The 42,009-nt window shown below is 71.8% G+C and carries 43 protein-coding genes and 1 pseudogene; 1 reads left to right on the top strand and 43 read right to left on the bottom strand.

Annotation, left to right across the window (positions count from 1 at the left end):
• Positions 1-472: 472 nt before the first annotated feature.
• Both ABZ914_RS09355 and ABZ914_RS09350 read right to left on the bottom strand, forming a co-directional pair.
• Positions 473-844 (bottom strand): annotated as a pseudogene (locus ABZ914_RS09355) (transposase); the annotation flags it as partial.
• 289 nt (positions 845-1,133) lie between these two features.
• Positions 1,134-1,334 carry an acyl-CoA carboxylase subunit epsilon gene (locus ABZ914_RS09350; protein WP_500192552.1) on the bottom strand — a complete coding sequence of 67 codons (201 nt, stop codon included), beginning with the start codon at positions 1,332-1,334 and terminating at the stop codon, positions 1,134-1,136.
• A 64-nt stretch (positions 1,335-1,398) separates the two neighbouring features.
• On the opposite strand from ABZ914_RS09350, the gene ABZ914_RS09345 reads away from it, so the two are divergent.
• Positions 1,399-1,830, top strand: coding sequence for a PPOX class F420-dependent oxidoreductase (locus ABZ914_RS09345; protein WP_500192551.1), 432 nt, complete (start codon positions 1,399-1,401; stop codon positions 1,828-1,830).
• Positions 1,831-1,837: 7 nt separating this feature from the next.
• Here ABZ914_RS09345 and rfbB read toward each other — a convergent pair whose 3' ends face one another.
• From rfbB to ABZ914_RS09140, 41 genes are all read right to left on the bottom strand, one after another.
• Positions 1,838-2,815 carry a dTDP-glucose 4,6-dehydratase gene (gene rfbB, locus ABZ914_RS09340; protein WP_500192550.1) on the bottom strand — a complete coding sequence of 326 codons (978 nt, stop codon included), beginning with the start codon at positions 2,813-2,815 and terminating at the stop codon, positions 1,838-1,840.
• Entirely contained in the window at positions 2,812-3,879 is a 1,068-nt protein-coding gene (locus ABZ914_RS09335) for a glucose-1-phosphate thymidylyltransferase (RefSeq protein WP_500192549.1), read from the bottom strand. The genes rfbB and ABZ914_RS09335 overlap by 4 nt, the downstream gene beginning before the upstream one ends.
• Positions 3,876-4,382, bottom strand: a complete 507-nt coding sequence (locus ABZ914_RS09330; protein ID WP_500192548.1) for a DUF4188 domain-containing protein — start codon at positions 4,380-4,382, stop codon at positions 3,876-3,878. The genes ABZ914_RS09335 and ABZ914_RS09330 overlap by 4 nt, the downstream gene beginning before the upstream one ends.
• Positions 4,383-4,396: 14 nt before the next feature.
• The gene (locus ABZ914_RS09325; protein ID WP_500192547.1) at positions 4,397-4,744 is read right to left on the bottom strand and encodes a nuclear transport factor 2 family protein; all 348 of its coding nucleotides are present in this window, start codon (positions 4,742-4,744) and stop codon (positions 4,397-4,399) included.
• Complete coding sequence (locus ABZ914_RS09320) at positions 4,741-5,997, bottom strand: polysaccharide pyruvyl transferase family protein (protein ID WP_500192546.1); 1,257 nt, start codon at positions 5,995-5,997, stop codon at positions 4,741-4,743. The genes ABZ914_RS09325 and ABZ914_RS09320 overlap by 4 nt, the downstream gene beginning before the upstream one ends.
• A gap of 68 nt (positions 5,998-6,065) precedes the next feature.
• Positions 6,066-7,031, bottom strand: a complete 966-nt coding sequence (locus ABZ914_RS09315; RefSeq protein WP_500192545.1) for an acyltransferase domain-containing protein — start codon at positions 7,029-7,031, stop codon at positions 6,066-6,068.
• Positions 7,028-8,242, bottom strand: a complete 1,215-nt coding sequence (locus tag ABZ914_RS09310) for an MFS transporter (RefSeq protein WP_500192544.1) — start codon at positions 8,240-8,242, stop codon at positions 7,028-7,030. Before ABZ914_RS09310 ends, ABZ914_RS09315 begins: the two co-directional genes overlap by 4 nt.
• Positions 8,242-8,982 carry a 3-oxoacyl-ACP reductase FabG gene (gene fabG / locus ABZ914_RS09305; RefSeq protein WP_500192543.1) on the bottom strand — a complete coding sequence of 247 codons (741 nt, stop codon included), beginning with the start codon at positions 8,980-8,982 and terminating at the stop codon, positions 8,242-8,244. The genes ABZ914_RS09310 and fabG (ABZ914_RS09305) overlap by 1 nt, the downstream gene beginning before the upstream one ends.
• Before the next feature lie 117 nt (positions 8,983-9,099).
• The gene (locus ABZ914_RS09300; protein ID WP_190853652.1) at positions 9,100-9,360 is read right to left on the bottom strand and encodes an acyl carrier protein; all 261 of its coding nucleotides are present in this window, start codon (positions 9,358-9,360) and stop codon (positions 9,100-9,102) included.
• A 57-nt stretch (positions 9,361-9,417) separates the two neighbouring features.
• Entirely contained in the window at positions 9,418-10,986 is a 1,569-nt protein-coding gene (locus tag ABZ914_RS09295) for an acyl-CoA carboxylase subunit beta (protein ID WP_500192542.1), read from the bottom strand.
• Positions 10,987-10,998: 12 nt separating this feature from the next.
• Positions 10,999-12,078, bottom strand: a complete 1,080-nt coding sequence (locus tag ABZ914_RS09290; RefSeq protein ID WP_500192541.1) for a beta-ketoacyl synthase N-terminal-like domain-containing protein — start codon at positions 12,076-12,078, stop codon at positions 10,999-11,001.
• Positions 12,075-13,304 (bottom strand): beta-ketoacyl-[acyl-carrier-protein] synthase family protein, encoded by a 1,230-nt coding sequence (locus tag ABZ914_RS09285; protein WP_500192540.1) that lies wholly within the window; start codon positions 13,302-13,304, stop codon positions 12,075-12,077. The genes ABZ914_RS09290 and ABZ914_RS09285 overlap by 4 nt, the downstream gene beginning before the upstream one ends.
• Positions 13,292-14,269, bottom strand: a complete 978-nt coding sequence (locus ABZ914_RS09280; protein WP_500192539.1) for a Gfo/Idh/MocA family protein — start codon at positions 14,267-14,269, stop codon at positions 13,292-13,294. Before ABZ914_RS09280 ends, ABZ914_RS09285 begins: the two co-directional genes overlap by 13 nt.
• Positions 14,266-15,015: an NAD-dependent epimerase/dehydratase family protein gene (locus tag ABZ914_RS09275; protein WP_500192538.1), complete on the bottom strand. Its 750-nt coding sequence runs from the start codon at positions 15,013-15,015 to the stop codon at positions 14,266-14,268. Before ABZ914_RS09275 ends, ABZ914_RS09280 begins: the two co-directional genes overlap by 4 nt.
• 22 nt (positions 15,016-15,037) lie before the next feature.
• Complete coding sequence (locus ABZ914_RS09270) at positions 15,038-16,312, bottom strand: nucleotide disphospho-sugar-binding domain-containing protein (protein ID WP_500192537.1); 1,275 nt, start codon at positions 16,310-16,312, stop codon at positions 15,038-15,040.
• Between the two features lie 176 nt (positions 16,313-16,488).
• Positions 16,489-16,950 (bottom strand): redox-sensitive transcriptional activator SoxR, encoded by a 462-nt coding sequence (gene soxR, locus ABZ914_RS09265; protein WP_387028447.1) that lies wholly within the window; start codon positions 16,948-16,950, stop codon positions 16,489-16,491.
• Between the two features lie 2 nt (positions 16,951-16,952).
• On the bottom strand, positions 16,953-18,866 hold the full coding sequence (locus tag ABZ914_RS09260) for an ABC transporter ATP-binding protein (RefSeq protein WP_500192536.1): 1,914 nt from the start codon (positions 18,864-18,866) through the stop codon (positions 16,953-16,955).
• Positions 18,866-20,599, bottom strand: a complete 1,734-nt coding sequence (locus tag ABZ914_RS09255) for an ABC transporter ATP-binding protein (protein ID WP_500192535.1) — start codon at positions 20,597-20,599, stop codon at positions 18,866-18,868. Before ABZ914_RS09255 ends, ABZ914_RS09260 begins: the two co-directional genes overlap by 1 nt.
• 64 nt (positions 20,600-20,663) lie before the next feature.
• Positions 20,664-21,479, bottom strand: coding sequence for a hypothetical protein (locus ABZ914_RS09250; protein WP_500192533.1), 816 nt, complete (start codon positions 21,477-21,479; stop codon positions 20,664-20,666).
• Positions 21,476-22,432: a 3-oxoacyl-[acyl-carrier-protein] synthase III C-terminal domain-containing protein gene (locus ABZ914_RS09245; protein ID WP_190853632.1), complete on the bottom strand. Its 957-nt coding sequence runs from the start codon at positions 22,430-22,432 to the stop codon at positions 21,476-21,478. Before ABZ914_RS09245 ends, ABZ914_RS09250 begins: the two co-directional genes overlap by 4 nt.
• 1 nt (position 22,433) lies before the next feature.
• On the bottom strand, positions 22,434-24,182 hold the full coding sequence (locus ABZ914_RS09240; protein WP_500192532.1) for an acetyl/propionyl/methylcrotonyl-CoA carboxylase subunit alpha: 1,749 nt from the start codon (positions 24,180-24,182) through the stop codon (positions 22,434-22,436).
• A gap of 110 nt (positions 24,183-24,292) precedes the next feature.
• Positions 24,293-24,745: a 3-hydroxyacyl-ACP dehydratase FabZ family protein gene (locus ABZ914_RS09235; RefSeq protein WP_500192531.1), complete on the bottom strand. Its 453-nt coding sequence runs from the start codon at positions 24,743-24,745 to the stop codon at positions 24,293-24,295.
• A complete protein-coding gene (locus tag ABZ914_RS09230; protein ID WP_500192530.1) occupies positions 24,742-25,098 on the bottom strand; it encodes an ApeI family dehydratase in 357 nt (118 codons plus the stop codon). The genes ABZ914_RS09235 and ABZ914_RS09230 overlap by 4 nt, the downstream gene beginning before the upstream one ends.
• Positions 25,095-26,174, bottom strand: a complete 1,080-nt coding sequence (locus ABZ914_RS09225) for a beta-ketoacyl synthase N-terminal-like domain-containing protein (protein ID WP_500192529.1) — start codon at positions 26,172-26,174, stop codon at positions 25,095-25,097. The genes ABZ914_RS09230 and ABZ914_RS09225 overlap by 4 nt, the downstream gene beginning before the upstream one ends.
• A complete protein-coding gene (locus ABZ914_RS09220; protein WP_500192528.1) occupies positions 26,171-27,457 on the bottom strand; it encodes a beta-ketoacyl-[acyl-carrier-protein] synthase family protein in 1,287 nt (428 codons plus the stop codon). Before ABZ914_RS09220 ends, ABZ914_RS09225 begins: the two co-directional genes overlap by 4 nt.
• A gap of 17 nt (positions 27,458-27,474) precedes the next feature.
• Positions 27,475-28,857, bottom strand: coding sequence for an NDP-hexose 2,3-dehydratase family protein (locus ABZ914_RS09215; RefSeq protein ID WP_500192527.1), 1,383 nt, complete (start codon positions 28,855-28,857; stop codon positions 27,475-27,477).
• Between the two features lie 143 nt (positions 28,858-29,000).
• Positions 29,001-29,597: an NADPH-dependent FMN reductase gene (locus tag ABZ914_RS09210; RefSeq protein WP_500192526.1), complete on the bottom strand. Its 597-nt coding sequence runs from the start codon at positions 29,595-29,597 to the stop codon at positions 29,001-29,003.
• A 120-nt stretch (positions 29,598-29,717) separates the two neighbouring features.
• Positions 29,718-30,725: an ABC transporter ATP-binding protein gene (locus ABZ914_RS09205; RefSeq protein WP_500192525.1), complete on the bottom strand. Its 1,008-nt coding sequence runs from the start codon at positions 30,723-30,725 to the stop codon at positions 29,718-29,720.
• Positions 30,726-30,833: 108 nt separating this feature from the next.
• Complete coding sequence (locus tag ABZ914_RS09200; RefSeq protein WP_500192524.1) at positions 30,834-31,775, bottom strand: aromatase/cyclase; 942 nt, start codon at positions 31,773-31,775, stop codon at positions 30,834-30,836.
• An 8-nt stretch (positions 31,776-31,783) separates the two neighbouring features.
• A complete protein-coding gene (fabG, locus tag ABZ914_RS09195) occupies positions 31,784-32,569 on the bottom strand; it encodes a 3-oxoacyl-ACP reductase FabG (RefSeq protein WP_500192523.1) in 786 nt (261 codons plus the stop codon).
• Positions 32,570-32,587: 18 nt separating this feature from the next.
• Entirely contained in the window at positions 32,588-32,851 is a 264-nt protein-coding gene (locus ABZ914_RS09190; RefSeq protein ID WP_500192522.1) for an acyl carrier protein, read from the bottom strand.
• 30 nt (positions 32,852-32,881) lie between these two features.
• Entirely contained in the window at positions 32,882-34,102 is a 1,221-nt protein-coding gene (locus tag ABZ914_RS09185; RefSeq protein ID WP_500192521.1) for a ketosynthase chain-length factor, read from the bottom strand.
• On the bottom strand, positions 34,099-35,370 hold the full coding sequence (locus tag ABZ914_RS09180) for a beta-ketoacyl-[acyl-carrier-protein] synthase family protein (RefSeq protein WP_500192520.1): 1,272 nt from the start codon (positions 35,368-35,370) through the stop codon (positions 34,099-34,101). The genes ABZ914_RS09185 and ABZ914_RS09180 overlap by 4 nt, the downstream gene beginning before the upstream one ends.
• Entirely contained in the window at positions 35,367-35,714 is a 348-nt protein-coding gene (locus ABZ914_RS09175) for a TcmI family type II polyketide cyclase (protein ID WP_500192519.1), read from the bottom strand. Before ABZ914_RS09175 ends, ABZ914_RS09180 begins: the two co-directional genes overlap by 4 nt.
• Before the next feature lie 11 nt (positions 35,715-35,725).
• Positions 35,726-36,502, bottom strand: coding sequence for a class I SAM-dependent methyltransferase (locus tag ABZ914_RS09170; RefSeq protein ID WP_500192518.1), 777 nt, complete (start codon positions 36,500-36,502; stop codon positions 35,726-35,728).
• Positions 36,499-36,732, bottom strand: a complete 234-nt coding sequence (locus tag ABZ914_RS09165) for a ferredoxin (protein ID WP_500192517.1) — start codon at positions 36,730-36,732, stop codon at positions 36,499-36,501. Before ABZ914_RS09165 ends, ABZ914_RS09170 begins: the two co-directional genes overlap by 4 nt.
• A complete protein-coding gene (locus ABZ914_RS09160; RefSeq protein ID WP_500192516.1) occupies positions 36,729-37,952 on the bottom strand; it encodes a cytochrome P450 family protein in 1,224 nt (407 codons plus the stop codon). Before ABZ914_RS09160 ends, ABZ914_RS09165 begins: the two co-directional genes overlap by 4 nt.
• Positions 37,919-38,809: an alpha/beta hydrolase family protein gene (locus tag ABZ914_RS09155; protein WP_500192515.1), complete on the bottom strand. Its 891-nt coding sequence runs from the start codon at positions 38,807-38,809 to the stop codon at positions 37,919-37,921. Before ABZ914_RS09155 ends, ABZ914_RS09160 begins: the two co-directional genes overlap by 34 nt.
• Positions 38,806-39,390, bottom strand: a complete 585-nt coding sequence (locus ABZ914_RS09150) for an antibiotic biosynthesis monooxygenase (RefSeq protein WP_500192514.1) — start codon at positions 39,388-39,390, stop codon at positions 38,806-38,808. Before ABZ914_RS09150 ends, ABZ914_RS09155 begins: the two co-directional genes overlap by 4 nt.
• Positions 39,377-40,246: an NAD(P)H-binding protein gene (locus tag ABZ914_RS09145; protein WP_500192513.1), complete on the bottom strand. Its 870-nt coding sequence runs from the start codon at positions 40,244-40,246 to the stop codon at positions 39,377-39,379. Before ABZ914_RS09145 ends, ABZ914_RS09150 begins: the two co-directional genes overlap by 14 nt.
• Positions 40,247-40,301: 55 nt before the next feature.
• Positions 40,302-42,009: SDR family oxidoreductase (locus ABZ914_RS09140; RefSeq protein ID WP_500192512.1), on the bottom strand; the 1,708-nt coding region annotated here is incomplete at its 5' end.

Raw genomic sequence — 42,009 nt, 5'->3', positions numbered from 1 at the left:
CGCGGCGGGCGCGTCCGGCTCCCGCTCCGGCCAAGGCCCGCATCCGGTCACCGGCCAACGCACGGCACACTCCGCAAGGCACAGCGGGAAGAGCGGACGATTCGAAGCCGGACCGCTGGTCAACGACGACTGAACCGGTCCGCAAAAGGACCATCAAGGTCGAGGCGAGATCTAGTCCTTCGCACTCCAACCTGTAACGCACTGGGGTCCTTGCGACAGGGCCGGTGCCTTGCACAAAATCTTGATCTCATTCTCCAGCTCCCTGATCCGCTGGTTGGCTGCGGCCAGGGCTGCCGACTCCACCACTGCTGCGCTGGGCGTCTTAGGGGCTCACTCGAGGAGATCGCGTGAACGCCATCGGTGCAGGCACGTTTCGGCGATGCCGAGCGTTGCCGCGACCTCGCGCACGTTCCACCCGGATTCGACGAACTCCAGGTCCTTGCCGGCGGAACTCGAGCGGATACGGCTTGGGCATGAAGGCGTGGGTGCCGCCGCCGGAATCGGTGCGGATGAGAACCTGCCGGTGTAGGGGGGCGGGGACCTGGGTGAGGGCCGGGCGTGCGGTGGTGATGTGGTCGTCGGCGGTGTTGGACCCGGCGTTGCCCGGCCGCAACTGCAGGGCGGCGGCCTCACCGGACCCGGCCGGGCTGTGGTCGATGAACGCGGTCATCGGATGGAACCCGAACGTGCGTTTCCAGGTCGGTGCCGCCTGCTGTTCCTCTGAGTGCGCGATCACGACGGTGGCGTCCAGATCCACCGAGATCAGCTCGCCGCCGACGCCCGGAGCATGCTCGCCGGCGAGCTTCCACACGTGTTGGCGGGCGAAGGTGCGGGCCCGCCGTATCCGCCGCAGCGCCGCCGGCCCGGCATCGGCCAGGGTCTTGACCAGCAGCAGGCCACCGGCCTCGCACACGATTCCCCTGCCCTCCGACGACACCACGATCTTGGACCGGCGACCGATGGGCTGCACGCGAAAAGTGCCTCCGAACTGGCGCGGACCGGACTCTGGACAAGCCCGATCCGCCCAGCTCGGAGGCACTTTTCTCATGTCAACGCAGCACTCCGCTGCCACCCAGGTGAAAGGGGCGACGCCGGTGCCGGTCACGTTCTTCGGTCGCTTCGCACTCGTAAGATCAATCTGAGGCGGCCACCTGCCAACTCCGTGGGCTACAGCGTCCGACGCGGTGCTCCGGCCGCCCCCAGCGCGCACGGCGCCGCGGCCCGTGGCCGACGGCGCTTTCGGCCGCGGCCGGCCGGGCCCGGAGCAGCAGTACGGCGATCACGGCGGCCAGTTCCTCGTCGGTGACCTCGCCCTTCTCGATGCGGATGTCCATGGGGGGCTCCTTGAGGTCCGGACGCGGTTGACATGAACCTTGGTTGAGGTATCAAGCTGGAGTCATGACTTTCACCAAGAGCGAGCGCGAATACCTTGCCAAGCACCGGCGCGGGCATCTGGCGACCATCGGGCCCGACGGGGCGCCACAGGTCAAGCCCGTCGCCTACACGCTCAACAGCGACGACACCATCGACATCGGCGGGCCCGACCTGAGCGGCTCGCAGAAGTACCGCAACATCCAGGCCGACGCCAGGGTGACCTTCGTGCTCGACGATGAGGCGGACGAGCCCGTCGGGCCCGGCGGGCAGACCGGCCGCGGTCTGGAGGTCCGCGGCACGGCCGAGCTGTTCTCCCTGGAGGAGGAGCTCCTGCCGGGCTTCAGCCGCGAGGTGATCCGGGTCCGGGCCCGCCGGGTGATCGCCTGGAACATCGACGGCCCGGGTCCCAACATCCGCGACGCCGGGGACGGAGGGCGCGTCCGGCAGCAGGCGTGACGGCCGATCAGGTGGCGGGGGTGAGCCTGTTCTCCTGCCACCACCAGCGGTTGTCGCGATACCAGGTGACCACGTCGGCCAGTCCCTGGTCGAACGGCACGGCGGGCTCGAACCCGAGTTCCTCCATGATCTTGCCGCCGTCCAGGGAGTACCGCCGGTCGTGGGCCTTCCGGTCCGGCACCCGCCGCACGCGTTCCGGACCGGCCCCGCACAGCGTCAGCAGCCGTTCGGTCAGTTCGAGGTTGGTGAGCTCGGTTCCGCCGCCGATGTTGTAGACCTCGCCCGCGGCCCCGGCGGTCAGGACCAGGTGGACCGCGCGACAGTGGTCGGTCACGTGCAACCATTCGCGCACATTGCGGCCGTCACCGTAGAGCGGGACGTCGAGGCCGTCGATCAGCCTGGTGACGAACAGCGGAATGACCTTCTCGACGTTCTGGTAGGGCCCGTAGTTGTTGCAGCATCGGGTCACTGAGACCGAAAGGTCGTGGGAGCGCCAGTAGGCCCGCGCGAACAGGTCCCCGGCGGCCTTCGAGGCGGAGTACGGGGAGTTGGGTTCCAGCGGGAACGCCTCGGTCCACGAACCGTGCGCGATCGAGCCGTACACCTCGTCGGTGGAGACGTGCACGACCCGCTCCACGCCCACGTGGCGGCACGCCTCCAGCAGCGTGTGAGTGCCGGCGACGTTGGTCATGACGAACGGCGCCGCGTCCGCCAGGGACCGATCGACATGGGACTCCGCGGCGAAGTGAACGACCGCGTCGTGCCCCGGCAGCAGATCGGCCAGCAGCGCGAAGTCGCACACGTCGCCCTTGACGAACGTGAGCCGCGGATCGCCGGTGGGGAGGTTCCGCAGATCGCCCGCATAGGTCAGCTTGTCCAGCGCCGTCACCCGGACGTCGCGCGTCCCCGGGTAGCGGCCGTCCAGCAGATCCCGGACGTAGGCCGAGCCGATGAAGCCGGCGGCGCCGGTGACCAGGAGGTTCATGCGGGCACCTCGACGCGGCTGTCGTCGCCGACGATCAGCCGGTGGGCCCGCAGTTCCTGGCGCCGCCCGCGCACGCCGGCCTGCTGGCCGATCACCGAGCCCTTGACGCCGCGCACACCCTGGACCGAGGACCGATCGAGCATGATCGTGTCCTCCACCGCCGCGTCCCGCACCGAGCAGCCGCTGCCGATCGCGGTGTAGGGGCCGATGTAGCTGTCGGCGACGGTGCTGCCACGGCCGATGATCGTCGGTCCGTCGATGCGGGAGGCGGTCACGCTCGCCCCCGGCTCGATGACCACCGACGCCCCGATCTGGGTGAGCGCGTCCACCGAGCCGGAGATCCGGGGCTCGACGTCGTCCAGCATCGCGCGGTTGCAGTCGAGCAGCTCCGGGACGGTGCCGGTGTCCTTCCAGAATCCCGCGCACATGTGCGCCCGCACCTCGTGGCCCTCGCTCACCAGCCGCTGCACGGCATGGGTGATCTCCAGCTCGTTGCGCCAGCTCGGCCGGATGGCCCGGACGGCCTCGTGCACCTGCGAGGTGAAGAAGTAGGCGCCGGTCACCGCGAGGTTGCTCCGCGGGCGCTCCGGCTTCTCCTCGAGTCCGAGGACGTGGCCGGAGTCGTCGACCTCGGCCACCCCGTACGCGGACGGATCGCTGACCTTCACGAGGATGAGCTGGGCCGCGGGCCGGGTGTCGCGGAACTGCGCCGCCGGTACGGCCAGGCCGTCACCGAAGATGTTGTCACCCAGGTACATCAGGAAATCGTCGTCGGCGAGGAAGTCCTGGGCGATCAGCACGCAGTGGGCCAGTCCCCGGGGCTCGTCCTGTGGGATGCAGGTGATGGTGAGGCCGAACGCCGACCCGTCACCGACCGCCGCGCGGACGGCCCGGTCATCGGCGTTGACGACGAGCCCGGCCTCGGTGACCCCCGCCTTCCGCAGGGTCTCCAGGCCATGGAACAGCACCGGCTTGTTGGCGACGGGAACGAGCTGCTTGGGCATGTTGTAGGTGAACGGGCGCAGCCGGGAACCGGTGCCACCCGCGAGGATGAGAGCCTTCATGCTGTCCTTTCCGGGGTCGTGGCCGCGCCGAGCCGCGTGCGGGCGCCCTCGTTGCGGCGGCCCACCGGCAACAGGGTGCGGAAGGACGCCAGGCCGAGCGGCGGAACGATGCCGTAGATCGCCTCGTAGCGGCCGGCGGGCACCACATAGGTCTCGTGCCAGAGCCCGACCGCGGCGCCGTCCGTCGCGAGCGCGTAGAAGTCCCGCCAGGCGCGGCGGTGGGTCGCGCCGTCGGCGAACGCCATCAGGTCGTCAAAGGTGCGCCAGTACTGCAGCGCCACGGTCTCGCGCCTGCCGACGCGCAGCACGCGGTAGCCGAGCAGGCCGCTCTCCGCGTCGGCCTCGGCCTGCCGCAGCATCGGCCGCAGCGCCCTGATCACAGGGACCCACTTGCGTACGGCTCGCAGCCTGTTGACGCGGATGCCGACCAGGAACACCACTACGTCCTGGTCGTTCTTGACGCTGAACCGTCCGTTGCGAACCTTCCGGTCCTTCTCCTTCATCACGCCCTCCTGCATCAGTGGAAGAACCCATGGATCGCCTTGATCCGCTCTCCGTCGAGGAGCGCGACGTCGAGCCCGGCGACGATCGGTTCGGCGTCCGGCGGCCCGCACTCCCAGCCGAAGAGGATCTGGTCGTGGTGGCCGTTGACGGGGTCCCGTGGCACGAACCGGCTCCCGGCGAAGTGACGTCTGGTGTCGCCGATGTAGTCCGACAGCTCGGCGAGCCCGCGGGTCGCGACGAGCGGATCGACATAGAGGACGTCCGCGGTGAAGACGTCCGCCATGGCGCCCGGGCGTTTCTCGTCGGGCAGGTTCCAGACGGCGATGTACGCGCTCACCAGCGCCTTGGGAGCGACGGTCATGGCCGTCCCGCGCGGGAAGCGCCGTAGATCGACTCGGCGACCGACCGTTTGCGTCCCTGGAGTTCCGCCAGCACTCCGGGCGGGTAGCCGCCCGACCGCGGCCGGTCCGGGATCTCCTGCCGCCGGTCGAACGGACGGTAGTGGGCGAGGGACCACCCCGATCCCTGCTCGATCAGGGAGCCGTGTTTGGTGTCGTAGTAGCCCTTCATCAGGTTCACGGCGACGCCCGAGGCACCAGCGGCGGCGGCGAAGAGATGGGGATGGAACCGGGTGGACAGCCACGTCTGCCCGGGGGCGGCGGGGAACCCCTCGTGCAGCACGTCGCGCAGCGGGTAGCGGCGGACGCTCGGCGCCAGATCGTCGGCCATCTCCCAGGCCCGCCGGTCCGCGTCGGGCCAGCACTCGATCAGGCCGACCTCGTCGGCGCCCCACGCGGCGAGCGTCTTGGCCGCGAAATCGATGAGCATGCGCATCCCCTGTTCGGACCGCGCTTCCCTGACCCGCAGCTCGCGTTCGTCCGGTTCCGCCTCGCCGCGCGCGGTCCCCGGCGTCCGGGCGGACGGCGGCGGGAACAAGGTGACGGGCGGCTGGGTGGACTGGATGGAGACCATGACCTCCGGCAGGTCCGCGCCGGGTTCGGCGAGCCAGGCGTCCGGGAGGAGGAAGACGTCGTCACAGGAACGCGCCACCGGCCGGCCGAGGAGCCGGGACGACGGCTCGTCGCGGACATCGAGCACGTCGAATCCCGCGGTCAGCTCGGACAGGATCTCCCCCGTGCCGCCGATGGCGGGGTACAGCCCGAGTCCGGTCGCGGCCGCGGTCCCGCCGGAGATCCCGGTCGCCGCGGTGATGCCGGACAGGAGCCCGGCGAATGCGGGCCAGATCCCGTTCAGGAATCCGCCGCCGGTCAGGTGGACGACATCGGCCCGCCGCAGCAGCTCGACGCCCGCGGCGAGGTCGCCCGCCAGGGACGGATCGGCGATGACCTCGCGCGCGATCTCGCGGGTGCGGGCGCCCGCCGCCCAGTTCCGGAAGCAGATCTGCCAGAGGGTGGAGGTCAGGCGCAGGCGGGGGTGGAGACCCGCCAGCGGGGCGAGCGACGCGGCCGGGTCGATGCAGTCGAGCACGACGTCGGCCTCAGGATGCCGCTCGGCCAGGTGTTTCAGCCAGGTGGCGGCGATGAGCTCGTCGCCGAGATTGGGTATCCCCGCCGTCGAGACCAGATAGTGGAGCGGACGGTGGTCAGGGTTCATCGGCACTCCCGGTCGGCATGGACCGACGGTCGGATGGGCGAGTCGGATGGGCGAGTCGGACGGGCGAGTCAGATGGGCTGCCGGGCGGCACGCGCCGCGAGGCGCTCAAGGACCGCCTCCAGCGCGGGCAGTTCGGGCTTGTTGCGGCGGAGTGTCCCGCTGACGAAGGGGGTGTCGACGCCCATCTCGGTGAGGGTCCGCGAGATCGAATGGGTGACGACCGGGTGCGGGGAGATCTCCAGGAAGGCGCGGTGGCCGTCCTCGGCCGCGGCCGTCACCGCGGCCACCAGCCGGACGGGGTTCCGCAGGTTGGCCGCCCAGTAGGCGCCGTCGGCCCCGGGCACCGTCCGTGGGTCGGGCAGCGCCGTGGAGTAGACGGGCACCGCGTACGGGCGGGGCGTCAGATCCGCGCCGGCCGCCCGGAGATCGTCCACCAGCGGGTCCATGTGCGGGCTGTGGAAGGCGACGTCGGAGGCCACCCGGAAGATCCCGACGCCCTCGTCCCGCCAGCGCGCGACGAGATCCTCCAATGCGTCGGGTGTGCCCGCCACGACGCTGGCGGCGGGTGCGGCGGCGATCGCGGCGACCGCGTCCGAACGGTCCGCGAGCCGCCGTGCGGCCTCGTCGAACGGCAGCGTCGTCATGACCATCGCGCCCTGGCCCGCGACCCGGCGCAGCAACACCGACCGCCGGCAGATGAGCCGGGCGCCGTCGGCCAGCGACAGTGCCCCGGCGGCGACCGCGGCGGCGATCTCCCCCACCGAGTGCCCGATGACGGCGCCGGGCTCGATGCCGCGGTCCCGGAGCAGCCCGACCAGGCCGACCTGCATCACGAAAATCATCGTCTGGACGCGGTCGACGCCGTCCAGCTCACCGGTGAGCAGCACCTCCCGCGGGGAGAAGCCGATCTCCTGGAGGAAGACGGGTTCGAGGGCGCTCACCACTGCGGCGAACGCCGGCTCGCCCAGCAGGTCGCATCCCATGCCGGGCCATTGCGAGCCGTGCCCTGAGAAAACCCACACCTCGCCCTTCACACGGTCCTCCTCACGGGGATCACTCCGGTGAGCGCGATGAGGAATCCGAGGAGCCCGACGAGGGTGAGGGCCACCGGGTTCGCCGTGGCCGAGACCAGCGCCAGGACCAGGACCCCGCCGAGCTGCACCATGGTCTGGTAGGCGGCCGAGGCCGCGCCGTGCCGGGCGGGTTCGAGCCCGCTCAGCGCCTGGATGTGCAGGCTGGAGAAGCACATCGCGAAACCCGTCCCGACCAGGAGCAGCCAGGGCAGCACGTCCACCGCGTAGGCCGCCGGGGAGCCGGTCCGCTCGTGCGTGGCCGACCAGGCCAGCAGGCAGCCGAGCGGCACCAGGGCCGCCCCGGCGGTGATCTGCCGGGCCGTTCCGAAGCGCCGGACCAGCCGTCCCGCGACGGGGCTGACAAGGGCGGCGGGGAGGCTGGCCGGCACCAGCGCGATCCCTGCCTGCAACGGAGTCCAGCCGAGTTCGTCCTGCAACCGGAACGTCCACTCGACGAGCAGCCCCCAGAACGTGCCGTTCAACGTGGCCGCGCCCAGCGCCGAACGCACCAGCGGCGCATGGACGAGCAGGGCACCGATCTGGAGCCGCGGTGGCGGGCCGCCGGGCGTCGCGGGGAGGAGGCGGAGCCCGGACACCAGCAGCACCAGCGCCACCGGCGCCGGGAGCAGGAACGTCCAGCGCCAGTCCGCGGCCGTCAGGAGGCCGGAGGTGATCAGCCCCAGGGTGAAGCCCCAGGCTCCGAGGAACGTGTAGACCGCGATCGCCCGATGGCGCGGCGGTCCCTCCGGGAAGTACCGGGCGATGAAAGCCAGCCCGGCCGGCGCGGTGAGCGCCGCGCAAGCACCCTTGACCAAGCGGGCCGCGACGAGGATCGCGGGGGCGTCCGCCAGCGCGCACACCACCGAGGCGGCGGCGAACAGCGCCAGCGCGGCCAGATATGCCTGCCGCTCGCCCCATCTGGCGGCGAGGTTCCGGAGCACGATCAGCAGGCCGCCGAAACCGAGCGCGAACGCCCCGACCACCCACGTCGCCCCTGCCGCGCCGATCCCGAGGTCGGCGGCCAGCGCGGGGAGGGCGACGATCGCCGTCGACACCTCCAGGGCGTCGAGAAGCATCGTCCCCGACAGCACCGCCAGCAGTCCCCACGAACCGCGGACCTCCGCGGCCGTCTCCCGCGCCGTCAGCGAACGCGTCGTCAGCGAACGCGCCATCAGAGCACGATTCCGCCGTCGACCTGGAGCACCGCTCCCGTGACGTAGCGCGCCCCCGCCAGATAGCCGACGGCTTCGGCGACCTCCTCCGGATCGCCGAAGCGCCTCAGCGGGATCGCGCCGAGCACGCTGTCCCGGCGTCTGCCGGCCAGCGCCGCGGTCATGTCGGTCTCGATGAGGCCGGGCGCGACCACGTTGACGCGCACGCCGTAGCGCCCGACCTCCTTGGCCAGGGCGCGGCTGAACCCGATGATCCCGGCCTTGGCCGCCGAGTAGTTGGTCTGCGTGGGGTTTCCGAGCACGCCGGAGACCGAGGAGATGTTGACCAGGCACCCGGCCTTGCGTTTCATCATCGGGAACACGGCGGCGCGGCACACGTTGTAGGTCCCGCTCAGATTGGTGTCGATGACCTGCCGCCAGTCGTCGTCGGGCATCTGGACCAGCGGCCCGTCGCGGACGATCCCGGCGGACGTCACGACGACCTCGACCGGTCCCTGCCGCTCCTCGGTACCGGCGACCCATTCCCGCACGGCCGCCGCGTCGGTCACGTCGACCGCGGTGGCGACGGCCTCGCCGCCCGCCTCGGCCGCCTCCTTCTCCAGGCCGCGCGCGGCCGCCTCTTCGGAACGGAAGCAGAAGGCGATACGGCGTCCCTCCCGGGCGAACCGCAGCACCGTGGCGCGGCCGATGCCCCGCGATCCACCGCTCACCAGGACGACGCCTGAACCATCGTTCGGCATGAACGGACTCCTTCGGTCGTGTGTGAGCGAACGTGCGGACGACACGTGGTGGGGGTGAGGGTGGCGAGGGGCGCCGCGGTCATCCGCGGCGCCCCTCGTCTGCGACATACGGACGGCCTAGGCGGCCGTACCCGCCAGGCGGTCGCCGAGGACCTCGTACACGCCGGCCAGATTGACCATGCGCTCCAGCTCGGACTGGTCGATGACCACCCCGAAGTTGATCTCCAGGGAGGCGAGGATCTCGATCGCCCGCATCGAGTCGGCGCCGTGCTCCTCGACGAACAGGCTCGTCTCGGTCACCTCTTCGGTCTCCAGTTCGAGGATGTCGCACACGATCTCCTTGACCTTCGCGCGCGTGGCATCCGTGAGTGCGGTCATGGGTTACCTCCTGGTCGGGTTCCTTGTGATGCGGGGAAGTGAGCCATGGGGCAGAGGTCACTGCGGTGGGTTGCCGTGCTTGCGGGCAGGCAGGTCGGCGTGCTTGCTCTGGAGCATCTCGACCGAGCGGATCAGCACCGCCCGGGTGTCCGCCGGGTCGATCACGTCGTCGACCAGCCCGCGCTCGGCGGCGTAGTAGGGGTGCATGAGTTTGGCCTTGTACTCCTTGACCAGCCGGGCGCGCGTCTCGTCCGGGTCGTCGGCGGCGGCGATCTCGCGGCGGAAGATGACGTTCGCGGCGCCCTCGGCGCCCATCACCGCGATCTCGTTGGTGGGCCAGGCGAAGCCGAGGTCGGCGCCGATGGACCGCGAGTCCATCACGATGTAGGCGCCGCCGTACGCCTTGCGGAGGACGAGCGAGATTCGCGGGACCGTGGCGTTGCAGTAGGCGTAGAGCAGCTTCGCGCCGTGCCGGATGATCCCGTCGTGCTCCTGTCCGACGCCCGGCAGGAAGCCCGGCACGTCCACGAGCGTGACGATCGGGATGTTGAACGCGTCGCAGAACCGGACGAACCGCGCCGCCTTCTCCGAGGCCTTGATGTCCAGGACCCCCGCCATCGACAGGGGCTGGTTGGCCACGATCCCGACGATGTGCCCGCCGAGACCGGCCAGCGTGCAGATGACGTTGCCGGCCCAGCTCTCGTGCACCTCGATGTGCTCGCCGTAGTCGACGATCTCCTCGATGACGCGGCGCATGTCGTACGGCAGGTTGCCGTGCACCGGGACGAGGTCGGCGAGCGCGTCGCACCTCCGGCCGGCCGGGTCGTCGCAGTCGGACCGCGGCGGCGCCTCCCGGTTGTTGGCGGGCAGGATCGCGATCAGCTGCCGCACCTGCTCCAGGCAGGTCTCCTCGTCGTCGAACGCGAAGTGGCACACCCCTGACGTCCCCGCGTGCACGTCCGCGCCGCCGAGGCCGTTGTGGTCGATCTCCTCGCCCGTCACGGCGCGGACCACGTCCGGACCGGTGATGAACATCTGCGCCGTGTCGCGCACCATGAACACGAAGTCGGTCAGCGCCGGGGAGTAGGCCGCGCCGCCCGCGCAGGGCCCGAGCATCACGCTGATCTGCGGGATCACCCCCGAGGCCCGGGAGTTGCGGCGGAAGATCCCCCCGTAGCCGGCCAGGGCCGTGACGCCCTCCTGGATGCGGGCGCCGGCGCCGTCGTTCAGCGAGACCAGCGGAGCGCCCGCCGCCACCGCCATGTCCATGATCTTGTGGATCTTCTGCGCGTGCGCCTCGCCCAGGGCCCCGCCGAAGATGCGGAAGTCGTGGGCGTAGACGAAGACGGTCCGGCCCTCCACGGTGCCCCAGCCGGTGACGACGCCGTCGGTGTACGGGCGCCGGTCCTCCAGGCCGAACCCGGCGGCCCTGTGCCGGCGCAGCGGCTCCACCTCCTGGAACGAGCCGGGGTCGAGGAGCAGGTCGATCCGTTGCCGGACGGTCCTCTTGCCCTTCGCGAGCTGCGCGGCCGTCGCCCGTTCGCTCGGGCCGTCGAAGGCCAGCCGCTTCAGGCCCGCCAGCTCCTCCGCCGGCCCGGTCGCCGGCGGGGCCTGGTCTTCAGCCAACTGCCTCTCCTCTCACTGGGTGCCGCCGAGCCGCAGGATCGCGGCAGCGACCGTTCCGCTCGCGGGGTCGACCGAGGTGAGCACGGCGGCGCGGCGGGCCGCGGCGGGCGTCCGTCCGGCCAGGGCGAGCACGGCGGCGAGCTGGAACGCCGCCGAGACCGCGTGGGTCTCGCCGAGAAGCCCGGTCAGCGCGGGCAGGGTGACCTCGGCGTCCACCTCCGCGTCGAGGGCGGCCGACTCGGCGGTCCCCGCGGATCCGGCCGCTCCGGAGGCGCAGGCCGCCCAGACGTCCGCGGCGGCCGGCCCGGCCGCGGCCAGGGCCCGCCGCGTCACCCGCGCCACGGCCGCCTTCCAATCGCCGTCCACGCACACGCCGAACTCCGTCGCCGCGATCTCGGCGAGGACCGGGACATCGCCCGCGGAGCCATCGGTGAGCGCGAAGACGGCGCAGCCCTCACCGAGCGGTCCGGCGTCTCCGGCGTGGGACTCCAGCCACGAGCGGGCGCGGCTGTACTCCTCGGCCGCGCCGAACAGCACGGTGCGGGCCCGGCCGGTGAGCAGCAGCCGGCGCGCGTAGCTCATGGCCGACAGTCCGGTCGGCCGTCCCGCGGCGATCGTGGCGTTGGGTCCCTTGAGGCCCTGCCAGATGGCGCACTGCCCGGCGGCGCCGTTCATCACACCGTAGGGCGTGGTGGCGGGGTCGGTGTGGTAGGGCAGCGCGGCCTGCAGCGCGGTCCGGATGGTCTCCATCATCGTCTGCGCGCTGCCCGTCGTGGTGCCGAGGACCAGCCCGGTCGCGGCGTCGGCCGCGACCTCCTCCTGCAGGCTGCGCACGGTCGCGACGGCCAGGCCGGAAACCCGGTTCATGCCGCGGGTGCCCTTCTTGCCGAGCACCGCGCGCGTCTCGAAGCCGGGCACCAGCCCCGCCCGTTCGTCGGGGGTCCCCCACGTGGCACGGTCGATGGTGGTGACGGCCGTGCGCCGGGCGGCCACGCCCGCGGCGAACGCGTCGCGGCCGGCGCCGAACGCCGACAGCGCCGTCCACGCCGTGATCACCGGGGTCACGGTCTTCCGGGGCGACGTTCCCGTCATGCGGCCCTCCCTCCGTGGGCGCCGAAGATCACCACGGCGTTGTTGCCGCCGAAGGCGAGCCCGTTGCTCTGGACGACCCGCAGGTCCGCGGGGGCCGACCGGTTGGGCACGCAGTCGATCTCGCAGTCCGGATCGGTCTCCTCGTGATGGATGGTGGGCGGGATGAAACCGCCCGTGATGGCCAGGCAGCAGGCCGCCGCGGCGATCGCGCTCGCCGCGCCCATGGTGTGTCCGAGCATGGACTTCAGGGAGACGGTCCGCGGCGGCCGGCGCTCGAACACGTCGTTGATCGCCCGGCACTCGGTGACGTCGTTGGCCTTGGTGCCGGTGCCGTGCGCGGAGATGAGATCCACGTCCGCGGCGCGGACGCCCGCGTCGGCGAGCGCGGCGCGCATGCAGCGGGCGATGCTCTCCTGGTCCGGCGCCACCGGATGGAAGGCGTCGCAGTTCAGCCCGTACCCCAGCACCTCCGCGTAGATCCGGGCGCCGCGGGCCTCGGCGGATTCGAGGCTCTCCAGCAGGAGCACCGCCGCCCCCTCGCCGGTGAGGATGCCCTGCCGGTTCCGGTCGAACGGGCGGCAGACGTCCGGGCTGATGGTGCCGAGCCGATAGAACGCGGTGAAGGTCTTGCGGCAGACGGCGTCGGCGCCTCCGCACAACGCGTAGTCGGTCTCGCCGAGCCGGATGGCGTCCAGCCCGTTGCCGAGCGCGTAGTTCCCCGCCGAGCAGGCCGTGGCGAAGGTCGCCGCGTCCGCGTCGGGCAGGTCCAGTTCCAGGGCCACCGCCGCCGCCAGCCGGCCCGCCGGGATGGTCACGACGATCTCGGGGTCCCACGACTCGGGGCCCGCCGCGACCTCGGCCTCGGTGAGCTCGTCGATCTCGCGGGAGCCGCCGTCGGTGGTGCCGATGGAGATCAGACCGCGCCGGTCCCGCAGGGCGTCCTCGTCCAGCCCCGCGTCGGTCACCGCCATGCGGGCGGCGGCGGCAGCGAACCGGGCGGCCCTGCCGGGCCCGTCCGCCGGGGTACGGCGCAGCCACTCCGCGGGCTCGAAGTCCGTCACCTCGCAGGCGTTGACGTGCTCGAACCCGGTCGTGTCGAAGGCGGTGATCGGTGCGGCGCCGCTGCGTCCCTCCCGCAGTCCGGCGGCGAACTCCTTCGGCCCCACGCCGATGCTGGAGATCACCCCGATCCCGGTGACCACCACGCGCCGATCTATCGCGGACATGAGACTCCCCTGGTCGTACGGATGTCGTCCAGCAGCTCGGCCTGCCGCAGGCAGTCGGCCGCGCCCGGGGCGAGCGATCCGTTCCGGACGGCGGCGACGAAGGCGGCCACGGTGCGCGCGACCTGGTCGTCCGGTTCGAGGACCAGCTCTTCGGTACCGGACGGGCGCTCCAGCAGCAGCGCCGGGCGATGGTCGGCGGGCGGGGTGAAGGCCCGGTCCACGATGATCTTCCCCTCGCTGCCCCACAGCGCGTACCCCGAGGTGTAGGCGTTGTCGAACCCGAAGGTGAGATGTGCGGCGACGCCCCCCGACCGGCGCAGCAGCGCCGTTCCCCAGGTGTCCACCTCCCGGCCGGGCCCGCGTTCCGCGGTGGCACCCGCGACCGTCAGGTCCGGCCCGAGGAGATGCAGGGCGGCGCGGACCGGATACAGGCCCGTGTCCCACAGCGCACCGCCGCCGAGGTCCGCCCGGTGGCGGATGTCACCGTCGGGCCGCCGCGGAATCGCGAAGGCCGCGTGGAACGAGCGCAGCTCGCCGATCCGTCCCTCCGCCACCAGCTTCTGGACCACGGCGTGCTGCCCGTGATGGACGAACATCACGTTCTCCATCAGGACCAGGCCCCGTTCGGCGGCCAGCGCGAGCAGCCGCCCGGTCTCGGCCGCACCGGTGGTCAGCGGTTTCTCCGCCAGGACAGGCCGGCCGGCCCGCAGCGCGGCCTCGACCCACCGCGCGTGCAGCGCCGGCGGCAGCGGGAGATAAATCGCCTCGACGTCGGCCAGTTCCAGCAGCGCCTCGTACCCGTGGACGGGGCGGCCGCCGAACCGCCGCGCCGTGTCGGCGGCCCGGGCGGCGTCCCGGCTGGCGACCGCGACCAGCTCGGCGTCGGGCGCGGCCGCGATCGCGGGCAGCACGCGGCGCCGGGCGATGTCCGCACAGCCCATGAGCCCGATGCGCAGCGGCCTCATGCGGGCTGCCTCTCCGCCAGGAAGGAGTCGATCACCCTGCGGTGGTAGCCGGCGTCGAAGCCGAGGGCCGCCACCTGGCCGGGCAGCAGCGCGCGCAGCCGCTCGACGCTGACCAGGTGGGCCGCCCCGCCGGCGATGTACTCGCGGCGCGCGGCGACCCCGATCCGCCGTTCGAGGTGGTCGACGATGTCCCTGACCGGAACGGCGTGGCCGGAGGCCAGGTTGATCGTCCCGCCGCGTTCACCGCGGGAGAGCAGCGCGTCGATCAGCGTGACCGCGTCGCGCACCCCGATCAGGTCGCGGGTGGCGCCGCGCTGCACCCGGACGGGGCCACCGGCGCGAACCAGCCGTGTCAGGCTGGGCAGTAGCTGATGCGGCGGCTGTCCCGGCCCCACCACGTGGGAGAGCCGGAGCACCAGATGGGCGGTGCCCGATTCACGCAGCAGCCGTTCCAGCGCAAGCTTGTGGCCGCCGTAGGGAGTGTGCGGGACGGCCGGGTCGCACTCCCGCCCAGGGCGGTCCGCGCCGTAGACCGCCGCCGACGACGTGGAGAAGAACAGCAGTGTGCGGTCGGTCTCCCGGCACCGGGCGGCCGTGTCCGTCACCAGCGCGGTCTCCCTGCCGAACGCGGAGTCGGAGGTGTCGGCCGCCCAGGACACGCCCGCGGCCAGCGCGACCACGTCGGCGTGCCGGTGCGCGATCGACCGCAGATGCCGAGCGAGGAAACCCTTGCCCACGATCTCCATCCAGCTCACCTGGCCCCGCGCATCACCGGTGCTCCGCGGCGAGGTTCCGCAGCAGCGGAACGGTCTCCGCCGGGCTCGGCATCGCCATCAGGTCCCGGTAGAGCTCGTCGACGCCCGGCGTGAACACGGGGTCGTTCAGCACCTGGGCGAACTGGCTCTTCACCATGTCCCGCTCGAACGCGGCGTCGTCGATGACCAGCCCCGCGCCGCTCAGGCGGACGGCCCTGGCGATGTCGTCGTAGTACGGGCCGCGCTCCGTCCACACCAGATGGGGCAGCCGGTTGTGCACCGCGGTGGCGAACGTCCCGCTGCCGCCGTGGTGGATGAGCGCCGCGCAGGTCGGCAGCAGCACGTTGAGCGGGAGGTAGTCGACGACCCGGACGTTGTCCGGCACCGACCGCACCGCCTTCAGCTGCTTGGCGTTCAGAGTGGCCACCAGCTCGACCCCGAGGTCGGCGGAGATCTCGAAGAGCTCCTCGATCCCCACCTTGCTGGTTCCGTCGGGGAAGAAGCTGCGGATCCCGGCACCCAGCGACACCGCGACCCGCGGGCGCCCGGGATCGGTGTGCACCCAGTCGGGGACGACCGCCGAGCCGTTGAAGGCCACCAGGCGGGTGTGGACGTAGCGCTGGTCGGTCTGCAACCGCAGCCGCGGCGCCGGGTACTGGTCGATCGTCCACTGGCCGAGCAGAAGGTCCTCGCTGAACTCCAGCCCGAAGCGGTCCAGCATCGGCGCCATGACCTCGGCCATCGGGTCGGGCTTCGCCGTGCCGCGCAGCCGGTCGAGCACTTTGCCGCGGGTCCAGGCCACGTCGTCGATCGACCAGAGCACCCGGGCATGCGCCGCGCCGGTGGCGCGCGCGGCGATCGCCGCCGGGAAGGAGATCGAGTCCCAGAGAATCAGATCCGGCTTCCAGCTCCGGGAGAACTCCACCAGGTCGTCGGTCATCAGGTTGCCCTGCGCGCCGGGCGGGTCGATGTTGGAGTAGCGGTCGAGCGCCCGGATGACGAGGTTGGACGGCGGCCGCCCGCTCCCGTCGGCCGCCCCCTGGGCGACGTCGGGCTCGATGAGGTCGAGGATGCGATGGTAGAGATCGTCGCTGCCGACGGCGTTGGCCTTCGGGAAGTCCCGTTCGCCGGCGGGCACCGCCGGCACCCCGAGCCGGCTGACGATCTCGGTCATCTCGGGGTGGGTGGCCAGCCGCACCTCGTGTCCCGCGGCCTGGAACGCGCCGGCGAGCGGGATCATCGGGTTGATGTGGGCGTGCGACGACGGGGCAACGAACAGGACTCGCATGTGGCACTCTTCCTGTCGATCGGACGGCATGACGAAGTGCATGCCGCAAAAGGGAATGGGGGCATGACGGCACGAGCGCATGACGGAATGACGGAATGACTTAGCGGGCGGCGCGCATGACGTTCGAGCCGTCCGATCTGGCGATCGAACGGCTCGGAGCGGGTCTTCTTACGAGGTCAGGGCTCGCGCATCCGGACGGCCCCCGGCCCCTCCTCCGCAAGCCGATCTCCGGGATTGAGAAGCGCGCACGCGTCGACCGACAGGCAGCCGCAGCCGAAACAGCTCGCCAGCCGGTCGCGCAGCCGTTCCAGATAGTCGATCTGCTTCTGCAATTCCTGGTGGTAGCAGAACGACGCCCGCGCCCAGTCCTCCTGGGTGGGGGTGCGGCCTGCGGGGAGCAGCGAGAGATAGAAGCGGATCTTCTCCAGCGGCGCGCCCACCTGCTGGGACGCGCGGATGAACGCTACGCGGCGGAGGGTGTCGCGGGTGTAGCGCCGCTGGTTGCCGACCGTCCGGGTGCTGGAGATGAGCTTCTGGCGTTCGTAGTAGCGGAGAGTGGAGCTAGGCACACCACTGCGCCGCGACAACTCTCCGATTGTCAGTTCCTTGGCCTGCGCGGGTAGCGGTACCTCGGTGATGGCTAACCTCCATCGGCTACCTTGAGGACGCCGTCATCGGAAGCCTCTGTCAACGTGCCGGCAAACTGGCTGTTGTACAGACGAGTGTAAGCGCCGCCGGAGGCGACGAGCTCTTCGTGCGTTCCCTTTTCCACGATCCGGCCGGATTCCAGCACCAGGATCAGATCGGCGTCGCGGATGGTGGAAAGGCGATGGGCGATGACGAAGCTGGTGCGGCCCTCTCGCAACGAGCTCATCGCGCGTTGGATGAGCAGTTCGGTCCGGGTGTCCACGGAGCTTGTGGCCTCGTCGAGGATCAGGATCGCGGGATCGGCGATGAACGCGCGGGCGATGGTGATGAGCTGCCGCTCACCCGCGCTGACGCTCTCGCCCTCGTCGTCGAGCACGGTGTCGTACCCGTCCGGCAGCGTGCTCACGAAGTGGTCGACGTGGGTCGCGCGCGCCGCGTCGATGATCTGGTCCCGCGTCGCACCGTCCCGCCCGTAGGCGATGTTGTCGGCGATGGTTCCGCCGAACAGCCAGGTGTCCTGCAGCACCATGCCGATCCGGGAACGCAGGTCCGCGCGGGTCAGCTCGGTCAGATCGATGCCGTCGAGGGTGATCCGGCCGCCGGACAGCTCGTAGAACCGCATGAGCAGGTTGACCAGCGTGGTCTTTCCCGCGCCGGTCGGCCCGACGATCGCCACCGTCTGCCCGGGCTCGGCGGTCAGCGAGAGGTCCTCGATCAGCGTGCTGTCCGGGTCGTAGCCGAAGCGGACGTGCTCGAACGCCACCCTGCCGCGGACCGTGCCGAGCCGGTGCGGCTCCGCCGGGTCGGGCCGCTGCTCGTCGGCGTCGAGCAGCTCGAAGACCCGCTCGGCCGAAGCCAGGCCGGACTGGATCAGGCCGAGCATGCCCGCCGCCGTGTTCACCGACTGCCCGAGTTGCTGGGAGTACTGGATGAACGCCTGGACGTCACCGAGCGTGAGCGCGCCCGACGAGACCCGCAGCGCGCCGACCACCGCCACGACCAGGTAGTTGAGGCTGCCGAGGAACATCATCGCCGGCCTGCCGAGCCCGGAGACGAACTGCGCCCGGGCGCTCGACCGGTACAGGCCCTGGTTGTACTCCTCGAAGGTCCGGGCGGACTCCTCCTGGTGGCCGAACAACTTGACCAGCACATGCCCGGTGAACATCTCCTCGACGTGCCCGTTCAGCCTGCCCGTGGTGCCCCACTGGTCGAGGAACCAGGGCTTGGACCGCTTGGCCAGCCACTTGGTGGCCAGCACGGTGAACGGCAGCGTCGTCATGGCCACCAGCGCCAGCAGCGGCGAGATCACGAACATCATGATCAGGACGGCGACGAACTGGAGCAGCGAGTTGAGCATCATGCTGAGCGTCTGCTGCAGCGACTGCCCGAGGTTGTCGATGTCGTTGGTCGTCCGGCTGAGCAGGTCGCCGGTGGGCCGCCCGTCGAAGTGGCTCAGCGGGAGCGCCGAGATCTTCGCCTGAACGCGTCGCCGCAGCCGGAACATCGTCCGCTGCACGAAGATCGTCACCAGGTAGGCCTGGAGGATCATCAGCCCGATGGCCCCGGCGAACAGGACGACGGCCCCGAGCAGGGTGCGGCCCAGCGCGCCGGTGTCGAGGGGCTGATGGGCGCGCACGCTGGTGAACACCAGGTCGGTGGCGTGGCCGAGGACACGCGGCCCGAACAGGTAGGCGACGACACTGGCGATCGTCAGCACGACCGAGCCCACCAGGAACGGCAGCTCGGGCCGGGTGACCCCGGCCAGCCGGCGGGCCGTCGCCGCCAGGTCCCTGGTCCGGTCGAGGTTGGGCCCGGCGAGGAAGGCCGCCGGCCCGACCCGGATCCGGGAGCCGGTGGCCTGTGAGGGCGTGGACTTCGGCGTGGGCTGCTTCGGCGTGGTGGACATCAGGCCGCCTCCCGCACCGAGAGCTGGGAGTCGACGATCTCGCGGTAGACGGCGTTGCCCGCCACCAGTTCCTCATGGGAGCCCGTTCCGGCGATCCGGCCCTGTTCCAGAACCACGATCCGGTCGGCGTTCCGGATCGTGCCGACGCGCTGCGCCACGATGAGCACGGTCGCCTCGCTGGTCTCCCGCGCGAGCGCGGCGCGCAGGGCGGCGTCGGTCGCCGCGTCCAGCGCGGAGAACGAGTCGTCGAACAGATAGATCTCCGGTCTGCGGACCAGCGTGCGCGCGATGGCGAGTCGTTGCCGCTGGCCGCCCGACACGTTGGTCCCGCCCTGGGAGATGGGCGACTCCAGGCCTTCCGGCATGCTCGCGACGAAGTCGGCCGCCTGGGCGACCTCCAGCGCGTGCCACAGTTCCCCGTCGGTCGCGTCGGGCCGTCCGTACCGCAGGTTGGAGGCGACGGTGCCGCCGAAGAGATACGACTTCTGCGGCACGTAACCGACGATCTCGCTGAGCCGGTCGGCGGCCAGGTCACGGACGTCCACGCCGTCCACCAGCACCGCCCCCTCCGTGGCGTCGAACAGCCGTGGGATCAAGTGGAGCAGGGTGGTCTTGCCGCTTCCCGTGCCGCCCGTCACCCCGATCACCTCGCCCGGGCGGGCGAGCAGGTCGATGTCGCTCAGCACCGCGTTCGCGGCGCCGGGGTAGCCGAACGCCACGCCGCGCAGCTCCAGGGTGCCAGTGAGCGAGGTGGTGCGGACGCCCGCGACGGCGGGCGGCACACTCGTCCGGGTGGCCAGCACCTCCTCGATCCGCTCCGCGCACACCTCGGCGCGCGGCATCATCAGGAACGTGAAGAGGGCGACCATGGTCGTCATCAGCATCGACTGCACATAGCTCATGAAGGCGGTGAGCTCGCCCACCTGCAGCGAGCCGCCGTCGACCATCCGGCCGCCGAACCACAGCACCGCGACGCTCAGCATGTTGGCCACCAGCAGCGCCATCGGGAAGAACGAGGTCATCAGGAACCCGAGGCGGCGCGAGACGGTCATCACGTCCCGGCTGGTGCGTTCGAAGCGGCGCCGCTCCGGTTCCTCGCGGACGAACGACCGCACCACCCTGATCCCGGTGATCTGCTCGCGCATGATCCGGGTGATGCCGTCCAGATGGCCCTGGAGGCGCCGGAACAGCGGCCGCATCCAGGCGATGGCCGCCCAGCAGGCCAGCACCATGATCGGCAGGACGACCAGCAGGATGACCGAGAGCGCCGGGCTCGACCGCAGCGCCAGTACCGCCGCGCCGACCGCCACCACCGGCGCGCTCAGCATCATGGTGAGCGCCATGAGCACCATCATCTGCACCTGCTGGACGTCGTTGGTGGTCCGGTTGATGAGGGAGGGGGCGCCGAACCGGCCCATCTCGCGGGTGGAGAACTCCTGGATGCGGCCGAAGAGAGCCGACCGCAGGTCCCGGCCGACCGCCATCGCGACCCGCGAGCCGACCCGGACCGCCCCTACCGTGCCGGCGAGCTGGACGATCGCCGCCGCCAGCATCACGCCGCCGATCTCTCCGATCCGGCCGGTGTCGCCCTTGACCAGCCCCTCGTCGACGATGTCGGCGTTGAGCAGCGGCAGCGCGAGCATCCCGAGCCCCGACACCACCTGCATCGGCACGAGCAGCAGCAGCTGCTTCCAATACGGGCGCAGTTGCCTGCGCAAGAGCCGGAGCAACACGAGCGGTCTCCTTGGAGCCGGCGACGACGATGGACCCACGGTGCAAGTTGAACCATGGTTCAAGTCAAGCTCCGAGGACGGCCAGGTGGCCGTCCCCCGACCGGGGGTCACGGTCGCAGAGCACCAGCCGGTCGTACTCGGCCGTCCAGCGCGCGCCGTGCTCGGCCAGAGCGAGCCAGACGCTCGTGCAGTAGTGGCCGGGCCCGACCGGGTGAACGTCGGCGGCGACCTCCAGGGGCTCTTCCAGCCGGGACGCCCATGGCCCGACCACGACCAGCGTGCGCCCCTCCGTGCCCGCGGCCTCGGCCACCTTGTCCCACAGGCCACCGGGCTCCACCGGCGCGGGCACCGCCTCGACCACGCCCGGGCCGGGCGACACGTCGAAGACGAGCAGGACGCCCGAGCCGTGCAGCCGCTGGTCGTGGACCACGGGGTCGCGGCTCGGCACCCGGGCCTGCTCGACCGCGGCCAGCACGAACCGCTCGCACCGGCCGACCCGGGCGAACGCGGCCGCGGTGCGCAGCGCGGTGAACGGGGCGCCCAGCCCCTGCTCGGTCACGGCGAAGCCGATCGCCCGCCCGCCGGTCAGATGGTTCAGGTACGGGGCGACGCTCACCGCCGGGCTGAGGTCCGGCAAGCCGTACGCGAGGAGCACGAGGTCCGGATCCATCGCCGTCTCCGGGGCCTCCCCGACCAGCCGTTCGACGAGGTCGGTGTAGGAGACATGCCCGCCCGGGCGTTGCAGGAGGTCCTCGTCGACCTTGGCGCCGAACGGCTCGACCAGGTCGCCGAAGTACTCGCGTCCCGCCGGGGTGAGCTGGATCGCCTGTTCCGGGACCTCGGCGATCGCGGCGGTACCGTGCAGCCGCAGGCCCCTCATCGGTCACCCCCGACGTGGGTGATGACCATGGCGGCCAGGGTCATGCCGACTCCCACGGTCCAGAACAGCTGATGGCGTCCCGGCTCGAGCCGTTTCTCATCGCGCAGCGTCACGTAGTTGATGAACGGGTCGGCGGCGAGGCAGTGGCTGTATCGGGGGACGTTGTCCATGAAGACCATTCCGGGCCGGAATTCCATGTACTGCGTCATGTCGCCCAGAAAGACGATGTTGGAGTTGGTCGAGATGACGGTCTGGATGTCGGCGAGATCGCACCCTGCCCGCGCCGCCGCCTCCTTCATCACCGAGCCGAACAGCGTGGCGCGGTCCTCGGGGATGCGGTTCGCCACTGCGCCCTGCACGCGCTGCGGCCTGGAGTGCTCGCCGTGCGTGCGGGCGACGAACGAGCGGACGGGGTCGCCCGGGCCGTTCCACGACACCAGGCAGGCCGCCGCACCCTCGGCGAGAAGGCAGGCGTTGTAGATGACCTGGGTGCCGCGGCTGTAGTTCTTCTCCCCCGCCACGATCAGCGCGGTGGCGGACGGGTCGCCGTCGGCCTGCAGGAGCGCCCCGGCGGTGTCGATCGCGCTCAGGCCGCCCGCGCAGCTCTGATGGGTGAGCGCGAACGCCGTGGCGTCCCGAAGGCCCAGCGCGTCCCGGATCTCGCGGGCGGGGTCGACCGTGGACGGCCCGATCTCCTGCGCCGCGTGCACGTAGATCAGGTAGCGGACGGACCGGGGGTCGGCGGCGGCGAGGGCCTCGCGCGCGGCCGGCAGCAGCAGGTCGTAGAGATCCATCTCCGGGTCGATCCGCATCCGGTCCAGCCCCTGGATCCGGCGGAACAGATGGGTCTGCGCCGCGTTGAGCCCCAGCTCCGCGGCCCGTTCCTCGACCGTGACCGTCCGTTCCGGAAAGTGCGACGCGACGGCGTCCAGTGTGAGTGATCCGCTCAGCATCTCAGTCCTTGATCTCGCAGATGACCGTGCCGCTGGAGACGGTCTGGCCGACCTCGGCGGCCAGACCGGTGATCGTTCCGGCCTTGTGGGCGGTGAGGGGCTGCTCCATCTTCATGGCCTCCAGCACGGCGACGGTGTCGCCGGCCGCGACGGCCGTGCCCTCCACCGCGAGGATCTTCACCAACGTGCCCTGCATCGGGCTGACCAACGAGTCCCCGGACGCCCGGGGGTCACCGCCCTTCTTGGCGCCGCGCCGCCGGACGGGCGCGGCTCTCCCGTTCGCGGGCGGCGCCGCGGCAAGAGCGGGGACGAGCACCTCGATGCGCCTGCCCGCCACCTCCACCGTGACCCGCTCCCGCCTGACCTCCTCAGCGGCCTCGGGCGGATCACGCGGCAGGATCCGGTTGTCGAACTCGGTTTCGATCCAGCGGGTGTGGACGGTGAAGGGGGTGTCGTCGGCCGGGGTGAAGGCGGGGTCGTTGAGGACGGCCTGGTGGAAGGGCAGCACGGTGGGCACGCCTTCGACGCGGAATTCCGTCAGGGCGCGGCGGGCGCGTTGGATGGCCTGGTGGCGATCGGCTCCGGTGACGATGAGTTTTGCGATCAGTGAGTCGAACGCCTGGGGCACGGTCTCGCCTTGCGTGTAGCCGGTGTCCAGCCGCACGCCCGGGCCCGTCGGTGGTTGCAGGGTGGTGAGCGTGCCGACCGCGGGCAGGAAGCCGCGGCCGGGCTCTTCGGCGTTGAGGCGGAACTCGATGGAGTGGCCGTGTGGTTCGGGGTCGGTGTAGCCGAGCGGTTCGCCGTCGGCGATCCGGAACATCTCGCGGACCAGGTCGATCCCGGTGACCTCTTCGGTGACCGGGTGCTCGACCTGCAGCCGGGTGTTGACCTCCAGGAACGAGATCGTCCCGTCCTGGCCGACCAGGAACTCGCACGTGCCCGCCCCGACGTACCCGGCCTCCCGCAGGATGGCCTTGGAGGAGGTGCGAAGCAGGTCGACCTGCTCGCCGGCCAGGAACGGCGCCGGAGCCTCCTCGACCAGTTTCTGGTGGCGGCGTTGCAGCGAGCAGTCGCGGGTGGAGACGACCACGACGTTGCCGTGCTGGTCGGCCAGGCACTGGGTCTCCACGTGCCGGGGCTTGTCCAGGTAGCGTTCGACGAAGCACTCGCCTCGGCCGAACGCGGCGACCGCCTCACGGACCGCCGAGTCGTACAGTTCGGGGATCTCCTCCAGGGCACGGGCGACCTTCAGGCCGCGACCGCCGCCGCCGTAGACGGCCTTGATCGCGATCGGCAGGCCGTGCTCGACGGCGAACGCGACGACCTCGTCCGCGCCCGAGACGGGGTCCTTGGTTCCGGCCACCAAGGGCGCGCCGACCTTGGCCGCGATGTGCCGGGCCTTGACCTTGTCACCCAACGCGGTGATCGCGGCGGGCGGCGGCCCGATCCAGGTGAACCCCGCGTCCCCGACCGCGGCGGCGAAGTCGGCGTTCTCGGCCAGGAACCCGTAACCGGGGTGCACCGCGTCCGCACCCGCCTCGGCCGCGACCTTCAACAGCTTGTCGATGTCCAGGTAGCTGTCGGCGGCGGACGCACCGCCCAGCGCATACGCCTCGTCGGCGACCCGAACGTGCAACGCGTCCAGATCGGGATCGGCGTACACCGCGACACTCGCCAAACCCGCATCGCGACAGGCGCGAGCAATACGAACCGCGATCTCACCACGGTTGGCGATCAGAATCTTGCGCACGCGGCCTCCGGAAATTCGCCCGATAAGGACACTTGTCGGGAGATACTTGATGCTCTCTTCGGCACACCTCGGCACACAAGAGCGCCAGCTCTAAGATTGCGCTAATTGCACTAAATGGGCTTTATGGAGCGCACGGCCATCGTCGCCCGGCCGACCTCCATCACGGGCCGGTCCGCCACGGTGGTCGCCCCGGCGAAGATGAGCGTGTCGGCCACGTCCCGGATAAGCCGGACGTGGTGCGTCAGCACGTCGCCCGGCCGCACCCGGCCGACCAGCCGCACGTCCGAGACGCCCCCCAGGAGCGGCACCCGGCCCGCCTCGCGGCCAGCGCCGCCCGCCAGCACACCGGCCGCCTGGCACCATGATTCGACCAGCAGGACGGCCGGGTAGTCGTGCGCGAGATCGCCCGCCCCGTCCGGCAGCGCGGCATACCACGGTTCGTTGCAGGTCACCGCCTTGAGCGCGGTCAGCCGCTCGCCGGGCACGACCTCGGTCACACGATCGACCAGCAGCATGGGATAGCGATGCGGCAGCAGTCCCTTGAGCCCGTCCGCGCCGATCACGTCGCGTCCTCCCGCACGAATCGGAGCCTCACCCTCGCGGTGACGCCGCGTTCCGTCGAGACCGTGGCCGAGCAGCGCCGGTCCGGCCCCTCGTCCGACCAGGTCCACTCGATCGTGAGCCGGTCGGCGGGCAGCACCGGCCGCAGGAACCGGCTCGACTCGATGTCCGCCAGCCGCCAGCCCGGCGGTGCGGTGGCCAGCCGCACGTACTCCACGACGCAGACGCCCGGCAGAATCGGCTGCCCGGGATAGTGCCCGGCGAACACGGTCTCCGCCGGGTCGACGGCGACGCTCGCCCGTGTCTCCCCTGCCACGGGCACCGCCACGACCGGGCTCGCCACGTCCGGCGTCACCGCCGCTCCCCCAATCGCAGCAGCGCCGCGGCGACCGTGCCGCTCGGCGGATCGACCGAGGTGATCACCGCGGTCCGGCCGGCCGCCTCAGGGGTCCGCTCGGCCAGGCCCAGCACGGCGCCGAGCTGGAACGCGGCCGAGGCGGCATGGGTCTCCCCGATGAACTCCGGCAGCGGGGTGAGGCGGGTCTCCGCGGGCGCGGCCTCGTCGAGCGCCGCCTGCTCGGCCTTCCCTGCCGGCCCTGCGGCGCCCGAGGCACAGGCGATCCAGACGTCCGCGCCGCTCGGGCTCAGGACCGTCCGCACCGAGCGGTCGACGGCGGCGCCCCACTCCCCGTCCAGGCAGATCCGGAAGTCCAGCGCGAGCACCTCGGCCAGCACCGGGCCGCCGTCCGCGGGCGGCAGGCCGACCGCGAACATCGCGCAGCCCTCGCCCAGCACCGTGCCCTCGACGCCGTCTTCGCCGTGGGACTCCAGCCACGAACGCGCGTGGCTGTAGTCCTCGGCAGCGCCGCACACCACGGTCCGCGCCCGTCTGGCGCGCAGCAGCCGCCGCGCGTAGCCGAGGGCCGCCAGGCCGGTCGGCCTGCCGGCGGCGATCGTGGCGTTGGGGCCGTGGTAGCCGTGCCAGATCGCGCACTGGCCCGCGGCACCGTTCATGACGCCGTACGGGATGGCGGCGGGGTCGATGAGATAGGGCAGCGGCGCCGTCAGCCCGGTCCGGGTGATGTCCATCATCGTCTGGGCGCTGCCCGTGGTCGTGCCGAGCACCAGCGCGGTCGTCGCGTCGCCGGGCCGCTCCGCGTGCAGGTCGCGCACGGTGGCGACGGCGAGCCCGGCCAGCCGGTCCATGCCGCGGGTGCCCTTCTTGCCGAGCACCGCGCGCGTCTCGAAGCCGGGCACCAGCCCCGCGCGCTCGTCCGGGGTGTCCCAGCTGTCCCGGTCGAGCACACCGACGGCCGTCCGCCCTTCGGCGACCCCCTCGGTGAAGGCCGCTCGGCCCCGCCCGTACGGGGAGAAGGCCGACCAGGCCGTGATGACCGGCCGGAGGGCGCCACCGCGTGCCGAGTCGTTCATGAGCCCTGCCCCTTGTATTTGCCGAAGAGCACCACGCAGTTGTTGCCCGCGAAGGCCAGCCCGTTGCTCTGCACGACCTCCAGGTCCGCCGGCACGAAGCGATTGGGGACGCAGTCGATGTCGCACTCCGGATCGGTCTGGCGATGGTTGATGGTCGGCGGGACGAAGCCGTGCGTGAGGGCGAGCGAGCAGGCCGCCGCCGCCAGCGCGCTGGCGGCGCCCATGGTGTGGCCGAGCATCGACTTGAGAGAGACCGTGCGTGGCGGGCGGCCGCCGAACACCTCGTGGACGGCGCGGCATTCGGTGACGTCGTTGGCCTTCGTGCCGGTGCCGTGCGCCGAGATGAGATCGACCTGTTCGGGGCGCACGTCCGCGTCCTTGAGGGCGAGTTCCATGCAGCGGGCGATGCTGTCCTGGTCCGGCGCGACGGGGTGATACGCGTCGCAGTTGAGGCCGTAGCCGAGCACCTCGGCGTAGATCCTCGCTCCCCTTCGCCGTGCGGACTCCAGGGTCTCCAGCACCAGGACGGCGCCGCCCTCGCCGGTGATGATGCCCTCCCGGTCCTTGTCGAACGGGCGGCAGACGTCGGGCGCGATCGTGCCCAGCCGGTAGAACGCGGTGAACGTCTTCCGGCAGACGGCGTCGGCGCCGCCGCACAGGGCCAGGTCGGCCTCGCCGAGCCTGAGCGCGTCGAGGCCGGAGCCGATCGCGTAGTTCCCCGCCGAGCACGCTGTGGTGAGCGTCCTCGCGTCCACGTCGGACATGCCGAGTTCGGCCGCGATGGCCGCGGACAGCCGGCCCGCAGGGACGGCCGCCGCGGTCTTGGGGATCCACGACCGCGGCTCTTCCGCGAGCCGTGTCGCCCGTGGAGGGACGGCCCCCCGCGCCCCCCGCTGCGGCTCCGCCTCGAGAAGGTGCTCGGTGAGCAGGTCCAGCTCGCGGGACTCGCCGTCGGTCGTGCCCACGCAGATGTGCGCCCGGCGGCCGGCCAGCTCCGGGTCGGTGAGGCCGGCGTCCGCGACCGCCATCCGGGCGGCCGCCACCGAGAACCGGGCGGCCCGGCCGAGCGTCTCCACCGGCGTGCGGCGAATCCACTCGGCGGGCTTGAAGCCGTGCACCTCACCGCCGTTGACATGCTCGAACCCGGTGGTGTCGAACGAGGTGATCGGCGAAATGCCACTGCGGCCCTCCCGCAGGCCCCGGGTGAACTCCTCCGCGCCCGTCCCGATGCTCGAGATGACCCCGATCCCGGTGACGACCACGCGTACCGCGGCTTCAGACATGTGGCTCCCCATCGGCGCTACGCGGACATGGAGTTGAGGCACGCGAGCAGCGTGCGGGCCTGGACATTGAGGTAGTGACCGTGCCGGACCAGCAGATTGAGCTGGCCGTGCGTGACCCAGCGGTAGTTGGGCGGGGGTGCGAACGGCTCGTCGACGTCGATCACCAGGTACCGGTTGTCGGCGTTCAGGAACCGGCCGCCCTCCTCCGACTGCACCGCCGAGTAGCGGACGCGCGCCGGATCCGCCGTCAGCACCTGGTCCAGGAACGCGGGCCGGTCCGCGGTGTCCGCGTGCTGGCCCGGCGTGCACTGGACGGTGGGACCGATCTCCACCGAGTCGGCGAACCCACCCTCGGATCGGGCGTGCGCGAGGACGTGCGGGACTCCCTCGATCCGGCAGGAGAGGAACGCGATGACCCCTGGCTCGACGGGCTCCAGCAGCGGCTGGGTCCAGCCGGCGACCTCGCGGCTGCTCGCCTGGACGCCGACGCCGACGATGCGGAAGTAGCGGCCCGTCTCGTGCCGGATGACCGAGTCGGTGCGCACCCAGCCCGGCACGTCCGCGAGCGGCATGCAGGAGGAGCGCACGTCGTACCGGCTGCGCACGCCGGTGAACCAGGAGAGCACGTCGGCGTCGGCGTGCAGAGCGCCGGCCTCGGCCCGGTCGAACGGCAGGCAGGAGAGCACCGACCTCAGGTCCATCGAGACGATGGTGTCGCGGCGCAGCAGCGCCCCGATCTGCCCAAGGGTCAGCCAGCGGAAGTCCTCGTGCGGTGGGACCTCGCCGGTCACCTCCACGATCACGTTGCGGTTGACCTTGCGGAAGAACCACGAGCCCTGCTCGGACTGCAGCACGTCCGCGAGCACCCGGCCACGCTCGGGCCCGTTGAAGTACTCGAGGTAACCGACCGCGGTGCCCTCGTGGACCCGGTTGTAGTTGCTCCACGTGGCCTGCACGGTCGGCGACAGCTGGAGCAGGTTGGAGTTACCGGGCTCCATCTTGGCCTGCAGCAGGACGTGCGGGACTCCGTCGAACTCCTTGACCAGCAGCCCGAGGATGCCGATCTCGGGCTGGTTGAGGATCGGCTGCGCCCACTCGCGGTCCGGCACGACGCCGGTCGTGTCGTTCACCCGGGCCCGGAGCCCTTCGACGGAGAAGAACCGCCCGCTGCGATGGCGCAGGTCTCCGGTGGCCGCGTCGAACGACCAGCCGTCGAGCTCGGCGAAGGGGATCCGGTCCACCTTGAAGTCGTGGGTCGCGACGCGTTCGGCCATCCAGCCGAACACGCCCTCGGTGGTCAGGTCCGCGCCCTCGGTGACCGCGGCGGCGGACCGGGCGAGCCGGGCGGCCAGCCCGGATTCGGCGCGCGGCCGGAGCGGGGAGACGGTCGGGGTGCTCATCGGTTCCACTCCTCCATCGACGAGAGAGACCCCCGGAAACGCAGAGGAGGCGCGAACGCGTCGCGCCTCCTCTGGGTCCCCTGTGACAGGGGACGGCGAGACCGAGCGGGGGCCGTGAGGTCGGTCTCGTGCGGGGCCGGCTGTCAGGCCGGGTAGGGCATCTTCTCCTTGGCGTCCGCGAGCACCCGCGCCCACCAGTGCAACTGGACCAGGAGCCTCTTGGCCGCGTCGCGGCAGATCTCGGGCTCTTTGGGCCCATTGCCCTGCTCGTCCCAGTGTTCCCAGGCGTTGGTGAAGCTGACGGTCTCGCGCACGGTCACCGCGTGCAGCTCGGCGAACACCCCGCGCAGGTGCTCGGTGGCGCGCAGGCCGCCGGAGACGCCGCCGTACGAGACGAACCCGACCGGCTTGGCCGCCCACTCGGTGAGGTGCCAGTCGATCACGTTCTTGAGCGCGGCCGGGTAGCTGTGGTTGTACTCGGGTGTGACGACGACGTAGGCGTCCGCCCTGGCCACCCGCTCTGTCAGCGGTTCCTGGACGGCCTTCACCTCGGGCGGGAGCTCCTCACCGAACGCCGGCATCGACAGCGGCAGGTCGACGTCCGCGAGATCGAGCAGATCGACCTCGAACTCACCGAATTCCTTCGTCTCCGCGGCGAACCAATTGCCGACGGTCGGGGCCAGGCGCCCACCCCGCACGCTTCCGACAATCACCAGGAGACGCAGTTTCTTTTCGGCCATGACGGTCCTTTCGGATGATATTCGAATGCGTCTGTGATCTCGAGGCTAAAAGTTGAACCGAGGTTGAGGTCAAGCCTCCGGGCCGGCATTCGTGCGACGCTCCGAGCCGTCCCCGTTCGCTTACTTCGCCTGCCGTTCGCCGAGCTGGGACTGCGCGGCCCGCCGGTAGACGCCGTTCTCCGCCATCAGTTCGTCGTGCGTGCCGATCCCGGCGATGCGGCCCCTGTCGAGCACCACGATCCGGTCGGCATGCCGGATCGTGCCGATTCGCCGGGCCGCGATGATGACCGTCGCATCCTCGGTCTCGGCGGCGAGCGCGGCGCGCAGGGCCGCGTCGGTGATGTGGTCGAGCGAGGCGAACACGTCGTCGAAGAGGTAGATCTCCGGCCGCTGGACCAGCGCGCGGGCGATGGCCAGCCGCTGGCGATGGCCGTCGGGCAGGCCTGCGCCGCCCTCCGGGATCTCCGTCTCCAGGCCCTGCAGCAGACCCGCCACGAAACCCGTGCCCTGCGCGATGTCCAGCGCGTGCCAGAGCTCGGCGTCGGTCGCATCGAGCCGCCCGTACCGCAGGTTGGCTCCGATCGTCCCGCCGAACAGAAAGGCCTTCTGCGGCACGTAGCCGACGATCTCGGCGAGGCGGCCTGGGGCCAGGTCCCGCACGTTCACGCCGTTGATGAGCACCTGCCCCTCGCGGGCGTCGAACAGGCGCCGGATGAGCTGGAGCAGGGTGCTCTTGCCGCTGCCGGCGGCGCCGGTCACCGCGACGATCTCGCCCGGCCCGGCCACCAGGTCGATGTTCTGGAGAACGGGCAGGCCCGTGCCCGAACACCTGAACTCCACGCCGCGCAGCTCGACCAGGCCCTGCGGCGGCACCACGCCGGGCCCGGCACCGGGTTCGAGGCCGGGTTCAGAGCCGGGCCCGGCACCGGGTTCAGGGCCGGGCCCGGCACCGGGTTCAGGGCCCGGTGCGCGGCCGGGTTCGTCGTTGTGGATCTCCTGGACGCGCTCGGCACGGGCGGCGGCGCGCCGAGTCTTCGGGACCGCGATCACGCTGAGCGCGATCGCGACCAGGCCGAGGCCGAGCACCGCCACCGCGGTGCGGGTGTCCTGCAAGAGCCGGAGCAACACGGGGTCTCCAAGGTCCGTCTCGGGCGACAAACCTCACCGTGCGACTTGAACCGAGGTTGAAGTCAAGGCGTTGAGTCAAGGCATTGGACTCGGTTCCGTGCTTCACCGTCACCTCGCGCCCTCGGCGTACTCCTTCGCGTAGCCGAGGGTGGCGGTGCTGTTTCCGCTGAGCGCCTTCCGCACGAACGCCTTGGCCTCCGCGACACCCGCCCCGGCGCCGAGGACCGTCGCGATGTTGGCCGAGTCGATGACGACGGTGTGCTCGGCGGTGACGGTCACGCCGTCGCCTTCCGGCCGGATCAACCAGTAGCCGGTGTGCAGGCTGAGCAGCGCGGGCAGCCCGATCTGCTTGTAGACGATCCGCTCATGCGGGAAGCACACCCGGATCGACTTGGTGGTGTGCGTCGAGCCGTCCTTGGTCCGGGTGTCCATCTCCAGGATCTGGACGCCGGGCTCGTCCTCGGTGAGCTCGACCCTGGCCACGTGCGCCAGCCGTTTCTCCCAGAGCTGCGCCTCGTTCAGGAAGTCGTAGACGTCCTCAGCCGAACCGTCCACCCGGAGTGTGTCCTCGAACGACAGCAGCAGGTCCGCCTCGGCGGCGATGGCCGCCTCGACGTTGGTCTTGAGGGCGGCCAGCTCGGACCGGCTGTTGCGGTCCACCGCCTCGTCGATCCAGGCCAGCCCGGCGGGATCGTCGTCGATCGCGCGGTAGTCGTGCAGCAGCCGGATGCGGCTGCGGCCCTCGCCCGCGGGTTCGATCATCCAGGTGCCGCCCATCGAGGCCACCGGCGGGGTGCTCTTCTCCTGGCGGAAGGTGATGCACAGCCCATCGGGATCGAGGCTGCGGCGCGACGTCCAGGTCTTGGGCTCGCCGTTGGCGGTGGCCCAGATCTGGATTCGCTCCGCGCGGTCGCCGCGTTCCAGGTGGGCGACATGGACGGTCGGCGGAAAGATCCGCGGCCAGTTCGCCACCTCGGCGATGAGCCGGTAGACGTCCGCCGCCGGGGCGTCCACGGTGATCTCGTGCTCGACCTCGCGCGTCGTCATCATCTGCTCCCTTAGAAGTTGCCGAGGCCGCCGCAGACGTTGAGCGCCTGGGCGGTGATCGAGGCCGCGGTGTCGGTGACCAGGTATCCGACCAGCCCGGCCACCTCCTCCGGGGTGGAGTAGCGGCCGAGCGGGATCTTGGCGGAGAACTTCGCCATGACGGCGTCCTCCGTGGTGTCCCACGCGGCGGCGTAGCCCTGCCGGACCCTTTCGGCCATCGGGGTCTCGACATAGCCGGGGCACACCGCGTTCACCGTGATGCCGGTCGGGGCGAGCTCGTTGCCCAGCGCCTTGGTGAACCCGACCACACCGTGCTTGGACGCCGAGTACGGGGCGCCGAGCACGACGCCCTGCTTGCCCGCCGTGGACGCGATGTTGACGATGCGGCCGCGGTCCCCGGCCCGCATGCCACCCGCGTTCAGCACCTCGCGGGTCATCCGGAAGACGCTGTTGAGGTTGGTGTCGATGACGTCGAACCACAGGTCGTCGGAGATGTCCGCGGTCACCCCGCCGCCGCTGCGGCCGACGTTGTTGACCAGCACGTCCACCGGGCCGAAGCGGTCCACGGCCGCCCGGACGAGCCGGGCGATCTCGGCGGCGTCGCGGACGTCGCACGCGGCCCCGTCGACCTCGAGTCCCTCGTCGGTGAGCCGTTTGGCGACGGTGGTCACGTTCTCGGCGCTTCGGGCACAGATGAAGACGCGGTGGCCCTGCGCCGCCAGGGTCCGGGTGACGGCGAGGCCGATCCCGCTGGTCGCCCCGGTGACGATGGCGTGCGGATGCGATGTGGTGGGCATGTCGGCTCCTCGGGTCGCTCAGGCCGCACCGGCGGCGGGAAGGGTGGCGTTGACGACCGCGAGCAGCGCCCGCGGCGTCCGGGCGTCGACGAGTGCCGATTCCTCCAGCCGGATGCCGTGCTCGCGTTCGATGCGGCCGGAGGCCTCCAGCAGGGCGAGCGAGTCGTAGCCCAGTTCCTCGAAGCCGACATCGAGGATGTCGCCGTCGAGCCCGGCCACCTCGCCGGCGGCCTGTACCAGCACGCGCCGGAGGTCGGGCAGGGTGAACTCCTGGTCAGCCATGGATCGATCCCTCTTTCGTGTGTTCCGATATCAGGCACGCAGCACGATCGCGGAGTTGAAGCCGCCGTGGCCGCGGGCCAGCACCAGCGCGGCCCGCAGGCGGGCCGGGCGGGCGGCGCCGGCCACCAGGTCGAGCTCGTACTCGGCGGCCGGGGTCACGTTCACCGTGGGCGGGATGACCTGGTCGCGCAGCGCGAGCAGGGCGGCCGCCAGATCGAGCGGGCCCGCCCCGGAGTAGAGGCGGCCGGTCATCGTCTTGGGCGCGGTGACCGGCACCCCGCCCGGGCCGAAGACCGCGCCGATCGCCGCGGCCTCGATCCGGTCGAGCTCGGGCACCGCGGCCGCGTCGGCGAAGACGACATCGATGTCGGCGGGGGCCAGCCCGGCGTCGGCGAGCGCCAGTTCGATCGCGCGGCGCAGCCCGGGTGGCCGCCCGCTGCCCGGCTTGGGGTCGAACGTGGCGGCGCAGCCCGCGATCTCGCCGTAGCGGGGGGCGCCCCGTTCGGCGGCGGACGCGGAGTCCTCGACGACGAGGATCGCGCCGCCCTCGCCCGCGACATGCCCGCGGGCCGCCCGGTCGAAGGGCTGGTAGGCGCGGTCGGGGACGTCGCCGCGGCTCAGCCGCCCGGAGGCGAGCTGCGCCACCCAGCCCCACGGGCACACCGAGCCGTCGACGCCGCCGGTGAGCATCAGCCCGGTTCCCTTGCGGATCTGCCGCCTGGCCTGGGCGACGGCGTCCAGCCCGCCCGCCTGGTCGCTGACGACGACGCTGGACGGGCCGCGCATGCCGTTGCGGATGGAGATCTGGCCGGTGTTGACGGCGTAGAACCAGGCGAACGACTGGTAGCCGCTGACGTGCCGGCTCCCCTTGCTCCACAGGTTCTGCAGCTCGCGCTGGCCGAACTCGAACCCGCCCGACGACGCGGCCGTGGCCACACCCATCCCGTACTCGGGCAGATCCGCCGGGGCGGCCCCGGCGTCCTGGAGCGCCCAGTCCGCCGCGACCAGGGCCAGCCGGGTCATGTGGTCGGTCTGCGGGAGCAGCCGGCTCGGCAGGTGGTCCTCGGCGACGAACCCGGGCACCTCTCCGGCGAGCCGGGCCGGGTAACCGGCCGCGTCGAACCGTTTGACGGGCGCGATCCCGCTCGTGCCGGCGCGCGTCGACGTCCAGAACGCCGCCGTGCCGAGACCGTTGGGCGCCGTCACACCGATTCCCGTGACGACCGCGCGGCGCCCCTGCGGCTCGCTCACGTCGCGTCGACCCGTTCGGGATCGGCCAGCACCATCGCGCTCTGGAACCCGCCGAAACCGCTGCCGACCGTCAGCACCACGTCGGTGCGCTGCTCGCGGGCTGCGAGCGGCACGTAGTCCAGGTCGCACTCGGGGTCGGGCGTGTGCAGGTTGGCGGTCGGCGGTACCACGTCCTGGTCGATCGCCAGCAGCGACGCGGCGATCTCCAGCGAGCCGATGGCGCCCAGCGAATGGCCGATCATCGACTTGATCGAGCTGACCGGGGTCCGGTAGGCGTGGGCGCCCAGGCCGCGCTTGAACGCGGCGGTCTCGTGCCGGTCGTTCTGCCTGGTGCCCGAGCCGTGCGCATTGACGTAGTCCACGCTCCCACCGGGCAGCCGCGCCTCCGCCAAGGCACCGCCGATCGCCTCGGCCATCTCCCGGCCGTCCGGCCTGAGACCGGTCATGTGGTAGGCGTTGCAGCGCGTCGCGTACCCCGCGATCTCGGCGTAGATCCGGGCCCCGCGCCGCCTCGCGCTCTCCAGCTCCTCCAGCACGAACATGGCCGCGCCCTCACCGAGCACGAAGCCGTCGCGCGTCCCGTCGAACGGCCGTGAGGCCGTCTCGGGGTCGTCGTTGCGCGGGCTGGTCGCCTTGATCGCGTCGAAGCAGGCGAGCGTGATCGGCGAGATCGGGGCGTCGGCCGCCCCGGCGATCATCACGTCGGCGGTGCCCTCCCGGACCAGCTCCGCCGCGTACCCCACCGAGTCCAGCCCGGAGGTGCAGCCGGTGGACACCACGGCGGCGGGTCCCTCGGCGCCGACCGCCCACGCCACGTCCGCGGCGAACGAACTGGGCACCAGATAGTTGTAGAGGTGCGGGACGACGTAGTCGGGATCGACGTTCCAGAGCCGGCCGTCGTCGCTGACGACGCGGTACTCCTCCTCGAGCCCCATGGTGGCGCCGACCGCGCTGCCGACCGTGACGCCGGTGCGGGTCAGGTCCTCCTCGCCGAACTCGATCCCGCTGTCGGCGACCGCCTCGCGCGTGGCGACCACGGCGAACTGCGCGGCCCGGTCCATCCGCCGGATCTCCTGCGGGGTCAGGCCGTGCGCGGCGGGCTCGAAGTCGCACTCGGCCGCGATCCGGGAGCGGAACGGCGAAGGGTCGAAGAAGGTGATGCCGCGGGTCGCGGTGCGCCCCTCGGTGAGCAGGCTCCAGTAGTTCTTCACGCCCAGGCCGCCCGGGGCGAGCACCCCGATCCCGGTGACGACGACGCGCCGGATCACCGCGGATCCCACCGGTAGAAGCGGGCCGCCATGGCGTCCGACGGCGTGCGCCAGTTCGGGTCGTACGGCGTGATGAACGGCCGGAGGTCCTCGCTGATCCGCTTGAACAGCGGGTGCGCCTTGGCCTCCTCGATGGCGTCGCCGCCGCTCTCGGAGTCGAAGTCCTGCAGGTGGAAGTACAGGCCCTGGTATTTGAACAGCTGCCGGCGCCGGGTTCCCATCAGGTGCGGCATGTCCGTCCGGTCGAACTCGGCGAAGAGCCGCGCGACGTCGGCGCTGTCGTCACCGGCCATCTTGGCGACGATCAGGGTGCTGTGCATGGGCTGGGTCCTCTTCTCGGTCACGGGCTCCTCCTTCACCGGCTCGGCCGCCGGCCCCACACGGAGAACAGCAGGGTGGTGACGTCCCGCCCCTCCGGCCGGTCCATCGCGCCGACGAACTCGCCGATCTCCGCGGCGGTGAGCAGCCCGTTGTCGATCAGCGGCTGCCCCTGGAGCTCCATCCGGGCCCGCATCAGGGCGTTCTCCGTCTCGCCCGTGCCCGGGCCGAGCGGCCGCACTTTCGTCTCCACGTCGGTCAGCCCGGCCGTGGGCAGGAGGTGCGGCAGGCGCCGCCCCACCCGGGGGTCGGCGCCGCCGAGCTCGAACGCCCTGGTGTACGCGCCGACCACGGCCCGTCCGTTCTCGGTCGGGCTGTCGGCGGCGGGCATGAAGTAGAAGTCCTCGGCGAGCAGCCAGCCGCCGGGCCGCAGCCAGCTCACCGCGCGGGCGATCAGCTCGTCCGCGTCGGGGACGAGCGACAGCACGGCCCGGATGAGGATGAAGTCGAGCGACGCCGGCTTGTCGGGCCCCTTGACGGTGATGTCGGCCTCCTCGACGATCAGGTTCGGCGCCCGGCCGTGGTCGAGCAGGCTGGTGTCGGTGTCGACCGCGATGACCGAGCCCTGCGGGACCCGTTCGGCCAGCCAGTAGGACATCGACCCGCCGCCGGCGCCCACGTCGAGGCAGTGCCAGGTCGGTTCGAGCGGTAGCCCCTGGATGATCCGGGTCGTCAGCCAGTCGTAGTTGCGCTCCCACAGCGGGGCGATGATCGCCTCGCTGGTGTCGGCGGCGCGGGTCTCGGTCTCCGTCAACGCCCTGCCCCTTCCTGGTCGGTGTCGTGGTCTCGCTCGAGGACGATCGCGCCGCTGGGACAGCAGTCGGCGACGTCCTGCGCGGTCGCGATGCGGGCGAGGTCGGCGAGCCGCCGCTCGTTCAGGACGGCCAGCCCGTCGTCGGCGAGGGTGAAGAGCTCGGGCGACATCGCCTCGCAGAGGCCGCTGCCGACGCACAGCTCGCGGTCGATCCGCAGCCGCGCCCTCATCGCGCCGGGGTGGGGACGACCGGAAGCCGCTCGATGCGGCGCATCGCCCAGTTGTCGATGTAGCGGATCTCGTCACGCGGGAGGGCGGGCTCCAGCCCCGGGAACCTCCGGAGCAGTGCCGGGACGGCGATCTCTCCCTCCAGGCGGGCGAGCGCCGCACCGAGGCAGTTGTGCAGGCCATGGCCGAGACCGAGGTGGCGGACGCCGGTCCGGGTGATGTCCAGGCGGTCCGGATCGTCGAACCGGCGCGGGTCGCGGTTGGCGGCGAGGATCGCCGCGATCACCGGGGCTCCGGCGGGCAGCTTGGTCCCGTTCAGCTCCAGGTCCTCGGTCGCCAGCCGGAAGAGGGCGGTGCTCAGCGCGCCCTCGTACCTCAGCAGCTCCTCGACGGCCCCCGGCGCGAGGTCGGGCCGGGAGCGCAGCAGCGCCGCCTGGTCGGGGTGGTCGAGCAGCGCCAGCACGGCGTTCCCGACGAACGCGCGGATCGTGTCGCTGCCCGCCAGGATCATGGCCGCGACCATCGCGACGAGCTCGTCCCGCGACAGCCGGTCGCCCGCCTCCCCGGCCTGGACGAGGTCGGAGACGAGGTCGTCCGCGGGCGCGGCGCGCTTCTCGGTGACGAGCTGCTCCGCGTAGGCGCAGATCTGGGCCATGCCCTCGGGAACGTGCTCCATGAGCGCCGGATCGGACGGGAAGACCTTGGCCAGCGTCTCGACCAGCTCCTCGTGCCGCTCGATGCGGAAGCCGAGGATCTCGCCCATCACCCCGGCCGACACCACGCCGCCGAAGTCCTCCATCACGTCGAAGCGCCCGAGCTCCTGGCAGCGGTCGAGGGCCGCGGTCACGGTCTGCGCGACGATCCCGCGCCACTCCTCGATGCGGCGCGGGGTGAACGCGCGCATGGCGAGGCGGCGGAGGCGGGTGTGGTCGGGCGGGTCGACGACCGTGACCGCCTTCTCCAGCACGCTGCCTGCGCCGGCCACCAGCCCGGCCGCCTTGAACTCCTCGCTCCCCCACGTGCCGCCCTGGGAGCTGAAGCGCGAATCGCCGAGCACGGTGCGCACGTCGGCGTAGCGCGTCACGATCCACATGCGCACGTCGCCCGCCGGGAACCGGAACTCGTGCACCGGGGAGTTCTCCCTGAGCCACGCGAACGTGGGATACGGGTTCTGGTAGTAGTCCGGACTCAGCAGCGCTGCCGAGTGTCCTGATTCGCCCATCGCAGGCCTCCAGTACGGGGTGTTGCCAGGCATTCCTCGAGGAACGCGAGGGCCCGCAGGTGATAGGTGCGCGCGGCCACACCGAGGCTGAGGTTGTGCCCGGCGTTGGCCAGCCGGTCGACGACGACCAGCGGTGCGGTCTTCAGGCCGGCGGCCAGCTCCCTGAGGGACTCCTCGTCGTGGTGCCACCAGCGTTCGTGCTCGGCGAAGGTGACCCGGATCGGCACCCGCACGCGGGCGGCGAAGTCCGGGTAGCGGTCCGGCCAGTCCCAGGCCTCCGCGGTCTCCCAGGCCGGCACGTCGGCGGTGATCGGGCCGGCGGACCGGAAGGTCCCCGGCGGGTAGAGGCTCAGCGGCCCCCAGTGCATCGCCCAGGTTTCCCGTTCCTTGAACCTGGCGACGTGGCGCTCGTCCACCGCGTACCGGTGGCCGACGCCCGAGACGTCGATCCCGAGGAGGGTGTCGCCCCGGGTCTCGTCGGCGGCGGTGACGAGCGCGAGCTTGCCGCCGTAGGAGTGCCCGAGGAGGAAGATCCCCGCACCGGTCGGGTGGTGGGCGGCGAAGTCGGCGAGCGCCGCGTGCACGGTGGCCGCCTGCTCGACGAGCGGCTGCCCGTCGGGGAGAACCTCGGCCGAGGCGCCGTAGCCGGGCCGGTCGAGCGCCAGCACCGAGAATCCGAGGCGTGCGCCGAGGCGCAGCAGCGACTGCCCCGGGTCGGCCCGGCCGTCGAAGTAGCCGGCGCGCAGGCCCGCCCCGTGCAGCGCCGCGATGACCGCGCGAGGCGGCGCGCCGCCCGGCGGCTCCGCCAGCAGCGCCGAGATCGGGACGCCCGCGGCGTCCAGCACGATCCCGGTCATGTCACGCAGCAGACGAGGTACTCGGGCGGCGCCACCTCCAGGCGGGCGATCTCCTCCTGGCCTTCGGCGATCCGCGGGTCGGCCATCCACGCCCGGTAGGCCGCCTCATCCACCCACATCGGGTAGTTGACGAACGTCCGTCCGTCCGGGCTGAGATAGGGCGTCGCCGAGATGAAGCCGGGGAAGCCGCGTTTCCACTCGCCGCTGCCCGCGAGCAGCCGCAGCACCGCGTCGGCGGAGTCGCGGCCCGCGAAGTGCCGGGTCGCGACCGCCACGATCCCCGGTTCCCGCCCGGCCTCGGGGCCGGTCAGCCCGGGGACGGAGGTGCCCTGGAACGTCGTCGTCGAGAGCACGCCCGCGTGGTCGGCCAGCTTGCCCGTGGTGTGGCTGGACGCGGCGTCCGGCCGCACTGTGCGGATCACGACGGCCATGTCGTCCAGCGCGGTGTGGACCCGGGCCGTGACGGAGTCGAGGAGCCCCTTGGCCGCCTCGACCAGGGCGCCCGTCGTCGCGGGACCGTCGGTGCGGAAGATCTCGAACGTGACGTGCTCGGCGCCCTCGGTGTGCTCAGCGGAAGGCATCCGCGCGCTCCCTCGCCCAGTCGCGGAACGTGCGGGCGGGCTTGCCGGTGACCTCTCGTACGACGTCCGACCCGACCTCGGGCTCGCCGGTCAGCTGCTTGAAGTAGTCGAGGGCGCCGTCGGCGTAGTCGGGCGGCCAGCCCGCGGCGACCATCTGCTCGCGGGCGGCGTCGGCGTGGACGTCCTCCCACGTCAGCTCGCGGCCGATCTCCTCCCCGATGATGTGCAGCTGCTCCTCCTGGGTGAGGAGTTCGGGGCCGGTGACCAGGTAGCGCTTCCCCGCGTGGCCGTCACTGGTGAGGGCCCGCACGCCGACCGCCGCGAGGTCGCCCTCGTGGACGGACGTGCGGGCCGCCGCGCCGTACGGGAAGTGGACGACGCCGCCGTTGCGGACCTGGGGCGCGAATCCGAGGGCGTTCGCCATGAACCCGGTGGTGCGCAGGAACGTCCACTCCAGGTCGCTGGTGTGGTCCTCGATCAGCCCTTCGAGGTAGGCGTGGCAGTTGTTGTCGCGCGGTTCGAGGCCGATGTGGACGCCGACCGACGAGACCAGGACGAGCCTGCTCGCCTGCTTCTCGATCTTCTGGAGGACGTCCAGCGCGGTCTCCGTGCCGAGCGTGAAGAACGGCCACATCCAGAAGACGCCCTTGATCCCGTCGAGCGCGGCGTCGATCGAGCCGGGGTCGCCGAGGTCGCCCTCGACCAGCTCCACGCCCGCGGGCAGCCGTCCGATGTTCGGGTCGTCCTTCACCACCAGCGCGCGGACCGAGACGCCCGCCTCCAGCAGGTGCCGGGCGGCGTGCGGGCCGACGTTGCCGGTCGCCGCCGTGATCAGGACCTTGCAGGGCACACTCATGGGATTCTCCTTTGCGGCTTCGGTGTCTGCTTCCGGGGCGGCCTGAGGGGCGGCCTCAGCCGAGCAGCGTGCCGCCGGTGGCGTCGATGAAGGCGCCCGTCACCCAGCGGGCGTCGGCGGAGGCGAGGAACGCGACCACATCCGCGACGTCGGCGGGCTCGCCGACGCGGTTGAACGCCGACAGCGCCCCCATCTGCTCGACGGCCTGGGGGATGTCGAAGACCGGGTCGCCGTTGCGGGTGATGCCGGGTGCGACGCTGTTGATCGTGATGCCGCGCGGCGCGAGGATCTTGGCGAAGTGCAGCGCGAGCTGCTCCACGGCGCCCTTGGTCATCGCGTAGGCGATCTCGTCCGGGTTGGCGAAGCGGGTGAGGCCGGACGAGATGTTGATGACGCGGCCGCCCGCGGTGAGGTTGGAGACCGCGCGCTGGATGATGAAGAACGGAGCCTTGGCGTTGACCGCGAAGAGCTCGTCGAACTTCTCGGGGGTGGTCTCCTCAGGGGCGGTGCCGCCCATCACGCCGGCGTTGTTGACGAGGATGTCCAGATCGACCGAGCCGGTGCGCTCCTTGAGGCCGTGTTCGAGTTCGAGGAAGAGCTGGTGCACATCACCCGGCTTGCCGAACTCGGCCTGAACGGTGAAGGCCCGGCCGCCGTCCGCCTCGATCGCGGCGACGACCTCGTCGGCCGCCTCCCGGCCTCCCGAGTAGTGCACCGCGACCAGCGCGCCCTCGCTCGCGAGCCGGGTCGCGATCTGCCGTCCGATCCCGCGGCTGGCCCCGGTGACCAGGGCCGTCTTGCCGGTGAACCTGTCCATGTCCGCACTCCGTTTCGGGGTTGATCGCCGGGTCGTTCGCGGGGTTTCCGGGATTCGCGGGGTCCTCGGCGTTTCCGGGGTGAAGGTGGGTGTCGGGGGTCCGAACCACCGTTCGAGCGCCGCCGCGAGGCTCGTGCCGTCGTCGGTGCCGGTGGCGGCCCACGCTGCGTAACCATCCGGGCGGACGAGGCAACCGCCCTCCGCCGGGGACACGGCGGTGACCGTGCTGACCCGGTCGGCCCAGCGGGCGGCGACGCGGCGCAGCTCGCCGGACGGGTCGAGCAGCAGGCCGCGGCCCGTCCGAAGCGGAGCGGGGTCGGCGGGCACGAGGCGGCTTCCCCGACGCGGGTTCGTCTCGTCCGGGATGTCGTAGCGGATGTCGAGGCCGGAGATCGTCCCCGCGAGGTGGCGGCGGACCGGCTCATGGTCGATCAGCTCGGCGAACACCGCCCGCACCGCCTCCACCTCGGGGCCTCCGAGCAGGAGCAGCGCCTGGGCCCTGATGCCGGCCAGCACCCGCGCGCCGACCGCGTGCCGTTCGTCGTGGTAACCGTCCAGCAGAGCGGCAGGCGCCCTGCCCCGAGCGACCAGAGCAAGCTTCCAGCCCAGGTTGAAGGCATCCTGCAGGCCGAGGTTGAGGGCCTGGCCGCCCGCGGGCATCTGGACGTGGGCCGCGTCGCCGGCGAACAGCACCCGGCCGTGCCGGTAGCGCGCCAGTTGCCGGGACGCGTCGCCGAAGGCGTCCACCCACAGCGGCGTACCGTCGCCGATGTCCTCGCCGGTGACACGCCGCCAGATGCCGGTGATCTCGTCGAACGTGGGAGCGCCCGGCCGCGCGACGGCCGCGCGGCCGAACTCGTGGGCCATCACCCGGGTGACGCCGTCGCCGCGCCGGGCCGCGATGGCCAGGCCCGCCGGCAGCCGCTGGAAGCGGCGGTCCGGGATC

Source organism: Spirillospora sp. NPDC046719, from assembly GCF_040645715.1.
GTDB lineage: Bacteria > Actinomycetota > Actinomycetes > Streptosporangiales > Streptosporangiaceae > Spirillospora.
Note: the sequence above shows the minus strand (reverse complement) of the source record. Positions and strands in the feature narration are given on the sequence as shown.

Bases quoted from the DNA above. Each gene is read 5' to 3' on its own strand.
- ABZ914_RS09350 (WP_500192552.1), bottom strand. From the start codon at position 1,334: ATGGACATCCGCATCGAGAAGGGCGAGGTCACCGACGAGGAACTGGCC.
- ABZ914_RS09345 (WP_500192551.1), top strand. From the start codon at position 1,399: ATGACTTTCACCAAGAGCGAGCGCGAATACCTTGCCAAGCACCGGCGC.
- rfbB (WP_500192550.1), bottom strand. From the start codon at position 2,815: ATGAACCTCCTGGTCACCGGCGCCGCCGGCTTCATCGGCTCGGCCTAC.
- ABZ914_RS09335 (WP_500192549.1), bottom strand. From the start codon at position 3,879: ATGAAGGCTCTCATCCTCGCGGGTGGCACCGGTTCCCGGCTGCGCCCG.
- ABZ914_RS09330 (WP_500192548.1), bottom strand. From the start codon at position 4,382: ATGAAGGAGAAGGACCGGAAGGTTCGCAACGGACGGTTCAGCGTCAAG.
- ABZ914_RS09325 (WP_500192547.1), bottom strand. From the start codon at position 4,744: ATGACCGTCGCTCCCAAGGCGCTGGTGAGCGCGTACATCGCCGTCTGG.
- ABZ914_RS09320 (WP_500192546.1), bottom strand. From the start codon at position 5,997: ATGAACCCTGACCACCGTCCGCTCCACTATCTGGTCTCGACGGCGGGG.
- ABZ914_RS09310 (WP_500192544.1), bottom strand. From the start codon at position 8,242: ATGGCGCGTTCGCTGACGACGCGTTCGCTGACGGCGCGGGAGACGGCC.
- fabG (WP_500192543.1), bottom strand. From the start codon at position 8,982: ATGCCGAACGATGGTTCAGGCGTCGTCCTGGTGAGCGGTGGATCGCGG.
- ABZ914_RS09300 (WP_190853652.1), bottom strand. From the start codon at position 9,360: ATGACCGCACTCACGGATGCCACGCGCGCGAAGGTCAAGGAGATCGTG.
- ABZ914_RS09290 (WP_500192541.1), bottom strand. From the start codon at position 12,078: ATGACGGGAACGTCGCCCCGGAAGACCGTGACCCCGGTGATCACGGCG.
- ABZ914_RS09285 (WP_500192540.1), bottom strand. From the start codon at position 13,304: ATGTCCGCGATAGATCGGCGCGTGGTGGTCACCGGGATCGGGGTGATC.
- ABZ914_RS09280 (WP_500192539.1), bottom strand. From the start codon at position 14,269: ATGAGGCCGCTGCGCATCGGGCTCATGGGCTGTGCGGACATCGCCCGG.
- ABZ914_RS09275 (WP_500192538.1), bottom strand. From the start codon at position 15,015: ATGGAGATCGTGGGCAAGGGTTTCCTCGCTCGGCATCTGCGGTCGATC.
- ABZ914_RS09270 (WP_500192537.1), bottom strand. From the start codon at position 16,312: ATGCGAGTCCTGTTCGTTGCCCCGTCGTCGCACGCCCACATCAACCCG.
- ABZ914_RS09260 (WP_500192536.1), bottom strand. From the start codon at position 18,866: ATGTCCACCACGCCGAAGCAGCCCACGCCGAAGTCCACGCCCTCACAG.
- ABZ914_RS09250 (WP_500192533.1), bottom strand. From the start codon at position 21,479: ATGAGGGGCCTGCGGCTGCACGGTACCGCCGCGATCGCCGAGGTCCCG.
- ABZ914_RS09245 (WP_190853632.1), bottom strand. From the start codon at position 22,432: ATGCTGAGCGGATCACTCACACTGGACGCCGTCGCGTCGCACTTTCCG.
- ABZ914_RS09225 (WP_500192529.1), bottom strand. From the start codon at position 26,174: ATGAACGACTCGGCACGCGGTGGCGCCCTCCGGCCGGTCATCACGGCC.
- ABZ914_RS09220 (WP_500192528.1), bottom strand. From the start codon at position 27,457: ATGTCTGAAGCCGCGGTACGCGTGGTCGTCACCGGGATCGGGGTCATC.
- ABZ914_RS09215 (WP_500192527.1), bottom strand. From the start codon at position 28,857: ATGAGCACCCCGACCGTCTCCCCGCTCCGGCCGCGCGCCGAATCCGGG.
- ABZ914_RS09210 (WP_500192526.1), bottom strand. From the start codon at position 29,597: ATGGCCGAAAAGAAACTGCGTCTCCTGGTGATTGTCGGAAGCGTGCGG.
- ABZ914_RS09200 (WP_500192524.1), bottom strand. From the start codon at position 31,775: ATGATGACGACGCGCGAGGTCGAGCACGAGATCACCGTGGACGCCCCG.
- fabG (WP_500192523.1), bottom strand. From the start codon at position 32,569: ATGCCCACCACATCGCATCCGCACGCCATCGTCACCGGGGCGACCAGC.
- ABZ914_RS09190 (WP_500192522.1), bottom strand. From the start codon at position 32,851: ATGGCTGACCAGGAGTTCACCCTGCCCGACCTCCGGCGCGTGCTGGTA.
- ABZ914_RS09165 (WP_500192517.1), bottom strand. From the start codon at position 36,732: ATGAGGGCGCGGCTGCGGATCGACCGCGAGCTGTGCGTCGGCAGCGGC.
- ABZ914_RS09160 (WP_500192516.1), bottom strand. From the start codon at position 37,952: ATGGGCGAATCAGGACACTCGGCAGCGCTGCTGAGTCCGGACTACTAC.
- ABZ914_RS09155 (WP_500192515.1), bottom strand. From the start codon at position 38,809: ATGACCGGGATCGTGCTGGACGCCGCGGGCGTCCCGATCTCGGCGCTG.
- ABZ914_RS09150 (WP_500192514.1), bottom strand. From the start codon at position 39,390: ATGCCTTCCGCTGAGCACACCGAGGGCGCCGAGCACGTCACGTTCGAG.
- ABZ914_RS09145 (WP_500192513.1), bottom strand. From the start codon at position 40,246: ATGAGTGTGCCCTGCAAGGTCCTGATCACGGCGGCGACCGGCAACGTC.